44 protein-coding genes and 3 pseudogenes (1 of these 47 only partly in view) are annotated in these 57,671 nt (G+C 71.3%); 20 read left to right on the top strand and 27 right to left on the bottom strand.

Features of this window, described 5'->3' with window-relative positions:
- Positions 1-14 precede the first annotated feature (14 nt).
- Entirely contained in the window at positions 15-443 is a 429-nt protein-coding gene (locus ABZT06_RS34065; RefSeq protein ID WP_355749839.1) for a PPOX class F420-dependent oxidoreductase, read from the bottom strand.
- A 114-nt stretch (positions 444-557) separates the two neighbouring features.
- On the opposite strand from ABZT06_RS34065, the gene ABZT06_RS34060 reads away from it, so the two are divergent.
- Positions 558-971 (top strand): roadblock/LC7 domain-containing protein, encoded by a 414-nt coding sequence (locus tag ABZT06_RS34060; RefSeq protein WP_355749836.1) that lies wholly within the window; start codon positions 558-560, stop codon positions 969-971.
- A gap of 124 nt (positions 972-1,095) precedes the next feature.
- Positions 1,096-1,977, top strand: coding sequence for a DUF6397 family protein (locus tag ABZT06_RS34055; protein ID WP_355749833.1), 882 nt, complete (start codon positions 1,096-1,098; stop codon positions 1,975-1,977).
- Between the two features lies 1 nt (position 1,978).
- Here ABZT06_RS34055 and ABZT06_RS34050 read toward each other — a convergent pair whose 3' ends face one another.
- Positions 1,979-2,845, bottom strand: a complete 867-nt coding sequence (locus ABZT06_RS34050) for an acyl-CoA thioesterase II (protein ID WP_355749829.1) — start codon at positions 2,843-2,845, stop codon at positions 1,979-1,981.
- Positions 2,846-2,900: 55 nt separating this feature from the next.
- Positions 2,901-5,414 (bottom strand): DUF3516 domain-containing protein, encoded by a 2,514-nt coding sequence (locus ABZT06_RS34045; RefSeq protein ID WP_355749826.1) that lies wholly within the window; start codon positions 5,412-5,414, stop codon positions 2,901-2,903.
- Positions 5,415-5,559: 145 nt separating this feature from the next.
- Between ABZT06_RS34045 and ABZT06_RS34040 the strand changes: the two genes are divergently transcribed.
- Positions 5,560-6,354 (top strand): metal-dependent hydrolase, encoded by a 795-nt coding sequence (locus ABZT06_RS34040; protein WP_355749823.1) that lies wholly within the window; start codon positions 5,560-5,562, stop codon positions 6,352-6,354.
- A 23-nt stretch (positions 6,355-6,377) separates the two neighbouring features.
- On the opposite strand, the gene ABZT06_RS34035 is transcribed toward ABZT06_RS34040, so the two are convergent.
- The 4 genes from ABZT06_RS34035 to ABZT06_RS34020 form a co-directional block, all read right to left on the bottom strand.
- The gene (locus ABZT06_RS34035; protein WP_355749820.1) at positions 6,378-6,638 is read right to left on the bottom strand and encodes a type B 50S ribosomal protein L31; all 261 of its coding nucleotides are present in this window, start codon (positions 6,636-6,638) and stop codon (positions 6,378-6,380) included.
- Positions 6,639-6,715: 77 nt separating this feature from the next.
- Positions 6,716-7,186, bottom strand: coding sequence for a DUF5709 domain-containing protein (locus ABZT06_RS34030; RefSeq protein WP_355749817.1), 471 nt, complete (start codon positions 7,184-7,186; stop codon positions 6,716-6,718).
- A gap of 948 nt (positions 7,187-8,134) precedes the next feature.
- Complete coding sequence (locus ABZT06_RS34025; protein WP_355749814.1) at positions 8,135-9,916, bottom strand: ABC transporter ATP-binding protein; 1,782 nt, start codon at positions 9,914-9,916, stop codon at positions 8,135-8,137.
- Positions 9,913-11,805, bottom strand: a complete 1,893-nt coding sequence (locus tag ABZT06_RS34020; protein ID WP_355749811.1) for an ABC transporter ATP-binding protein — start codon at positions 11,803-11,805, stop codon at positions 9,913-9,915. The genes ABZT06_RS34025 and ABZT06_RS34020 overlap by 4 nt, the downstream gene beginning before the upstream one ends.
- Positions 11,806-12,290: 485 nt before the next feature.
- Between ABZT06_RS34020 and ABZT06_RS34015 the strand changes: the two genes are divergently transcribed.
- Entirely contained in the window at positions 12,291-13,910 is a 1,620-nt protein-coding gene (locus ABZT06_RS34015; protein ID WP_355749808.1) for a peptide-N4-asparagine amidase, read from the top strand.
- 168 nt (positions 13,911-14,078) lie between these two features.
- Complete coding sequence (locus ABZT06_RS34010; RefSeq protein ID WP_355749805.1) at positions 14,079-15,476, top strand: cation:dicarboxylase symporter family transporter; 1,398 nt, start codon at positions 14,079-14,081, stop codon at positions 15,474-15,476.
- Positions 15,477-15,534: 58 nt separating this feature from the next.
- Here ABZT06_RS34010 and ABZT06_RS34005 read toward each other — a convergent pair whose 3' ends face one another.
- Complete coding sequence (locus ABZT06_RS34005) at positions 15,535-15,972, bottom strand: MarR family transcriptional regulator (RefSeq protein WP_355749802.1); 438 nt, start codon at positions 15,970-15,972, stop codon at positions 15,535-15,537.
- Between the two features lie 94 nt (positions 15,973-16,066).
- Here ABZT06_RS34005 and ABZT06_RS34000 point away from each other — a divergent pair, with 94 nt between their 5' ends.
- Positions 16,067-17,911 (top strand): ABC transporter ATP-binding protein, encoded by a 1,845-nt coding sequence (locus tag ABZT06_RS34000; RefSeq protein WP_355749799.1) that lies wholly within the window; start codon positions 16,067-16,069, stop codon positions 17,909-17,911.
- A gap of 62 nt (positions 17,912-17,973) precedes the next feature.
- Positions 17,974-18,822 carry an endolytic transglycosylase MltG gene (gene mltG / locus ABZT06_RS33995; protein ID WP_355749796.1) on the top strand — a complete coding sequence of 283 codons (849 nt, stop codon included), beginning with the start codon at positions 17,974-17,976 and terminating at the stop codon, positions 18,820-18,822.
- 13 nt (positions 18,823-18,835) lie between these two features.
- Here the strand turns inward: mltG and ABZT06_RS33990 are convergent, their stop codons facing one another.
- From ABZT06_RS33990 to ABZT06_RS33970, 5 genes are all read right to left on the bottom strand, one after another.
- Positions 18,836-19,912: an NAD(P)-binding domain-containing protein gene (locus tag ABZT06_RS33990; RefSeq protein WP_355749793.1), complete on the bottom strand. Its 1,077-nt coding sequence runs from the start codon at positions 19,910-19,912 to the stop codon at positions 18,836-18,838.
- Between the two features lie 39 nt (positions 19,913-19,951).
- Positions 19,952-20,974 (bottom strand): ABC transporter substrate-binding protein, encoded by a 1,023-nt coding sequence (locus ABZT06_RS33985; RefSeq protein ID WP_355749790.1) that lies wholly within the window; start codon positions 20,972-20,974, stop codon positions 19,952-19,954.
- A gap of 48 nt (positions 20,975-21,022) precedes the next feature.
- On the bottom strand, positions 21,023-21,823 hold the full coding sequence (locus ABZT06_RS33980; protein WP_355749787.1) for an ABC transporter ATP-binding protein: 801 nt from the start codon (positions 21,821-21,823) through the stop codon (positions 21,023-21,025).
- Positions 21,796-22,695 carry an ABC transporter permease gene (locus ABZT06_RS33975; RefSeq protein ID WP_355749784.1) on the bottom strand — a complete coding sequence of 300 codons (900 nt, stop codon included), beginning with the start codon at positions 22,693-22,695 and terminating at the stop codon, positions 21,796-21,798. The genes ABZT06_RS33980 and ABZT06_RS33975 overlap by 28 nt, the downstream gene beginning before the upstream one ends.
- 127 nt (positions 22,696-22,822) lie before the next feature.
- Positions 22,823-22,906, bottom strand: coding sequence for a putative leader peptide (locus ABZT06_RS33970; protein WP_349817350.1), 84 nt, complete (start codon positions 22,904-22,906; stop codon positions 22,823-22,825).
- A 142-nt stretch (positions 22,907-23,048) separates the two neighbouring features.
- On the opposite strand from ABZT06_RS33970, the gene ABZT06_RS33965 reads away from it, so the two are divergent.
- From ABZT06_RS33965 to ABZT06_RS33940, 6 genes and pseudogenes are all read left to right on the top strand, one after another.
- Entirely contained in the window at positions 23,049-23,477 is a 429-nt protein-coding gene (locus ABZT06_RS33965; protein WP_355749781.1) for a secondary thiamine-phosphate synthase enzyme YjbQ, read from the top strand.
- Positions 23,478-23,869: 392 nt separating this feature from the next.
- Positions 23,870-24,812, top strand: a pseudogene (locus ABZT06_RS33960) (cyclase family protein).
- Between the two features lie 125 nt (positions 24,813-24,937).
- Positions 24,938-27,811 carry a SpoIIE family protein phosphatase gene (locus ABZT06_RS33955; RefSeq protein ID WP_355749779.1) on the top strand — a complete coding sequence of 958 codons (2,874 nt, stop codon included), beginning with the start codon at positions 24,938-24,940 and terminating at the stop codon, positions 27,809-27,811.
- Between the two features lie 136 nt (positions 27,812-27,947).
- Positions 27,948-29,498: a sugar ABC transporter ATP-binding protein gene (locus ABZT06_RS33950; protein ID WP_355749776.1), complete on the top strand. Its 1,551-nt coding sequence runs from the start codon at positions 27,948-27,950 to the stop codon at positions 29,496-29,498.
- The gene (locus ABZT06_RS33945; RefSeq protein ID WP_355749773.1) at positions 29,495-30,601 is read left to right on the top strand and encodes an ABC transporter permease; all 1,107 of its coding nucleotides are present in this window, start codon (positions 29,495-29,497) and stop codon (positions 30,599-30,601) included. The genes ABZT06_RS33950 and ABZT06_RS33945 overlap by 4 nt, the downstream gene beginning before the upstream one ends.
- Positions 30,602-30,657: 56 nt before the next feature.
- Positions 30,658-31,818, top strand: a complete 1,161-nt coding sequence (locus ABZT06_RS33940; RefSeq protein ID WP_355749770.1) for a substrate-binding domain-containing protein — start codon at positions 30,658-30,660, stop codon at positions 31,816-31,818.
- Positions 31,819-31,837: 19 nt separating this feature from the next.
- On the opposite strand, the gene ABZT06_RS33935 is transcribed toward ABZT06_RS33940, so the two are convergent.
- The 3 genes and pseudogenes from ABZT06_RS33935 to ABZT06_RS33925 form a co-directional block, all read right to left on the bottom strand.
- Positions 31,838-34,366, bottom strand: a complete 2,529-nt coding sequence (locus ABZT06_RS33935) for a SpoIIE family protein phosphatase (RefSeq protein WP_355749767.1) — start codon at positions 34,364-34,366, stop codon at positions 31,838-31,840.
- A gap of 1,041 nt (positions 34,367-35,407) precedes the next feature.
- Positions 35,408-35,512 (bottom strand): annotated as a pseudogene (locus tag ABZT06_RS33930) (IS630 family transposase); the annotation flags it as partial.
- Between the two features lie 164 nt (positions 35,513-35,676).
- Positions 35,677-36,351: a polysaccharide lyase family 7 protein gene (locus tag ABZT06_RS33925; protein ID WP_355749764.1), complete on the bottom strand. Its 675-nt coding sequence runs from the start codon at positions 36,349-36,351 to the stop codon at positions 35,677-35,679.
- 463 nt (positions 36,352-36,814) lie between these two features.
- Between ABZT06_RS33925 and ABZT06_RS33920 the strand changes: the two genes are divergently transcribed.
- Both ABZT06_RS33920 and ABZT06_RS33915 read left to right on the top strand, forming a co-directional pair.
- Positions 36,815-38,221: a tannase/feruloyl esterase family alpha/beta hydrolase gene (locus ABZT06_RS33920; RefSeq protein WP_355749761.1), complete on the top strand. Its 1,407-nt coding sequence runs from the start codon at positions 36,815-36,817 to the stop codon at positions 38,219-38,221.
- Between the two features lie 195 nt (positions 38,222-38,416).
- Positions 38,417-39,688, top strand: coding sequence for an MFS transporter (locus ABZT06_RS33915; protein ID WP_355749758.1), 1,272 nt, complete (start codon positions 38,417-38,419; stop codon positions 39,686-39,688).
- 71 nt (positions 39,689-39,759) lie between these two features.
- Here the strand turns inward: ABZT06_RS33915 and ABZT06_RS33910 are convergent, their stop codons facing one another.
- Positions 39,760-43,149, bottom strand: coding sequence for a S8 family serine peptidase (locus ABZT06_RS33910; RefSeq protein ID WP_355749755.1), 3,390 nt, complete (start codon positions 43,147-43,149; stop codon positions 39,760-39,762).
- Between the two features lie 30 nt (positions 43,150-43,179).
- Positions 43,180-43,959: a DUF3152 domain-containing protein gene (locus tag ABZT06_RS33905; protein ID WP_355749752.1), complete on the bottom strand. Its 780-nt coding sequence runs from the start codon at positions 43,957-43,959 to the stop codon at positions 43,180-43,182.
- A gap of 158 nt (positions 43,960-44,117) precedes the next feature.
- Between ABZT06_RS33905 and ABZT06_RS33900 the strand changes: the two genes are divergently transcribed.
- From ABZT06_RS33900 to ABZT06_RS33890, 3 genes are read left to right on the top strand one after another with little or no spacing between them, the layout of a single operon-like run.
- Positions 44,118-44,813 carry a response regulator transcription factor gene (locus tag ABZT06_RS33900; protein WP_355749749.1) on the top strand — a complete coding sequence of 232 codons (696 nt, stop codon included), beginning with the start codon at positions 44,118-44,120 and terminating at the stop codon, positions 44,811-44,813.
- Positions 44,810-46,270 carry a HAMP domain-containing sensor histidine kinase gene (locus tag ABZT06_RS33895; protein WP_355749746.1) on the top strand — a complete coding sequence of 487 codons (1,461 nt, stop codon included), beginning with the start codon at positions 44,810-44,812 and terminating at the stop codon, positions 46,268-46,270. Before ABZT06_RS33900 ends, ABZT06_RS33895 begins: the two co-directional genes overlap by 4 nt.
- Complete coding sequence (locus tag ABZT06_RS33890) at positions 46,267-46,809, top strand: hypothetical protein (protein WP_355749743.1); 543 nt, start codon at positions 46,267-46,269, stop codon at positions 46,807-46,809. The genes ABZT06_RS33895 and ABZT06_RS33890 overlap by 4 nt, the downstream gene beginning before the upstream one ends.
- Before the next feature lie 7 nt (positions 46,810-46,816).
- Here ABZT06_RS33890 and ABZT06_RS33885 read toward each other — a convergent pair whose 3' ends face one another.
- The 4 genes from ABZT06_RS33885 to ABZT06_RS33870 all read right to left on the bottom strand — a co-directional run bounded on the left by ABZT06_RS33885 (position 46,817) and on the right by ABZT06_RS33870 (position 50,614).
- A complete protein-coding gene (locus tag ABZT06_RS33885; RefSeq protein WP_355749740.1) occupies positions 46,817-47,191 on the bottom strand; it encodes a hypothetical protein in 375 nt (124 codons plus the stop codon).
- Positions 47,192-47,659: 468 nt separating this feature from the next.
- Positions 47,660-49,417, bottom strand: a complete 1,758-nt coding sequence (locus ABZT06_RS33880; RefSeq protein ID WP_355749737.1) for a SpoIIE family protein phosphatase — start codon at positions 49,415-49,417, stop codon at positions 47,660-47,662.
- A gap of 91 nt (positions 49,418-49,508) precedes the next feature.
- Positions 49,509-49,790 carry a hypothetical protein gene (locus ABZT06_RS33875; RefSeq protein ID WP_329272673.1) on the bottom strand — a complete coding sequence of 94 codons (282 nt, stop codon included), beginning with the start codon at positions 49,788-49,790 and terminating at the stop codon, positions 49,509-49,511.
- Positions 49,791-49,792: 2 nt separating this feature from the next.
- Positions 49,793-50,614 (bottom strand): phytanoyl-CoA dioxygenase family protein, encoded by an 822-nt coding sequence (locus ABZT06_RS33870; protein WP_355749734.1) that lies wholly within the window; start codon positions 50,612-50,614, stop codon positions 49,793-49,795.
- Between the two features lie 70 nt (positions 50,615-50,684).
- Between ABZT06_RS33870 and ABZT06_RS33865 the strand changes: the two genes are divergently transcribed.
- Positions 50,685-51,461, top strand: coding sequence for an AraC family transcriptional regulator (locus ABZT06_RS33865; protein ID WP_355749731.1), 777 nt, complete (start codon positions 50,685-50,687; stop codon positions 51,459-51,461).
- A 10-nt stretch (positions 51,462-51,471) separates the two neighbouring features.
- Here ABZT06_RS33865 and ABZT06_RS33860 read toward each other — a convergent pair.
- From ABZT06_RS33860 to ABZT06_RS33840, 5 genes and pseudogenes are all read right to left on the bottom strand, one after another.
- A pseudogene (locus ABZT06_RS33860) lies at positions 51,472-52,017 on the bottom strand (iron chelate uptake ABC transporter family permease subunit); the annotation flags it as partial.
- A gap of 48 nt (positions 52,018-52,065) precedes the next feature.
- A complete protein-coding gene (locus tag ABZT06_RS33855; protein WP_355749729.1) occupies positions 52,066-52,965 on the bottom strand; it encodes an amidohydrolase in 900 nt (299 codons plus the stop codon).
- Between the two features lie 137 nt (positions 52,966-53,102).
- The gene (locus ABZT06_RS33850; protein WP_355749726.1) at positions 53,103-54,362 is read right to left on the bottom strand and encodes a VWA-like domain-containing protein; all 1,260 of its coding nucleotides are present in this window, start codon (positions 54,360-54,362) and stop codon (positions 53,103-53,105) included.
- Positions 54,359-55,579 (bottom strand): AAA family ATPase, encoded by a 1,221-nt coding sequence (locus ABZT06_RS33845; protein ID WP_355749723.1) that lies wholly within the window; start codon positions 55,577-55,579, stop codon positions 54,359-54,361. The genes ABZT06_RS33850 and ABZT06_RS33845 overlap by 4 nt, the downstream gene beginning before the upstream one ends.
- A gap of 61 nt (positions 55,580-55,640) precedes the next feature.
- On the bottom strand, positions 55,641-57,035 hold the full coding sequence (locus ABZT06_RS33840; protein WP_355749720.1) for a hypothetical protein: 1,395 nt from the start codon (positions 57,033-57,035) through the stop codon (positions 55,641-55,643).
- A gap of 121 nt (positions 57,036-57,156) precedes the next feature.
- Between ABZT06_RS33840 and ABZT06_RS33835 the strand changes: the two genes are divergently transcribed.
- Positions 57,157-57,671: the 5' end (the start) of a cytochrome P450 gene (locus ABZT06_RS33835; RefSeq protein WP_355749717.1), read on the top strand. It continues 640 nt past the right edge of the window; the window shows 515 of its 1,155 coding nt (coding positions 1-515); its start codon is at positions 57,157-57,159; the stop codon falls past the right edge of the window.

The following is a 57,671-nucleotide window of genomic DNA, read 5'->3' as shown; positions in this document are numbered from 1 at the left end:
GGCCCACCGGCACCTCACTCCGCGACGGCCTTCTGCGCCAGCACCTTGTCGATCCTCACGCGGACCAGGAGTTCCCCCGGAACGCCGTTGCGGGCGCCGAACTCCTCGGCCCGTTCCTCGCCCATATAGCGCGCTCCGATCCGCCCGGCCCAGTGCCGGACCTCGTCCAGATCCTCCGAGACCCGGGCCCGGCCCTGCAGCACCACATAGTCGAAGGGCGGCCGGTCGTCGTCCACACACAGGGCCACCCGCCCGTCCCGCGTCAGGTTGCGCCCCTTCACGGTCGCCTTCCCGGTGTTGAACACCAGGTCGTCACCGTCCAGCACGAACCAGATCGGCGCCACATGCGGACTCCCGTCGGCCCGGACGGTCGACAACTTGCCGGTGCGGGTGCCGTGCGAGACGAACTCCCGCCATTCCTCATCGGTCATCTTCTGTGCCATGTCCCCATTCTCCTTGCCCTGCTGTCGGTCGTGGGGAAGGGTTGACGGTCGTGGGGAAGGCCTGCCCGGAGATCCTCCGGGCAGGAGGAGACGTCACACGGGGAGACGGGACACATGCCGGAGAAGCAGGGGCTCGGCTGGCTGCTGGACGATCTGACCGAGCGAGTCGACCATGTGCGGCACGCGCTGGTGCTGTCCAACGACGGGCTGGTGACGGGCGCCAGCACGGGACTGCGCCGTGAGGACGCGGACCATCTCGCCGCCGTCTCGTCCGGACTGCACAGCCTGGCCAAGGGCTCGGGACGACACTTCGGAGCGGGCAAGGTACGGCAGACGATGATCGAGTTCGACGACGCGGTGCTGTTCGTCACCGCGGCGGGCACCGGCAGCTGTCTGTGCGTGCTCAGCGGCTCCGATGCGGACATCGGCCGGATCGCCTACGAGATGACGCTGCTCGTCAACCGGGTCGGCGAGCACCTCGACGTGGGCGCCCGCCGCCCCGAACGGAGCCCGGCGACAGACCGCTGACCTGCGCGTTCTCCCGCCCCCGAGGAGTTATCCACAGGCTCGCCACGCATCTCGCCCCACCGGCTACGGTTTCTGTCACGGCGAGCGCACACAGCGTGAGCGACGACTCCACGGGGGAGCGAGCATGGCGAGCAGCACCATCACCCAACTCCAGCGGAATGCCTACACACCCAGTCGCGCCGCGCGGGAACTGGGCCTCAAGCGAAGCGAGTTCGACCTCGCCGTGCACCTCGGCCAGGTCCGGACGGTGCCCGACGAAGGGGGCGGGGGCCGACGTGTCACGCGTTCCGAGGTCGACCGGCTGCGGGCCACGGACGGCTTCCCCGACTCACTGCGTCACCGCGTACGGCTCGTGGGCACCACCGAGGGCGCGGAGGTCATGGACGTCCCCGTCGGCAGGTTCACCCGCCTGGCGCGCCTCGGCCTGTTCTCGCCGGTGCGCTTCTACCTGAACCGGTATCGGGCCGTCGTGTGGCTGTATCTGGCCGACGAACTCGAGGAGTTCACGACGGTCCAGGAGAACACCCCGCTGCTGACCGCGAGGCGGATGCCCGAGGGGTTGCGCGACATGCTGGACGAGGGCGTGGACCTGCGAGCCCGCAACTGGCGCGGTCGCCACCGCGGATTCCTCCTGCGCCTCGCCGAAGATCCCTGGGAGAGCGCCGGAGCCCTCGCCGCCTTCCTCAACCCCGCCCAGATCGCGCAGCTCGTCCCGGACCCCTACGAGCGGTCCCATCTGGGCCGTTTCCGGCCGGGACCGCCCGCGCACGGGGCGCAGGGCTCGCCCGCCGCGCACCTCATCGAGAAGATCACGACGGCGGACGACCCGGCCGAGATCGCATGGCTGAGGACCGAACTGGCCCGCGTCCTGGAGGACGCGCGACGGTTGCGGCCCGCGCCACGCCCCACGGTCCGGCAGGCACCTTCCGCCCTGGCACCGGATGAGCCGACGCCCCAGGTAGCGTCCCGCGGGCTGCTGGGCCGGCTCCGCCGCAGAAGCGCCTGACCTACAGCGGCCGGAACAGCCCCTCCTGGACGACGGACACCAGCAGACGTCCCTCCCGGTCGTAGATCCGGCCACGGGCCAGACCGCGTCCGCCCGTCGCGATCGGCGACTCCTGGTCGTACAGGAACCACTCGTCCGTGCGGAACGGCCGGTGGAACCACATGGCGTGATCCAGCGACGCGATGTCGAAGCTCCGCGGACCCCACAGGGGCTGGACCGGGAGGCGGACGGCGTCCAGGAGGGTCATGTCGCTCGCGTAGGTCAGCGCGCAGGTGTGCACGACCGGGTCGTCCCCGAGCGGCCCGACCGCGCGCATCCACACCGCGCTGCGCGGCTCGGCGTCCTTGACCTCCTCGGAGCTCCAGCGCAGCCGGTCCACGTACCGGATGTCGAAGGGCTGGCGGCGCGCCATCCGCTCCAGCTGCTCCGGCAGTTCGCCCAGATGCTCCCGGATCTCGTCGCCGACCGTCGGCAGGGACTCCGGGTCCGGGACCTTGCGGGCGGGAGGCAGCTGGTGCTCGAAGGGACCTTCCTCAGGCTTGTGAAAGGAGGCGGTGAGATTGAAGATCGTGCGGCCCTGCTGCACGGCGGTGACCCGGCGGGTCGTGAACGACCGCCCGTCCCGCACCCGCTCGACCTGGTACACGATCGGCACGCCGGGCCGGCCCGGGCGCAGGAAGTACGCGTGCAGCGAGTGCACCGGGCGTTCGCCGTCCGTGGTGCGGGCGGCGGCGACCAGCGCCTGGCCCGCCACCTGGCCGCCGAAGACCCGCTGGAGGGACTCGTGCGGGCTTCGGCCACGGAAGATGTTGACCTCGATCTGCTCCAGGTCGAGCAGGTCGACGAGCCTCTCGGCCGGGTTGGTCATGGGTGGGACTCTCCTTGGCTCACAACTGGCCTGGGGCTCAGAGCTGGCGTGTGGCTCACAACTGGCCGACATCGGTGACCCGGACGACCGCGCGGCCCTCCGCGTCGGAGGCGGCGAGATCGATCTCCGCGCTGATGCCCCAGTCGTGGTCGCCGTTCGGGTCGGCGAACGTCTGCCGGACGCGCCACAGCCGGTGCTGCGGCTCCTCCTGGATCTGCAGCAGCTTGGGACCACGCGCGTCAGGGCCGGTGCCGAGGTCGTCGTACTCGTCCCAGTACTTGTCCATCGCCTCGCCCCACGCGTCCGCGTCCCAGCCGGCCTCGCCGTCCATCTCGCCGAGCTCCTCCACCTGGTCCAGGGCGGCGAGCTCGACGCGGCGGAACAGGGCGTTGCGGACCAGGACACGGAAGGCACGCGCGTTGGCGGTGACGGGCTTGACCTCGTCGGCCTTCTCCTGGGCCTCCTCGGCGGTCATCTCCTCCGGGTTGGCGAGCTGCTCCCACTCGTCCAGGAGACTGGAGTCGACCTGGCGGACCGTCTCGCCGAGCCACTCGATCAGGTCCTGCAGATCCTCGGACTTGAGGTCGTCCGGGATGTTGTGGTCGAGCGTCTTGTAGGCACTGGCGAGGTAGCGCAGGACAATGCCCTCGGTGCGTGCCAGCTCGTAGAAGGACACCAACTCCGTGAAGGACATGGCCCGTTCGTACATGTCCCGGATGACGGACTTCGGGGAGAGCGGATGGTCGCCGACCCAGGGGTGGCTCTTGCGGTAGGTGTCGTACGCGTGGAAGAGGAGCTCCTCCAGCGGCTTCGGGTAGCTGATGTCCTGGAGGCGCTCCATGCGCTCCTCGTACTCGACGCCGTCCGCCCTCATCGCGGCCACCGCCTCGCCCTTCGCCTTGTTCAGCTGGGCCACGAGGATCTGCCGGGGGTCGTCCAGCGTGGACTCCACGACGGACACCATGTCCAGGGCGTAGGACGGCGATTCGGGGTCGAGCAGCTCGAACGCGGCGAGCGCGAACGTGGACAGCGGCTGGTTGAGCGCGAAGTCCTGCTGGAGGTCCACGGTGAGGCGGACGATGCGGCCGTTGGCGTCGGGCTCGTCGAGCTTCTCGACGATGCCGCCGTCCAGCAGCGAGCGGTAGATGGCGATCGCCCGCCGGATGTGCCTCAGCTGCTGCTTGCGCGGCTCGTGGTTGTCCTCCAGGAGATGCCGCATCGCCGCGAAGGCGTTTCCGGGGCGGGCGATGACCGACAGCAGCATCGTGTGGGTGACCCGGAAGCGGGACGTCAGCGGCTCCGGCTCGGAGGCGATCAGCTTCTCGAAGGTGTTCTCCGACCAGGCGACGAAACCCTCGGGCGCCTTCTTGCGCACGACCTTACGGCGCTTCTTCGGGTCGTCACCCGCCTTGGCGAGCGCCTTCTCGTTCTCGATGACGTGCTCGGGAGCCTGGGCGACCACGAAGCCCGCCGTGTCGAAGCCCGCCCGGCCCGCGCGGCCGGCGATCTGGTGGAACTCACGGGCGCGCAGGGTACGGACCCGGTTGCCGTCGTACTTGGTCAGCGCCGTGAACAGCACCGTGCGAATGGGCACGTTGACACCGACGCCGAGGGTGTCCGTGCCGCAGATGACCTTCAGCAGTCCGGCCTGCGCGAGCTTCTCCACCAGCCGCCGGTACTTGGGCAGCATGCCGGCGTGATGGACGCCGATGCCGTGCCGGACGTAACGGGAGAGGTTGCGGCCGAACTTGGTGGTGAAGCGGAAGTTGCCGATCAGGTCGGCGATCTGGTCCTTCTCCTCACGCGAGCACATGTTGATGCTCATCAGCGCCTGCGCCCGCTCCACGGCCTGCGCCTGCGTGAAGTGCACGATGTACACCGGCGCCTGCCTGGTCTCCAGGAGTTCCGTCAGGGTCTCGGTGAGCGGGGTGAACTTGTACTCGTAGGAGAGGGGGACCGGCCGGGTCGCCGAGCGGACCACCGACGTCGGCCGACCGGTGCGCCGGGTCAGGTCCTGCTCGAACATCGCGACATCGCCGAGCGTGGCCGACATCAGGACGAACTGAGCCTGGGGCAGCTCCAGGATCGGGATCTGCCAGGCCCAGCCGCGGTCCGCCTCGGCGTAGAAGTGGAACTCGTCCATGACGACCTGGCCCACGTCCGCGTTCTTGCCGTCGCGCAGCGCGATCGACGCCAGCACCTCGGCGGTGCAGCAGATGACGGGAGCGTCGGAATTGACGGAGGCGTCGCCGGTCAGCATGCCGACGTTCTCCGTGCCGAACATCTTGCACAGCTCGAAGAACTTCTCCGAGACGAGTGCCTTGATGGGCGCGGTGTAGAAGGTGACCTCGTCACGGGCGAGGGCGGCGAAATGCGCACCCGCCGCGATCATGCTCTTGCCGGATCCGGTGGGCGTCGACACGATCACGTTCGCGCCGGAGACCACCTCGATCAGCGCCTCCTCCTGATGGGGGTAGAGCGTCAGACCCCGCTCCTCGGCCCACGACTCGAAGGCTTCGTAGAGGGCGTCGGGGTCGGCGGTCGGCGGCAGCTGATCGATGAGGGTCACCCACCCATCTTGCCTGCCCGGATGCCCGAGGGGGGAATCGGATGCGGGTCCGAAGATCACGACCAGTACGCTGTGTCGCCGACGGGGCGTCAGCGCAGCCGGTCAACTGGACAGTTGCACACGAGGAATGGGGCGGGCAACGCCGATGATGGGACCAGCACACTCACTGTCGGGCGCCGCGGCCTGGCTGGGCGTAGGAGCGGCGGCCGCCGCCACGGGGCACACGATGCCGTGGCCCGTACTGCTGGCCGGAGCCCTGATCTGCGCGGGCGCCGCCCTCGCTCCCGACCTCGACCACAAGGCGGCCACGATCTCGCGGGCCTTCGGACCGGTCTCGCGGGCCCTGTGCGAGATCGTCGACAAGCTCTCGTACGCCGTCTACAAGTCCACCAGGAAGCAGGGCGACCCGCGTCGCTCCGGCGGCCACCGCACACTCACCCACACCTGGCTGTGGGCGGTGCTGATCGGCGCGGGCTGCTCGGTGGCGGCGATCACCGGTGGCCGCTGGGCGGTGCTGGCGATCCTCTTCGTGCACATGGTGCTGGCCATCGAGGGCCTGCTCTGGCGGGCGACCCGGGGCTCCAGCGCCGACGTCCTGGTCTGGCTGCTGGCCGCTACCAGCGCCTGGATCGTCGCGGGCGTCCTGGACAAGCCGGGCAACGGTTCCCACTGGCTGTTCACGCAGCCGGGCCAGGAATACCTGTGGCTGGGGCTGCCGGTCGTGCTGGGCGCGCTCGTGCACGACATCGGGGACGCGCTGACGGTCTCCGGCTGCCCCATCCTGTGGCCGATCCCGGTGGGCCGCAAGCGCTGGTACCCGATCGGCCCGCCGAAGGTCATGCGCTTCCGGGCCGGCAGCTGGGTCGAGCTGAAGGTGCTGATGCCGGCGTTCATGCTGCTCGGCGGAGTGGGCTGCGCGGCGGCGCTCAACTTCATCTGACGCCGGGGCGCCGACGTCCCCCGTCAGCTGCCCTGACCGGCCCCGCCTCCGTAGCGCCGTTCGAAGGCGGCCACGCGTCCCTCGGAGTCCACCGTCCGCGCCTTTCCGGTGTAGAAGGGGTGGCTCTCGGAGGAGATCTCCACGTCCACCACCGGGTAGGTCTCGCCGTCGTCCCACTCGATGGTCTGGTCGCTGGTGGCGGTGGACCGGGTCAGGAAGGCGTAGCCGGCGGAGCGGTCGCGGAAGACGACCTCGCGGTAGTCGGGGTGCTTGTCCTGCTGCATACGTGCTCCTCGGGAGGCGCGGAATACGGTCTGGGCAGTGCGGTGGGCGGGTGGAAACGGCCGGGCGGCCGCAACGGTCAGCCGGGCAGGGAGTCCTCGTCGACGATGTGCATCGCGGCCTCCTCCGCGGACGCCGCGGCCCCGTCGATGCCCACGTCCGTGGCGATCAGCGCGCTTTCGTCGTCCTCGTGGGCCCCTTCGTCGGGGGCGACGAGACGGCCCGAACGCATCGCGCCGACCTCGTTGTCCCACAGTTCGCCGTCGGTGTCGTCGGAGTCACCGATGCCGTCGCCGTCGGAGGGCGCGAGGTCGGGCATCTCCTCGGCGAGCCGTTGCTCCAGCGTCTCGCCCTGCCGACGCTCCGCGGCCGTCACACCGCTGTGCTCCACCGCCCACGGTCTCTCCGGCGGGGACCAGCCACGGTCGAGGGGCTCGCCGACTCCGTCGTCCTCCAGGGTGTCCTCCGCGTCGAGCAGACCCGCGTCGTCCTGGATGTCGGATCCGTCGGGCTGGTAGACGTCGTCTCCCCATCCGTCGGAGCTGTCCACGGCTACCTCCAGGTGAAGGGGACGGACCCGGTCCTCCCGCGGCCCGGGGCGGACCACGGACTGGCGGGGCACTTGCCGCGCCCGCCGTCCGAACCGTACCGCCCGCGGGCGCTCCCTGAGCCGGTGCTGCTGTCCAGCCTTCCACCCCCTTTCGGGACTGCGCAACGCCACGTGGTCGCTGCGCTGGCTGGAGCGGGTGGTGGAGGGCCGGGGTGGGGGCGCGCTGGTGATCGGCGGGCCGGTGTGGGCTGCGTCGGTGTCCGGTCGTTCGGGACGAGCCGGGGTGGGCCGGTGTGGGCTGCAGCGGTGTCCGGTCGTCCGGGGCGGGCCGCGCCGATGGTCGGTGGGGCTGTGCGCGTGGGTCGGAGGGGTTGGGCATGCTGTGCAGGTGTTCGAGGGGCGAGCTGTGTGGTGCGGGTGCCCGGAGGGCCGGGGCGTGGGATGCAGCGGCCCTCGCCGCCCCGGCCTCCCGGGAGCCCAGAACGCGCGGGCTCCGGCACCTAGGCGTTACCGACACCCGGGGCTCCCCGGCGTCATGCACCCGAGTATTCCCGGCGACGTGGACACCCCTGGCATCCGACGCCCGGCACCGTGAGCATCTCCGGCAGCCAGGCGTTCCGGGCCCTCCTGGGCACCCCAGGCGTCACGTCCCTGAGCATCCCCGGCGACCTGAGCACCCCTGGCCTCCGCCCCCGGCACCCGAGCACCTCCGGCACCCAGGCGTTTCCCGGCCCACCAGGGCACCCCGGTCTCACGCACCCGAGCATCCCCGGCGACCTGAGCACCCCTGGCCCCCCGCCGCCCGGCACCGCGAGCATCTCCGGCACCGGGCCTTCCCCACCCCCCGCCCCGCCCCCGGCGCATCTCTGGCGCCCTGACATCCTCGCAACCCGAAACCGGCGTCCGGCGCCGCGCTCTCCGCACCCAGCGTCAAGCTCCGCCGCCCCCTCACCCGTGCCAAGACCTCCACAGCGCCGCGTACGCCCCGTCCGCTGCGACCAGCTCGTCATGGCTGCCCAGTTCGCTGATGCGGCCGTTCTCGACGACGGCGATGACGTCCGCGTCGTGGGCGGTGTGCAGGCGGTGGGCGATGGCGACCACGGTGCGGCCGTCGAGGACCCGGGCCAGGGAGCGTTCCAGGTGACGGGCCGCCCGCGGATCCAGCAACGACGTCGCCTCGTCCAGGACCAGCGTGTGCGGGTCCGCCAGCACCAGCCGGGCCAGCGCGACCTGCTGGGCCTGGGCCGGAGTGACGGTCAGTCCGCCGGAGCCGACCTCGGTGTCCAGGCCGTCGTCCAGCGCTCGCGCCCAGCCGTCCGCGTCGACCGCGCCGAGGGCGGCCCAGAGCTCGGCGTCCGTGGCATCCGTCCGGGCGAGCAGGAGGTTGTCGCGCAGGGAGCCCACGAAGACGTGGTGCTCCTGGTTGACGAGGGCCACGTGCTCACGGACCCGTTCGGCGGGCATGTGGGACAGCTCGGCCCCGCCGAGGGTGATCCGGCCGTCCCGGGGCGCGTAGATGCCGGCGAGCAGCCTGCCCAGGGTGGACTTGCCGGCGCCCGAGGGGCCGACCAGCGCCAGCCTGGTGCCGGGAGCGACCTCCAGCGACACCTTGCGCAGGACGTCCACGCCCTCCAGATAGCCGAAGTGCACCCGGTCCGCGTGGACGTCCCGCCCCTTCGGGGCGAGCCCGGCGTCTCCGCCGGCCGGCTCGATGTCCCGGACCCCGACCAGCCGGGCCAGCGACACCTGGGCCACCTGCAGCTCGTCGTACCAGCGCAGGATCAGCCCGACCGGATCGACCAGCATCTGAGCGATCAGCGCGCCCGTCGTCAGCTGGCCGACCCCGATCCAGCCCTGGAGGACGAACACCCCGCCGACCATCAGCACCGACGAGAGGATCATCACGTGGCTGACGTTGATGCACGGGAAGAGCACCGACCGCAGCCACAGGGTGTAGCGCTCCCAGGCGGTCCACTCCTTGATCCGCCGCTCCGACAGCTCGATGCGACGCGCGCTCAGCCGGTGCGCCTCGACGGTGCGTCCGGCGTCCACGGTCTCCGCGAGCGCGGCGGCCACGGCGGCGTACCCGGCTGCCTCCGAGCGGTAGGCCGAGGGCGCCCGCTTGAAGTACCAGCGGCAGCCGATGACCAGCACGGGCAGGGCGAGCAGCACGGCGGCGGCCAGGGGCGGCGCGGTGATCACGAGCCCGCCGAGGAGCAGGGCCGCCCACACCACACCGATCGCCAGCTGCGGCACGGCCTCGCGCATCGCGTTGCCGAGCCGGTCGATGTCCGTCGTGATCCGGGACAGCAGGTCACCGGTTCCGGCCCGCTCCAGGACGCCCGGGGGCAGGCCGACCGCCCGGACGAGGAAGTCCTCGCGCAGGTCGGCCAGCATACGCTCGCCGATCATCGAACCGCGCAGCCGCACCTGCCGTACGAACACCGCCTGGACGACCAGCGCGACGACGAACAGCCCGGCGGTCAGCTCCAGATGGAGTTCCCGGGCCCCGTCCGACACCCGCTCGACGAGGTCGCCGAGGAGCCAGGGGCCGACCATGGAGGCCACGACCGCGACGGTGTTGACGCCGACGAGGAGCGCGAAGGCGCGGCGGTGCCGCTGGAACAGTTCGGCCACGTAGGCGCGTACGGTCGCGGTGGCTCCGACGGGCAGGGTGTTCGCCGTCGTCGGTGCCGCCGGGTCGTAGGCCGGTGGCGCCAGGCCGATCATGCTGTCTCCTCGATCTCTTCCAATTCGTGCAGTGCGTGTTGTCCGTGCAGTGCGTGCTGTTCGTCCAGTGCGTGCTGTTCGTTCAGTACGTCCTGTTCGTTCAGTACGTCCTGTTCGTGCCGCACGTAGCCGAGGGCGGCCTCTTCGTCCGTCTCGCGGGTGACGATCGCCCGGTATCGCGGTTCCTTGCGCACCAGTTCGCGGTGCACGCCGACGGCCGCCACCTCGCCCTCGTGTACGAGCACCACGCGGTCGGCGCGGTCCAGGAGCAGCGGCGAGGAGGTGAACACCACGGTCGTGCGGCCGGCCCGCAGGTCCCGTACGCCTTCCGCGATCCGCGCCTCGGTGTGCGAGTCGACGGCGGAGGTCGGCTCGTCCAGGACGAGCACCTCCGGGTCGGTGAACAGGGACCTGGCCAGGGCGAGCCGCTGGCGCTGGCCGCCCGACAGGGACCGCCCGCGTTCTGTGATGCGCGCGTCCAGCGGGTCCTCGGCGTCCAACGACCCCTGTGCCAGGGCGGCCAGCACGTCCCCGCACTGCGCGGCCGCGAGCGCCTCCTCGGCGTCGACGGCACCCGATGCGGGCACGTCGAGCAGTTCGCGCAGGGTGCCGGAGAGCAGGACCGGGTCCTTGTCCTGGACCAGGACCGCCGTGCGCGCCGAGCCGAGTGGCAGCTCGTCCAGCGGCACCCCACCGAGCAGCACCGACGTGCCCTCTTCCGAAGGGTGCCCGCCGAGGCGCTCGGCCAGCAGTCCCGCCGCGTCCGGGTCGCCGCACACCACCGCGGTGAGCCGGCCGGAGGGGGCGAGCAGGCCGGTGGCCGGGTCGTACAGATCCCCGCTCGGCAGGCCCTCTCCGTCCCCGATCCCGCCCCGTGTGCCCTCGGCCGACGTGGCCCGCTCCAGCGACAGCACCCGGGCGGCCCGGGTGGCCGACGGGCGGGAGAAGGAGTACGCCATGGCGATCTCCTCGAAGTGCCGCAGCGGATAGGTGAGGATCATGACCGAGCTGTAGACGGCGACCAGTTCACCGATCTCGACGCGGCCCTGCCGGGCCAGATGGACGCCGTACCAGACGACCGCGATCAGCAGCAGTCCCGGCAGGAGCACCTGGATCGCGGCGATCAGCGACCACATCCGGGCGCTGCGCACGGCCGCGTGGCGGACCTCCTGGGAGGCCTTGCGATAGCGGTCGAGGAAGAGCTCCTCGCCGCCGATCCCGCGCAGTACCCGCAGACCCGCGACCGTGTCGGAGGCCAGTTCGGTGGCGCGGCCGGCCTTCTCGCGCTGGAAGTCGGCGCGTCTGGTCGCGCTGGGCAGCAGCGGCAGTGCCGCGAGGGCCAGGAACGGCAGGCCCACGGCGACCACGCTGCCGAGTGCCGGCTGGTAGACGACCAGGCCGGCGCAGACCACGACGACGGTGACGGCCGCCGCGGTGAACCGTGACCATGCCTCCACGAACCAGCCGATCTTCTCGACGTCGCCGGTGGAGACGGCCACGACCTCGCCGGCCGCGACCCGACGGGTCAGCGCCGAGCCCAGGTTCGCGGCCTTGCGGGCCAGCAACTGCTGGACGCGCGCGGCGGCCGTGATCCAGTTGGTGACGGCGGTGCGGTGCAGGAAGGTGTCGCCGAGCGCGCTGCCGAGGCAGCACAGCGCCAGCAGGCCGCCCGCCAGGGCGAGTCGGCGGCCGGAGTGGTCGACGACAGCCTGGATGGCCACGCCGACGCAGAAGGGCAGCGCGGAGATGGAGAGGAAGTGCAGCAGTCCCCAGGCCAGGGATTTGAGCTGTCCGCCCAGCTGGTTCCTGAAGAGCCACCACAGGAACCGGCGGCCCGAGCGTGCGTCGGGCACTCCCGGGTCGGGATACGGAAGGTCTTGGATCTGCATGACGTGTGACGTCCCAGTGGCTCGTGTCAGGGGGTGGGAGGGGAGCCGCACACGGCGGCTGCAAACCGTGAAAGGTTCGCGGCAGAGCGTGGTCGGAAGCAACAGGTTTTCCGCCGCACCGCACAGAACCGGCTGCGTCCGCGGAATCGGCCTTTCCCGGATCAGGAGTTCCTTCCCTGGCCCAGTCCCCTCCCGGACCAGGAGGCGCTTGCCCGCAACTCAGGGGCGGCGAGCGACGACTGGGACTCCCCGGACGCCACCGTCGTGCTCCGCACCAAGCGCGCTTCCGGCTGGGACCGCGTCCGCAGCCGGCCCGGGCACAACGGCAGGAAGGGGCTGGACCACCGACCCCCACGAGGTCGCCCGCCACCAGTACCGGCGGCATCTGCGTCTGGCCGTACATGGACCACGGCGGCGGTACGTCGGCCACGCCGTCGCGGGAGGCGTCATTGCGGGAGACGCCCGACTCGCCGTAGAACACGGCCATGAAGAGACGGATCGTCATGTCCATGTTCGCGGGTGTGACCCTCCTGGCCAGCGCGCTGTTCGGGGCGGCGCCTGCCCAGTCCGCGGTACAGGGTGCCCGGTCGGCCGACATCCCCGCCGAGTTCGGCACCGACTGGCACGACCCCATCACCGCGGCCCCGCCCGTCACCAGACCCTCCGGCAGGTCCTGCCAAGTCACGGTCGCCGAAGCGCAGTTCCGCGACTTCACCCCGTACACCGGCAGCTACGCACCGCCGAAGGGCTGCGGCGACCGTTGGAGCAAGGTCGTGCTGCGCATGGAAGGCAAGGTCAAGGGACGGCAGTTCGACCGGCTCGGGTATCTGCACATCGGCGGGGTCGAGATCTTCCGTACCTCCACGCCGGAGCCCTCGCCCGACGGCATCGAGTGGTCCGTGGACAAGGACGTCACGCGCTACAGCGACACGTTCCGCGCCCGCCACGACGTCGAGATGCTCATTGGGAACGTGGTCGACGACACGTACACCGGCGTCATCGACGTCAAGGTGACACTCACCTTCTACCCGGCGCGCGAAGGGCGCGACACCTCGGCGCCGGACCGCGTCCTGACACTCGACGAGAACACCCTCACTACCCCGCGCAACAGCGAACGCATCGTCGCCGAGGTGTACGCCACCGGCTCGGGCGGCGGCTGCGAGGAGTACTGGTACCTGGCGGTGCCGTCGAACGCGCCCTACTCCTGCCAGGCCGAGGGCGGCCCCTACCGCGAGGTGCAGATCAAGGTGGACGGCCAACTCGCGGGTGTCGCCGCCCCGTTCCCGACCGTGTGGACCGGTGGCTGGTCCAATCCCTTCCTCTGGTACGTCGTCCCGGGCCCCCGCGCCTTCGACGTCAAGCCGATCGAATACGACCTCACCCCCTTCGCCGGCCTCCTCGACGACGGGCGCCCGCACCGCGTGGACGTCGCGGTCGTCGGAGTCCCCGAGGGGCAGTCGGGCTGGAGCACGCCCGTGAACGTCCTGGTCTGGCAGGACGCCGAGCGCGCGCACGTCACAGGGAAACTCACCACCCACACGACCGGCGAGCTCACCAACTCCTCGACGTACACGCCCGGTTCGGAACACCGTGTGGACACCGAGGGTGACCACCGGCTCACCGTCGCCGGATACGTCGACACCTCGCACGGCCGCGTCACGACCACCGTCCGCCGCTCGCTGACCAACACCTCCACCCACCGCTGGGCCGACGGCGAGAACTTCGACGCGCTCAAGGCGACCTGGACGGACGACGAGTCGGTCACCGTCGACGGTCGCGGCCCGGCCCGGACCACCCGCACCCACCGCACGTACACGATGGACGGCACGACCACCATCGGCGCGGGCGACCGGCTGCGCACCGTGCTGACCCTCGGTGACCGCGCTGACCTCGCGATGACCCGGGCGGGCCACCGCACGGGCTGGTACCGGCTCGACGACACCTACGCGGGCGACGCCACGTACACGATCAACGTCCCGCGCGACCAGCGGCACGCGGTCGGGACGACGAGCGAGCGCTACCGGATCCGCGGTTCGGCCGGCTGCTACGACCGCTTTCTCAGAACCGTCCAGGGGGTGCTGGCCGAGGAACGCAACGGCTGCTGAGCAAGGTGTGTGCGACGCGTCACAGGCAGCGTGATTTACGCGGCTGAAACGCGGCGGTCTCGCGCGTGATCAACGGGCACTCCAGAGTGAACTTCACGGAAGCCGCTTTCCGTATCGCAGAAGTATCCCCCATGGCTTCTGCGCGTCCCCGTCGCTCAAGGAGTGCCCGTGCCGCCGTCCGTCCCGTCGCTGCCGCGACGCGTCGCACGCATACTGCGTACCTCTCTCTTCGCGCAGGTCGCCTGCGCGCTCGTGCTCGGTGTCCTGGTCGGAAAGGTGTGGCCCGGCTTCGCCTCGGACCTCCAGCCGCTCGGCGACGGCTTCACCCGGCTGATCAAGACGATCATCTCGCCGCTCGTGTTCTGTGTGGTCGTCGTAGGGATCGCCAAGGCCGGTGACCTGAAGGCGTTCGGCCGGATCGGGCTCAAGGCGCTGATCTGGTTCGAGGTCGCGAGCACGCTCGCGCTGGTCATCGGTCTGCTCGCCGCCAACGTCGTCCAACCCGGCTCGGGGATGCACGTCGACGCGGCCACGCTCAACACGGCGGCTGTCGACGCCAAGACCGGCGGCGGACACCTGCCGTCGACGACCGAGTTCATCGTCAACGCGCTGCCCACCAGTTTCATCGGTGCCTTCGCCGAGAACTCCCTGCTCCAGGTGCTCATCCTGGCCTGTCTGGTGGGTGCCGCGCTGCTGCACCTCGGCCACACCAAGGTCCCGCAGGTGCTGCCCGCCATCGAGCAGGCCCAGGAGATCATCTTCGCCGTCGTCGGCTTCGTGATGCGTCTCGCGCCGATCGCCGTCTTCGGCGCGATGGCCGTCCTGATCGGCCAGTACGGCCTCGGCGTCATCGAGACCTACGCCAAGCTGATCGTCCTGTGCTACGCGGCCGCCGCCCTCTTCATCGTGCTGCTGGCCGTTGCGCTGAAGGCGGTCACGGGGCTCAGCCTCTGGAAGTTCCTGCGCTACATCCGCGAGGAGATGCTCCTCGCGCTCGGCACCGCGTCCACCGAGTCCGTCATGCCGCGTGTCATGCAGAAGCTGCGCAAGGCCGGTGCCCGTGACGACGCGGTCGGCCTGGTGCTGCCGACCGGGTACTCCTTCAACCTCGACGGCGCCTCGCTCTACCTCTCCATCGGCACGCTGTTCATCGCCCAGGCGGTGGGCGTCGACCTCAGCCTCGGCCAGCAGATCACCGTGGTCCTGGTGTTGATGCTGACCAGCAAGGGTATGGCGGGCATCCCCGGCTCGGCGTTCCTCGCCCTGTCCGCGACCGCCTCCTCGCTCGGCGCGATCCCCGCCGGAGCCGTCGCCCTGCTCCTCGGCGTGGACCGCATCATGGACTCGATGCGCGTCGTGACGAACCTGCTCGGCAACTGCGTCGCGGTCTTCGCGGTCTCCCGCTGGGAGGGGGCGCTGGACATCGACAGGGCGAAGAGGGTGCTGGGCGGCGAGACCGTGCCCGAGGTGGAGGAGGAGCCCGTACCGGCTCGGACCGCCGAGGAGCCGGTTGAGGGGCCGGTCAAGGAGCCGGTTGCCGAGGAGCCGGTGGTCGAGGTCGGCTGACACCGGTCCCCGAACGGGGCGTGGCCACCACTCCACCGGAGTGGTGGCCACGCCCCGTTCAGCACGGTCCGTCCGCCAGGGTGTCCAGCAAGTGGCCCAGGACCTCACGCTGTTCGCCCGACAAAGGGGCGAGGATCTCCTCCGCGGCGGCCCTGCGTACGTCCCGCAGCTCCTGAAGCGTCTTCACGCCGTCCTCGGTGAGCTCGATGCGGATGACCCGTCGGTTGGCCGGATCGGGTACGCGCCGGACCTTGCCGCCGGCCTCCAAGCCGTCGACCAGGCTCGTCACCGCACGCGGCACCACCTCCAGCCGCTCCGCGAGATCGGCCATGCGGGGCGGCGTCTCCCAGTGCGCGAGCGTGCGCAACAGCCGGGACTGGGCCGGGGTCACGCCGAGACCGCGCTCGTGAAGCTGGCGTTTCTGGATGCGGTGCACCCGGCGCGTGAGCCTGAGCAACTGCTCGGCCAGCAGGCTGTCGGAATCGGGCGTGGTCATGCGGGAACAATATCAGGACCTCATTCATTGTGAGCATAGGTAACAATGAGCTAGGCTCCGTCAGTCCTCTTCATCTCACCTTCCGTAGGAGACCATGCCCCGCGATCACATCGACTGGACCCCCACACCCGGCACCTCGACCGACCAACCCCGTCAGGTGCGTCGCATCCTCCTGCTCTTCAAGCCGTACCGCGCCAGGCTCGCCGTCGTCGGCCTGCTGGTCGGCGCCGCCTCCCTGGTCACCGTCGCCACCCCGTTCCTGCTGAAGGAAACGCTGGACGTAGCGATCCCCCAGGGCCGCACCGGTCTGCTCAGCCTGCTCGCGCTGGGCATGATCCTCAGTGCCGTCCTCACCGGTATCTTCGGCGTCCTGCAGACCCTGATCTCCACGACGGTCGGCCAGCGCGTCATGCATGACCTGCGCACCGCGGTGTACGGCCGCCTCCAGCGCATGTCGCTCGCCTTCTTCACCCGGACCCGCACCGGCGAGGTGCAGTCCCGTATCGCCAACGACATCGGCGGTATGCAGGCCACCGTCACCTCGACCGCGACCTCCCTGGTCTCCAACCTGACCAGCGTGATCGCCACGATCGTCGCGATGATCGCCCTCGACTGGCGCCTGACCGTCGTCTCGCTGCTCCTGCTCCCGGTGTTCGTGTGGATCAGCCGCCGGGTCGGCAACGAACGCAAGAAGATCACCACTCAGCGTCAGAAGCAGATGGCCGCGATGGCCGCGACCGTCACCGAGTCGCTTTCCGTCAGCGGCATCCTGCTGGGCCGCACGATGGGCCGTTCCGACTCGCTGACCCGGTCCTTCGCGGACGAGTCCGAGGGTCTGGTCGACCTCGAGGTACGGTCGAACATGGCCGGCCGCTGGCGGATGGCCGTCATCGGGATCGTCATGTCCGCGATGCCCGCCGTCATCTACTGGACCGCGGGCATCGCCCTCCAGGCCGGCGGCCCCGACATCTCCATCGGCACCATCGTCGCCTTCGTCTCGCTCCAGCAGGGCCTGTTCCGCCCGGCCGTGAGCCTGTTGTCGACCGGCGTCCAGATCCAGACCTCGCTCGCGCTCTTCCAGCGCATCTTCGAGTACCTCGACCTGCCGGTCGACATCACCGAGCGGGAGGACCCGGTCCACCTCGACCGCGTCAAGGGCGAGGTCCGCCTGGAGAACGTGGAGTTCCGCTACGACGGCGACGAGGACAAGGACAAGCGGGGCCCCATCCTCGACGGCATCGACATCGACGTCCCCGCGGGCAGCAGTCTCGCGGTCGTCGGCCCGACCGGCGCGGGAAAGTCCACACTCGGATATCTCGTCCCGCGGCTCTACGACGTGACGGGCGGCCGGGTCACCCTCGACGGGGTCGACGTCCGCGACCTCGACTTCGACACCCTCGCGCGCGGTATCGGGGTCGTCTCGCAGGAGACGTACCTCTTCCATGCCTCGGTCGCCGACAACCTGCGCTTCGCGAAGCCGGACGCGACCGACGAGGAGATCGAACAGGCGGCGCGTGCGGCCCAGATCCACGACCACATCGCCTCGCTGCCCGACGGCTACGAGACGGTCGTGGGCGAGCGCGGCCACCGGTTCTCCGGTGGTGAGAAGCAGCGCCTGGCCATCGCACGGACCATTCTGCGAGACCCGCCCGTCCTCATCCTGGACGAGGCGACCAGCGCGCTGGACACCCGTACCGAGCACGCCGTGCAGGAGGCCATCGACGCGCTCTCGGCCAACCGCACCACGCTGACCATCGCGCACCGCCTGTCCACCATCCGGAACGCCGACCAGATCGTGGTCCTCGACGCGGGCCGGGTGGCCGAGCGCGGCACCCACGAGGAACTGCTGGAGCAGGACGGACGGTACGCGGAGCTGGTACGCCGGGACGCCCGGCAGGACCCCGCACACGGGGACGCGCAACTGGAACCGACCAGCTGAACCGAAACCGACAAGCCGAAGATATGCCTGGTTTGTGACGATATGCGCGTTACCGTGCCCGCATGTACAGGAACACTCCGCCACGGAGCACGATTCGACTGACGCGCCGGGGCCGACTCGTCCTCATCGCGACCGGGGCCGTCGTGGCCGGCACCGCCGTGGCGGTGCCGCTGCTCAGCCTGCGGGGCGAGGGGTGGACGGAGCCCACCACCCTGGTGATCCCGGAGGGCCGGCGGGCCGGGCAGATCTACGACGCCGTCGACAAGGCCCTCGACCGGCCTCCGGGCACCACCAAGAAGTCCCTGGCCAAGGCGCACCTCAGGCTGCCCGCCGACGCGGAGGGCAACCCGGAGGGCTACCTCTTCCCGGCGACGTACCCATTGGAGCGGCACGGGAAGAAGACGACGCCCGAGGCGCTGCTCTCGTTCATGGTCGACACCGCGAACAAGAAGTTCAACGGCGCCCCCGTCGCGGCCGGCGCCCAGCGCAGCGCGATGAACGTCTACCAGGCCGTCACCATCGCGAGCATCGTCCAGGCCGAGGCGGCGACCGAGGCCGACATGGGGAAGGTGGCGCGGGTCATCGTCAACCGCCTGGAGCGCGGGATGCCGTTGCAGATGGACTCCACCATCAACTACGGGCTGAACCGCTCCACGCTGAGGACGACCGGTGCCGACACCCGGATCGACAGCCCCTACAACTCGTACCAGCGCATGGGTCTGCCGCCGACCCCGATCGACAACCCGGGCGAGGCGGCGATGCGCGCGGCCGTCAACCCGACCCCGGGGGACTGGCTGTACTTCGTGACGGTGAAGCCGGGGGACACCCGTTTTACGAACAGCTTCGAGGAACACCGGCGCAACGTGGCCGAGTTCAACAAGAACCAGCAGGGCTCGGCCACGTCGGGGTGACGCCGACGGTGCCTCAGGCAGCGGCGGCTTGCGCGGTCAGGAGCCGCCTGATGTCCCGTACGGCCGCACGGCCCGCGCGGTTGGCGCCGATGGTGCTCGCCGACGGGCCGTAGCCGACGAGATGGATCCGCTCGTCGGCGACCGCGCGCGTGCCCTCGACGCGGATCCCGCCGCCCGGCTCGCGCAGCTTCAGCGGGGCCAGATGGTCGATGGCGGCCCGGAACCCGGTCGCCCACAGGATCACGTCGGCGTCCACCCGCCGCCCGTCGTTCCACGCCACGCCCTCGGGCGTGATCCGGTCGAACATGGGCTGCCGGTCGAGGACCCCGTCCGCGATCGCCTGCCGGACCGCGTCGTTCAGCGGCAGTCCGGTCACCGACACCACGCTCTTCGGCGGCAGCCCCTGCCGTACCCGCTCCTCGACGAGCGCCACGGCCTCCCGGCCGACGTCCTCGCTGAAGGGGCCCTCCCGGAACACGGGTTCGCTCCTGGTCACCCAGGTGGTGGCGGCCGCGTACGGGGCGAGCTCCATGAGGTGCTGGGTGCCGGACGCACCCCCGCCCACCACGACCACCCGCAGCCCGGCGAACGCCTCGGGGCCGGGATACCGCGCGGTGTGCAACTGCCGCCCCCGGAAGGTCTCCTGGCCGGGATAGCGCGGCCAGAACGGCCGGTCCCAGGTGCCGGTCGCGTTGATCAGCGCCCGCGTCGACCAGTCCCCGTCCGAGGTCTCCACGAGCAGCCTCCCGTCGTCGCCCTCCCGCACCGCACGGACCTCGACAGGGCGGCGTACGCGCAGGTCGAAGGCTCGCTCGTACGCCGTGAAGTACTCGGCGATCACCTCCGACGACGGCCGCCGCGGATCGGCGCCCGTGAGCTCCATCCCCGGCAGCGCGTGCATGCCGTGGACCTTGCCGTACGTCAGCGACGGCCACCGGAACTGCCAGGCGCCGCCGGGGGCGGGGGAGTGGTCGAGGACCACGAAGTCGCGCTCCGGCTCGAAACCGGTGCGGCGCAGGTGATAGGCGCTGGACAGGCCTGCCTGACCAGCGCCTACGACGACGACCTCGACCTCGCGCGTGTTGTTCACGTTTCTACCAACCGCGGCGAGGTCGTGGATCTTCCCGAATCAGCCCTCGGCGGGGCGGGGCGCGGAGGTGGACGCGGGCAGATCGCCGTTGAACCGCGTGTCCACGAACTTGCCGAAGTCCACCTTCCCCGGGATCAGCTTCAGCGAGGTGAACGTGTCGGCGATCTCCTGCTCCGAGGCGATGAGCTGCTTGTCCACGGCGACCGCGACCCGGGTGGTGTACGTCCGCTTCACCGCGGCCAGTGCCACGTCCTCGGGCAGCCCCGTCTCCTTGGCCCACACCTTCGCCCACTCCGTCTCATGGGAGTAGACCCACTTGTAGGCGCGCCGGAGCCGCTGAAGGTAGTCGTCGATCGCGGCGGCCTTCTTCTTGTCCTTCAGCGCACCCGGTGCCGCCACCTGGAAGGTCAGGCCGTTGGTGACGCCGTCCCCGGTGGTCAGCACGCGGCCCTGCTTCGCCTGGAGGATCTGCGAGGTGTACGGGTCCCACACCGCCCACGCGTCGACCTTGCCGGAGGTGAACGCGGCGAGGGCGTCGGCCGGCTGGAGATACTTGACCTTCACGTCGGCCAGGCTCAGCCCGGCCTTCCTGAGGGACGCGACCAGCTGATAGTTGGCGGACGAGCCCTGCGCCACGGCGACGGAATGGCCCTTGAGCTGCGCGGGACCGGTCAGCTTCGAGTCGTTCGGTACGAGGACGGCGTCGCCCTTGGACGTACCGTGCCAGGCGGCCACCACCGAGATCTTCGAGCCGGCCCCGGCCGCGAACACCGGCGGGGTGTTGCCGACACCGCCGATGTCGACGGCCTTGGCGTTGACGGCCTCCAGCAGCGGCGGGCCGGAGGTGAAGGTCGACCACTTGATCTTGTAGTCGAGGTTGTCGAGCTCCCCGGCGGCGCGCAGGATCGCCTCCGAACCGCCCTTCTGGTCACCGACGTTGAGCGTGAGGGAGCCCTTGCCGTCGGTGTCGGTGCCCGTGCCGGCGGACGCGTTTCCACCGCAGGCGGTGAGCAGGAGGGCGAAGGGGAGGAGCAGTGCGGCGGGGGCGAGGCGACGTCGCATGGGGGATCCGTTCTGTGGAGCGTGATCGTGGGTGGGAATGGGGGGAGTTCAGGCGGCTTCGGCGGCCGTGTCGACGCCCAGGCGCTCCAGGAGCTGCCCGCGGATCTCGGCGAACCGGGGATCGGTGATGTCGCGCGGCCGGTCGAGGTCGATCTCCTGCTCGTGCGCGATGACACCCTCGTCCATCACGAGGACCCGGTCGGCGAGCAGGACGGCCTCCTCGACGTCGTGCGTGACCAGCAGGACCGCGCAGCCGCGGCGCTGCCACAACTCGCCCACCAGTCGCTGGGCCTTGATCCGGGTGAGCGCGTCGAGCGCGCCGAACGGCTCGTCCAGCAGCAGGAGATCGGGCTCACGCACCAACGCCCTTGCCAGCGAGGCGCGTTGGGCCTCGCCGCCGGAGAGCGTCTTGGGCCACGCGTCCGTACGGTGGCTCAGGCCGACTTCCTCCAGGGCCCGGTCGGCGACGCCGCGTGCCGGCTTGCCGGGCAGGCCGAGCAGGACGTTGCGCCACACCTTCTTCCACGGCATCAGGCGAGGTGCCTGGAAGGCCACCGCCTTGCGGCGCGGGACCAGGACGGTGCCCTCGATGTCCCGGTCGAGTCCGGCGAGGATGCGCAGCAGGGTGGACTTGCCGCAGCCGCTGCGGCCCAGCAGGGCCACGAACTCGCCGGGCCTGACGTCGAGTCGGAGGTCATCGATGACCGCGCGGCCGTCGAAGGAGCGGGTCAGGCCTTCGACGCGCACGGCCTGGGTGAGGCGCGGTGCTTGGGGGGCCTCGGTCGGCTCCGGTGCCTCGGATGTGCCGGACACCCGGGGGCTCACCGGCCGGTGAACGTCGGTCGCCATTGCAGCAGCAGCCTTTCGAGGGAGCGGACGATGAAGTCGGCCAGCAGGCCGAGGAAGGCGTAGACGATCAGGCAGACCACGATGACGTCGGTGCGCAGGAAGTCCCGTGCCTGCACCATCAGGAAGCCGATACCGGAGTCCGCGTTGACCTGCTCGGCGAAGACGAGCGCGAGCCAGGCGATGCCGAGCGAATAGCGCAGACCGGTCATGGCACCGGGCAGCGCGCCCGGCAGGATGACATGCCGGACGAGCCCCCACCGGGAGAGGCCGAGGGACTCCCCGGCCTCGATCAACTGCGAGTCCACACCCCGGATGCCCGCGTAGACGTTCAGGTAGAGCGGAAAGGTCACGCCGAGTGTGATGATGGCGATCTTCGGCGCCTCGCCGATGCCGAACCAGATGATGAACAGCGGGATCAGACCGACGAACGGCACGGTCCGCAGCATCTGCACGGGCGCGTCCACGATGTCCTCGCCCACTCGGAACAGGCCCGAGACGAGGGCGAGTCCAACGCCGACGAGGGTGCCGAGGAGCAGCCCGCCCGCGACCCGCTGGAGCGAGGTCGCCATCGCCGAGGTGAGCGAACCATCGGCGATCATGTCACCCGCCACCTGGGCGATCCGGCCGGGGGAGGCGAGCACGTCGGCGGTCAACACGCCTGTGCCGCTGAGCAGTTGCCACAGTGCCAGCAACAGGACCGGACCGGTGGTGCGGCGCAGCCAGCGGGGGACGCGGGTGCGCCGGGAGGAGGCGGGGACGATGGGTTCGAGGTCGAGAACGGCAGCGGCGGTGGTGGGCTCTGCGGCACCCTGGCGGGATGTTTCCGAAATATCGGGTACGGGCGAGCCGGGCGGGGCATGGCTGATGCTCATGGTGCTCCACGGAGGGGGAGAGCGGCCGGTGAGGGACACGCCTCGACGCCACCGCACAGGACGGCACGGATCAGTGCACGCGCCGGTCAGTGGAGCGAGGGTGGGGAAAGGGAGGGACGGGAGGGCGTCAGCAGCCGCGGCGACACGCGGCGGAGGCCACCCGCAGCAGGTCGATGTGACCGCGCGTGGTGAGCAGGGCTGAACGCAACATGCGGTCGAAGCTAGCCAGTCGGCGTGTCCACGGTCAATGGTGTCTCGCGGACTGGACCCGGCGTATCGCGCTATGAGCCACGCAGGACGAGTGAAGGCGAGTGAACACGAGTGATTCCGGCGCGAGGGGTGAGGATGGGGGCATGTCAGACGCTTTCACCACCCGAGTCCTGAACGTCTCCTCCGGTTCCTCGGAGCGGATCGTCGACCTCACCGGCGACTGCGAGGCCTTCCTGAGGGAGGCCGCCGCGGGCCGCGACGGCCTCCTGAACGTCTTCGTCCCGCACGCGACAGCGGGCGTCGCGATCATCGAGACGGGCGCCGGCAGCGACGAAGACCTCCTGGCCGCCCTCCACACCCTGCTCCCCGCCGACGACCGGTGGCAGCACCGCCACGGCAGCCCCGGCCACGGCCGCGACCACGTCCTCCCGGCGATCGTGCCTCCGCACGCCACCCTGCCGGTGGTGAACGGGCAGCTGGAACTGGGGACTTGGCAGTCGGTGTGCCTGGTGGACACGAACAGGGACAACGCGGAACGGAAGGTGCGTTTCTCGTTTCTTGCGGGCTCCTGAGGTTTAACCCTGCACACTAAGCGCCTGGACTGTCGATCCGGACGCGCCACAGCCGTGGACGGCCACGCTGTATGTGCCGGACCGTACGGTGTCTCGCGACAGTCACTTCGCCGTGTACTCGCCCGCGAGCACATTGTTGTCGAACACCTCGGTGAACGGGCCGCACTCGATCCACTCGCCTTCCTCTTCCACCACGGCGAGCGCACCTGCACCGCGGTGGACGTGCGCCGGGATGGGGGACCCGGCGCGGTGGCGGACGGAACCTGCACAACCCCTCCCTACGGGCACGCCTCTCCAAGAGCACCCGTGAAGGTGCGAAGCCGGGTTTCCGATCACCCGGACGGTGCTTCTCCGTGTCACGGCGTCAGCCGGGCGCACACCCCGTAAGCCCGATCCGTGTCGCGTCCGGTGACCGTTCGGCCGATGCCGCGAATCCCGCGCCGACCGGCGTCGGCAACGGGCCCGCCGTCTCCCGTCGGGAGCTCGACGCACTCTTCGAGGCGGTTCGCACGTGGGGTCGCTGGTCCCCGGCCGACCGCGGTGTCTGGAACCGGGTCACCGCGGACCATGTGCGGCGGGCCGCAGCGGGCGTGCGGTCACCCGGCCCGGCCCCGGTGACCGCAAGCCTGCCCTGCACCACATGACCGACCTCCGTGACGTGGCGGCGCCGGAACCCTCACCCACAAGGACTTCATCGCCGCCGACTGTCACGGCAAGGGCATCACCCATCTTGACGCGCTGTGCCACATCGCCTATCGGGGGAGCTCCACGACGGCCGCACGGCACACGAGGTCGTCGATGCCGCAGGCGCCCGCTTCGGCGCGGTGTCGACGCTCGGACCCCTCGTCATGAGGGGGGTCCTCCTCGACCTGCCCGCCGTCCTCGGGATCCGCTGGCTGGAGCCGGGGCGAGCGGTGCACGCCAAGGACATCGTCGCCGCGGAGAAGGCGCTCGATGTGACGATCGGCGAGGGCGACGCGGTACTGCTGCGCTCGGGACACGTCCGGCGCCGCGAGGAACTCGGCGCCTTGGGATCCCGACACGGCCGGCGCGGGCTTTCATGGGGACGCCCTGCCGCTGCTGGCCGGGCGTGGCCTCGCGCTGCTCGGCGGAGACGGCGACAGTGACGTACGGCCCTCACCCGTGGACGGCGTGCACTCGCCGGTCCACGCCCTGGCTGTGGCCGCGATGGGGGAGCCGCGGCTGCACAACCTCGACCTGGAAGCGCTGTCCGCCGCGACCGCGACGGCGGGACGACGACTTCATGCTCGTCGTGGCGCCGCTGAACGTCCCGCGCGGGACGGCTCGCCCGTCAACCCGGTCGCGGTCCTGTGACACCGATTCGGTCCGGTCACCGTGTGTGAGGGGCCTTGTGAACAGTGACTCGCGCCTCCAATAACCGTATCCTCGTCCATAGCAGACATTTCGGAAGAGTGTCGAAGGCGCGAGTGAGGCGGAGCGTGGTTCGGGCCGGCGAAGATCCGATACCGACGGGGCGTGCGCCAGGAGGCACGGGGCCCGTCAGTTTCCGTGAGCGGTTCCTGCAGGGTGAGCCGGTCGAGACGGGTGTGCGCACGTCGATCCTGGATTCCTGGCGGCGCTGCCGGATCCTGGGGCTGTCGCCGGACCAGTCCGATCTTCCCTTCCGGGAGGATTTCGAACCGGACGGACGGATCGTCCGCGCGGCCGTTCCGGTGCTCGACCGGCTGCAGGCCACGTTCGCCGGCAGCGCGATGAACATCTCCGTCGCCGATGCGAGCGGGACGGTTCTCCTGCGCCGTTTCGGAGAAGCGTCGCTGGCCAGAATTCTCCCGGCCATCCAGAGTGTCCCCGGGTTCGTGTTCGCCGAGAAGGTCGCAGGTACCAACGGCATCGGTCTCGCCCTGGCCGAGCGCCAACCCATCCGGGTCTACGGTGCCGAGCACTTCGCCGAGCGCTCCCAGGGCAGTGCCTGCCGCGCGCTTCCCGTCCGCGACCCGCTCAGCGGCCGCATCGAGGGCGTCCTGTGCTTCGGCTATCCGCGCACCGCCGAGGACCCGGCGCTGGACACCGTGATACGCAAGGCGGCCGAGACCATCGAGCGGCGGCTGCTGGAGCAGAGTTCCTCGCGTGAGCGCGCTCTGCTGCGGGCGTACCTGGACAGCGGAGCCGAAGCCGCCGCAGGTTTTCGGCACCGCATGGGGGTGCGAGAACTGGCCGTGGAGACGAGCCCCCGCGACCGGGCGATCCTCAAGGAGAAGGCCGCCGAGCTGATCGCCTGCGCGCAGCGGGCCTGTGTCGACGTACCCCTGTCCGACGGCCGTCGGGTCACGCTCGTGAGCCGGCCGATGACGAGTGCCTCCGGAGTGGAGGGCTTCGCCATCGAGGCCGTTGTCCCCGGTCCCTCGCCGCGCGAGCCCCTCGCCTTCCCGCATCAGGTCCGCGAGCCGCTGGGCCTCCCCGCCGAGCTTGCCGTCGCCACCTCCCTCACGTTCTCCGGGGCCGGGCCCGACGTGGCGCCCGGGCAGCTCCACGTCACCCCGCCCTCGGAGTATCTTCCCGGCACGGAGCACGGCCCTGTCGCCGTGGGCGTAGAGCGCGTCACGGCCGACGGCACGACGGACGAGCACTCCGACTCCCCGCCCCCGGCGAGAGGGCTCATGATGGTGGGGGAGCCGCACGTGGGGACCTACGCCCTTGCCGCGCGCCGCCGCCTGGAATTGTTGTCCGAGGCCGGCGTCCGCATAGGCACCACCCTGGATGTGCGCAGTACCGCCCGGGAGCTCGCCGAGTCGGCGGTGCCGCAACTGGCCGACTTCGTCACCATCGACCTGCCGGAAGCCGTGCTCCGCGGCGAGGAGTCCGCCGATCCCCGCAGTGACCTACGCCGTACGGTGGTTCACGGCATCCATGACGACTGTCCCTTCCACCCGGTCGGCAAGCAGGTCGACTACGGTCCGACGATGCCGCAGTCGCGGTGTCTGACGAGCGGCCAGGCAGTGCTGGAACCGGACCTGAAGGCTGCCGCGGGCTGGTTCGGGCAGGACCCTGAACACTCCGCACAGCTGCTGAGCCACGTCCACTCCCTCATCGCGGTGCCCCTGGTCGCCCGCGGCGCAGTCCTGGGCGTGGCCGGCTTCTACCGCGCGCAGGACTCGCCACCGTTCGGGGACGACGACCGGTCGCTGGCTCAGGAACTGGCCGCCCGTGCCGCACTGTCCATCGACAACGCCCGGCGCTACACGCGCGAACGCGCCATGGTCCTGGCCCTGCAGCGCAGCCTGCTCCCCCATGGTGTGCCGGACCAGGACGCCGTCGAGGTCGCCCATCGCTACCTGCCCGCCGAATCCGACGTCGGAGGGGACTGGTACGACGTCATACCCCTCTCCGGCACCCGCATCGGGCTCTTCGTCGGCGACGTCGTCGGCCACGGCATGCTCTCCGCCGCCACCATGGGACGGCTGCGCACGGCCGCCCGCAGTTTCGCCGAACTCGACTTCCCCCCGGACGAGGTCCTCACCCACCTCGACAAACTCGTGGGACGCCTGGACCGGGAGGACCCCGGCGCCGTGGACGCAGGCATCATCGGCGCGACCTGTCTCTACGCCATCTACGACCCGACCACACAGCAGTGCACCATGGCCCGCGCCGCCCATCCCCCGCCCGCTCTGGTCCGCCCCGACGGCACCGTGTGGTTCCCCGACCTGCCCGCCGGCCCCCCGCTCGGCCTCGGCGGTCTGCCGTTCGAAGCCGCCGAGCTCGACCTCCCAGAGAACAGCCAGCTGGTCCTCTACACCGACGGGCTCATCGAGGACCGTCACCGCGACGTCGACGTGGTCCTCGATCAGCTGCGCGCCACGCTGTCCCAAGCGAACGGCACGCCCGACGAGACCTGCCAGGCGGTACTCGACACGGTGGCCCCCACCCACCCCTGCGACGACATCGCCCTGCTCGTCGCCCGCACCCACGCCCTGGACCCCCAGCGGATAGCCACCTGGGACCTGCCCGCGGATCCGGCCCTGGTCAGCGAGGTCCGCGCCTCCGCCACCCGGCAACTGACCGACTGGGGGCTCGACGAGGCCGCGTTCGCCGCCGAACTGGTGCTCAGCGAGCTGGTGACGAACGCCATCCGCCACGGCGCAGGGCCCATCCGGGTACGGCTGCTCCACGACCGCACCCTGATCTGCGAGGTCTCCGACACCAGCAACACCGCCCCGCACCTGCGCCGAGCGGCCAGCACCGACGAGGGCGGCCGCGGCCTGTTCCTCGTCGCGCAGCTGACGCAGAGCTGGGGCACGCGCTACACCCAGCAGGGCAAGGTCATCTGGGCCGAATGCGAGCTCGAGGGGGCCTGAGGCGCCGGCCGCGGCGATTCGCTGCTCCGTTGGGGTAACAGAGAGCGGCTAGATGTCGGAAAATGTATGACATGTGACGCTAATGTCGCTGATGTACATCGGGAAGAACACGACAGGTCCAACCCCGGAGAGGTCCGTGCACGAGGCCCACGACACCTCTGCGCATGCGGTCCCGCCCTTCGGGGCGGAACCTCTGGTCCGTGTCCGCGGACTTGCCAAGCGGTTCGGGGGAACCCTCGCGCTCGCCGGGGTCGACCTCGATGTCCACGCCGGCAGCGTCCTCGCCCTCCTTGGTCCCAACGGAGCCGGGAAGTCCACGCTCATCAAGGTGCTCGCCGGCGTCCACCACGCCGACTCGGGGCAGGTCACCGTGGCCGGGCATCCGCTCGGGAGTCACGCCGCTTCCCGGCACATGTCCTTCATCCATCAGGATCTCGGCCTGGTGGAGTGGATGACGGTAGCCGAGAACATCGCTCTGAGCACCGGGTATCAGCGCCGCGCCGGGCTGATCTCCTGGCGTCTCACCCGAGAACACTGCACCGAGGCACTGCGGGTCGTCGCCGGGCATCTCGACCCCGACACGCCGATCTCCCGCCTCGCCCCGGCCGAGCGTTCGCTTGTCGCCGTCGCACGAGCCCTGGCGGCACGGGCGAGACTCATCGTCCTCGACGAGCCGACCGCCCGCCTGCCCGCCGCGGACTGCACCCGGCTGTTCCGGGTGCTGCACACCCTGCGCGACCGGGGGCACGGCATCCTCTACGTCAGCCATCGCCTGGACGAGGTGTACGAGGTCGCCGACACCTTCGCCGTGCTGCGTGACGGACGCCTGGTCAGCCACGGCTCGTCGGCGACCCACACTCCTGCCCGCCTGGTGCGCGCCATCACCGGCGAGGGGCCGACCGATCACCGCCCAGCCACCACCCCGGCCGGCGGCCCGGCCATCCTGACCCTGGACGGGGTGCGCACCCCCGACGCCGACGCGGGACCGGTCAGTCTGGAGCTCAGGCGGGGGGAAGTCCTCGGCCTGGTCGGCCTCACGGGCGCCGGACACATCGGCCTCGCCCGAGCCCTCGCGGGTGCCCGGCCCCTCCTCGGCGGACGGGCCCTTCTCGGCGGTCGCCCGTACCGTCCCCGTACGGTCGCGGACGCCGTCGGACGGGGTGTCGCCCTCGTACCCGGTGACAGACAGCGGGAGGGTTGCCTCGCCGAGCTGACCGTGCGGGAGAACCTCCTGGCCAACCCCCGGGCGGGAGGCATGTCGGCGCTGGGCTGGATCAGCCCCCGCCGCGAACGCGCCGAGGCCGGCACCCTGATCGAACGGTTCTCGGTGCGTCCCCACGACAGCGAGGCCGCCATCGCCACCCTGTCCGGGGGGAACCAGCAGAAGGTCATGATCGGCCGGTGGCTGCGGCTGGCCCTGCGCCTGCTGATCCTCGAGGAACCGACGGCGAGCGTGGACATCGGTGCCAAAGCCGCGATCCATCGCCTGCTCGACGAGGCGCTCGCCGCCGGCCTCGCGGTCCTCCTCATCTCCAGCGACTTCGAGGAGGTCGCGGGCGTGTGTCGGCGCGCCCTGGTCTTCGTCCGCGGATCCGTGACGACCGAGCTGACCGGCCCGGCCCTCACGGTCACCGAACTCACGCGGGCGGCTTCCCTGCCCTCCACCGGAACCGCGGCGAATCCGTGACGGGCTCCCCCTCTCCGGCTGCGCCCCCGCCACGGCCGCGTCGCTCGGGCCCACCGAGGCGACTCGCCCGACTGCAGGGCCGCGGCGGGCAACTCATCGGCGCCTACGGCCTCCTGACCCTCACCGCCCTGCTCTTCCTGATCTTCTCCCTCGCCCTGCCGCGCACCTTTCCCACCCGGGACACCGTCGACTCGATCCTGTCCAACCAGTCGATCCCGGCCGTCCTCGCACTCGCCGCGATGGTCCCCATCGTGACCGGCGCGTTCGACCTCTCCATCGGCTACGGTCTCGGCCTGGCGCACGTCATGGTGATGCAACTCGTCGTGGGCGACGGGTGGCCCTGGCCGCTCGCCTGCCTCACGGTGATCGCCGGAGGGGGCGTCGTGGGCGTCCTCAACGGTGTCGTCGTCGAATTCGGACGGATCGACTCGTTCATCGCCACCCTCGGAACCGGCAGCATGATGTACGCGGTGACCGGCTGGATCACCGGCGGCAGCCGGATCGTCCCCGGCCCGCAAGGCCTCCCGGCCGCCTTCACCGACATCTATGACTCGACGTTCCTCGGCCTTCCGGTTCCCGCCTTCTACGTGCTCGCGCTCGCGGTCGCCCTCTGGGTGGTTCTGGAGCGGCTGCCGCTCGGCAGGTACCTGCACGTCGTCGGGTCGAACCCGCGCGCCGCCGACCTGGTCGGCATCCCGACCCGCAGGTACACCGTCTACGCCTTCGCCGCGTCGGGACTGATCGTCGGCTTCGACGGAGTGCTGCTCGCGGCCCAGCAGCAGATCGGCAATCCCAGCGTCGGCCTCGACTACCTGCTGCCCGCGTTCGTCGGGGCCCTCCTCGGCTCCACCGCCATCAAACCCGGGCGCCCCAACGCCCTGGGCACCCTCGTCGCCGTCGCCGTCCTCGCCGTCGGCCTCACCGGCATCGCCCAGATGGGCGGCGATTTCTGGACGGTCCCGTTGTTCTACGGCGGCACCCTGCTCCTCGCCGTCGGACTGGCCGGCTACTCCGCTCGTCGCCGACTGCGCACCGGCGCGGTCGGTGCCCGCGATTCGCCCGCCGTGACACAGGACGACGGCACGCCGGGCAGCCCTCCATGACCCACGCCGCGGGCACGCCAGAGTGCCCGCGGCGGCATCCTCCGCAAGGAGCTTCCGTGCACCGCAACCGCAACACCCCCGCCGTCCGCAACGCGCGGTCCACTGCCACCGCTCTGGTGGCCGCGGTCTTCGTGCTGGCCGGCTGTGAACGCGGCTCGTCGAGCGGCCCGGCGCACTCCACCTCGGGCCCGAGCGGCTGTCCCGCGGTCCAGGCCAGGGCCCAGGCCGCCGTCAGCCGGGCGGAGCGGACCGACATCCCCTGGAACGGACCGACCAGCGGCCCCACCGCGGTGGCCGGCAAGACCATCGTCTACGTCGCCCAGACCATGACCAATCCCGGAGTCGCGGGCGCCGCGGACGGCGTGCGGAAAGCCGCGCGGGTCATCGGCTGGGACGTCCGGGTGATCGACGGTGAGGGCACCCCCGCCGGCATCCAGGCGGCGATGAGCGAGGCCGTGGACGTCAGACCGTCGGGCATCGTCATCGGGGGCTTCGACCCCGACTCGACCGCGCAGCAGGTGGCGCGTGCGAACGCGGCAGGCATCCCGCTGATCGGCTGGCACGCGCTCGCTTCCCCCGGCCCCAGCCGGCGCCCCAGGCTCTTCACCAACGTCACCACCAAGGTCGAGGACGTGGCAACAGCCAGTGCGCGGTGGGTCATCTCGAGTTCCGGCGGCTCAGCCGGGGCCGTGGTCTTCACCGACGCCTCGATCCCCTTCGCCAAGTACAAGTCCGACCTGGTCAGAAAGGAGCTGGCCACCTGCGCGGGGGTGAAGCTGCTGGCATACGAGAACATCCCGATCCCGGACGCGAGCAGCCGCACGCCCCGGGAGATCTCCTCACTCCTCTCTCGCTTCCAGGGCAGCTGGACCCACTCCGTCGCCATCAACGACCTGTACTTCGCCGATGCCGCCCCGGCGTTCCGCGCGGCCGGCAACAAGGGTTCCGGCCCGCCCTTCAACATCGGCGCCGGCGACGGCGACCCCTCCGCCTTCCAGCGCATCAACAGCAAGCAGTACCAGGCGGCCACCGTGCCCGAGCCGCTGTCCCTGCAGGGCTGGCAGATCGTCGACGAGTTCAACCGCGCCTTCTCCGGCCGGCCGGCCAGCGGTTATGTGGCCCCCGTCCACATCAGCACGGCCGACAACAGCCACGGCGCCACGACCTGGGATCCGGCGGGATACCGGGAGGCGTACCGGAAGATCTGGGGCACGTGACAGTGGCGGCGGGGCGTGGTCAAAGTGGCGGGGCGTACTCGGTGAGCAGGAGCGCGATGTCGTCCGCCCTGTCGGGGGAAGCGTGGCAGGCATCCCGCAGCAGCCCGTCGGCCAGATCGTCCAGGCCGCCCCCGCCAAGGCGGGCGAGCGACGCCCGGAGCCGCTCGACGTCGGAGCCGATGTCCGAGTCGCGCCTCTCGATCAACCCGTCCGTATAGAGGGCCAGGACCGACCCGGGAGCGAGACGCAGCTCCGACTCCGGAAAGCGCGCCGTCGCGTCGATGCCGAGCAGTGGGCCGCCGGGCACATCCAGGATCTTGGTGTGCCCGTCGGGCAGGCGCAGCAGGGGCGGGAGATGCCCCGCGCGGACGATGCGCAAGATCCCCGAGCGGGGATGGAATCGGGCGTAGCAGCAGCTGGCGAGGAGCGCCGGGTCGAGGTCCATGTGGAGCCGGTTGGTGCCGGCGACGACATCGCTCGGTCGGTGGCCGGCGGCGACGAAGGCCCGCATGGCGCTGCGCAGTTGGCCCATGGCGGCCGCGGCGGGGACGTTGTGCCCCTCGACGTCCCCGACGATCAGTGCGACTTCGTCGCCGGTGGAGATGACGTCGTACCAGTCGCCGCCGATGTCCATCCCGCTGGTGCCCGGAAGATAGCGCCCGGTGACGTGCAGCCCCGGCAGAGTGGGCAGCCGGTGCGGCAGCAGCGCGTCCTGCAGGCCGCGGGCGAGGGCGAATTCGGCGTCGTAGAGTCTGGCGCGTTCCAGAGCCTGGCCGATCAGGCCGCCCAGCGCGGTGAGGAGTCCGCGCTCCTCGTCGGGGAACCGGTGGATGTCGTCGAAGCCGAGCATGCAGGCGCCGACCGGGTGGTTCGAGGCGATCAGCGGCAGGAACGCCCAGGAGTTGGTGTGCCCCACCATGAGCCCGGGGTAGCTTTCGCGGAGCTGCTCCCGGGACTCGACGAAGAGCGGGACCCCGGAGGTCAGCGCGTCCGTCACGGGCAGCCGGGCGTGCAGCGGGGTGCCTTCGAACCGAGCGAGAAAGCGTTTCGAGTAGCCGCGCTGAGCGAGCAGGTGCAGGCGCCGTTCCTCCACCACGGCGATCGCCAGCTTCTGGCCGCCGAAAGCCGGCAGCAACTGTTCGGCGACGGCATCGAACACCTCGTCCGCGGTGGCCGCCTCGGTGAGGGCGCTGCCCAGCGTGAGCACCCGGTAGAGGGAACCCACGCGGGGCGCCCCGGGCGGAGGCGCCAAGGAGATGGGCGGCCCCTCCTCGGTGACTGCTGTACCGGGTCCGGTGCCGGCCGGTACGGGCTGCCGCACTCGTGAGGCCCATCCCGTCATGCCCTGAGCGCCCGGGTGGAGGGAGAAGACCAGCCACTCGTCCGGTGGGCGGCGGACCAGGAAGGAGACCGGTTGCTGGGAGACGACGGCGGCCCGGTAGCGATCCTCGTACACGGGATCGGCCAGCCAAGGCAGTACGTCCCAGGGGCGCCGGCCGAGCAGTTCGTCCTGGCGGACCCGCAGCAGATCCTCCAGGCTGTGGTTGGCGTAGGCGAGGCGTCCGTCGGGAGAGAGCGCGAAGAAACCGTCCGCGAGCCGCTCTATCGCCGCCACGGCGGCCATGCCGCTCCCGGAGTCGAGCACGGCGCCGACCAGGTGGCAGGAGGCCTCCGAGTCGTCGGGGCCCTCCGGCACCCGGCCCCACAGCTCCACGACGCGGTGCCCACCACGGCCGTCCAGGATGCGTAGGCGGTGCGCCAGTAGGTGCCCCTCCTCGACCGCGGCACGGGCGGCGGACCGAAAACCGGGCAGATCCGCCGGCTCGATGCAGGCCGCCAGCGTGGCCGCCCGACCGTCGAACGCGCGGGGCGGAATCCCGAAGACCGCGCACAGCTCGTCGTCGGCAGTGAGGGCTCCGGTGTCGAGGTTCCAGTCGAACAGGCCCACCCGGATCGCCGGAGCGGACGGCAGCGGGACCAGTATCGGAGCCGTCCGCTCGTCGTACTCGCCGAGCGTGCCGCGGGCCCGCAGTCCGGCGAGGGCGGTGCCCAGCCGGTCGGCGGCGGAGCGCAACTGCCCGCGCTGCGCCCTCGACAGTCCTGTCCCGTCCGGCCTGGGCGTCCACACCACGGAGATGGCGCCGAAAGTCCGCTCGCCCGCCCGTACGGGGACCGATGCGGAGCCGAACGGGTACGGCAGGGCGATCGAGAGCTGGGGGAAGCGCCGCATCGTCTCCTCCGCGCCGGCCAGGTGGACCATGCGCCCGGAGCGGCACGCCTCCGCCACCGGCATACGGCTGTTGACCGGGATCCGACGCCACCCGCTGAGCAGGGAGGGCGGTGTTCCGCAGGACGCGGCCCCGACGAGCGAGCGATGGTCGCCGGAGAGCAGGAACACGCTTCCGGCATGTGCTCCGGTGACCTCCACGGCATGGATCACGGCCCTGACCAGCGCGTCGTCGCGTTCGGGCGCTTCGCCGACACCCGCGGCGCCGAGCGGGTACGAGCTCGATGCCATACCGTTGGCCGACACGTTGCCCTCGATCATCCATGGAGTGCTTTTCCCAGTTTAGGGTCATTCGCACCTCTCTGCGGGCGGATGTCGGGCCGGTAGGGGTGAGCCGATTTCCGTCCTGCCGGCCAGACGGAGCGGGAGCAACCCTGTTTGTCCCTGATTGCGGCCGGACCTTCAGCGGCTGCGGCTGAGCAGACCGCATGCTGGGACAGGATCGACGGCGCGCCTCGTCGGTGCGTCTCGTCGTCGGTCGGCAGCCGAACGCCGTCGCCGTCCTGGACGCCGCGACCACGCCGGGAACTGGTCCCGATGGAGGCGTCGCCACCAAACGCGCCCATGACGCTGCCATTACACACGGCGGGGCCATACGGTGGGCGGACGGCCGGCTCAAGACCGTCCCGTCCGTGCCTCAGACGGTGCTGCTGGGGGACTTTGTTCGCGCGGTGAAGGGGATCTTCGTCCAGCCCTGTCGGGTGGCTGCTCGACGGGTGACCGGGCGACCGAGTCCGACGCTGTCGGTCCCAGCTCTGATCGGCATGTGCTTGCCGGCAGCGTGATCCCTACGACGCGCTCGGCGGCGAACCAGCGCGGAGTACCCACCCCCACCACCGACCCGCGAGGCAACGTCTCCCGCGTCACTGCCGCCGACTACCCCAACCGCCTTCACATCCGACGAGGCCGGTCGCGTCACCAGGTCACCGCCCCCGGCCGTCAGTACCGAGCCCGACGGCGGTGCCCCGCAGCAGGTCCACCCCACCACGCTGTATGGGTACGACACCTTCGGCGACCAGACGTCGGTCGACGACCCCGACGGCAACTACGACGACGGCGAGCAGATCGCGGCTCCGACGCCGCCTGCACCCCGCCGGGCTCGACCATGTCCATCACCGCGACCACCACCGCCACCCACGACGCCGACGACCGCCTCACCGCGGCGACCGACGCCGACAGAAACACTCGGCGGGTTCTTGCCGGCCTGGATCGGGCACCCCGCCTTCCGGTTGGTCAGGTAGCCCAGACAGATCCGCGACAGGCGTGGTGCTGTGACCAGGGAACGTTCGCCAGGTTGCCCGATCATGCGGCGAAAGCGAGTCGGCCACCCCAGCGGAAGCTCCTCTCACCACGGATGCGGGCGTGCTCGCGCCGTTGGGCGGCCAGCACTTCGGGGTGGCGGGCGTTGGCGGCGGGTCCTGGCGGAGTGCCGGATGCGGCTTGCCCCTTGGGCCCTCAACCTGAACCAGGGGTTGCCCCAACGGAGTTTGGTGGACACGAACAGGGACAGCCCTCAGCGCAAGGTGCGCCTCACCTTCCTCGCCGGTTCCTGAGACCCCACCCCGGCGGAGTCACCGCGTCCAGTACCTGATGTTGCGGAAGCGGGCCTCCGTGCGCCCCGAACCGTGGTCGTAGACACCGTTCTTGAAGTAGCGGGTGGCCGGGCCCCGGTCGGCGACCGTCAGGACGAGGGAGTCGTCGAAGTAGACCTTGACCGTGCCCGTTCCGGTGCTCGCCTGGTGGGCGATCTTCACGTTGAACCAGGTGTCGTAGGCCCCGGCCTTCAGGACCGTGCCGTCGTAGCGGCGCACGGTGCCCCCGCCCGTGTCGTAGATGTTGAGCATGATGTCGGTGGCCGGGGTCCCGGAGGGGTGGACGCTCCGCAGGATCTGGACGAAGGAGGCGCCGTCCGAGCCGGAGGGGAGATAGACGTCGGCGTCCCACATGTGGTCGCCCGTGGTGTAGTCGACCTTCCAGCGCATCTCGGTGCGCGGATCGGTGGAGCTGCCCTCCTCGAAGGGCTCGTCGGTGGCGTACACCCACATCCGGTGGACGCCGCCGCTGTAGGTGTGGCGCTCGCTCAGGTCGAGGTTCCAGGGCTTCTGCCAGCTGTACGTGAACGACGTCTGCGTCCAGCCGTCGGTCGGGTCGGCGGCCACCGCCGCGACCGCGGGCCGGGAGAGAGCGAGCGCGGGGCCACCGGCCAGCAGGCCGGCCGCTGTCCGTAAGACGGATCTCCTGTTCATCGTGCGTCCTTTCCGTTGCGGGAGTGCGATCCGGTCGGGAGGCAACACCAATACATCGGAGGAGTCAATGACTTCGACACTGCTTGCTGTGGTGGAAAGCGATTTTTGAGCTGGCGATTGGGTGCATGCCTCCCCATACACCCGATGTATCGGGGATTCGGCAGATCAGGCGGGACAGCCGGAGTCCGCGACGACGTGGTCGTAGTAGTAGCGGTACGTCGTCCCGGTGGCCAGGCCGGTGTCGGTGTAGGCGGTCGAGGTGGTGGAGCCCATCTTCGTGCGGGTGTGGCGTGCATCATCGAGGCGCACCCGCGGGCGCCGGCAGGGGCCGAACAGGAAGGGATGGTGTCCCGCACCATCGCCAGCGGTCTGATGGTGGATTGCCGCCCCATGTCTGCAGGCGGCTGAGGCGCCCTAGTCTCCCGCGCATCCTTAGTACGCGTCCTCGGAGGCAGGCCTACTGATGCGTCTCTCCCTCGCCACTCCCACAGGCTCCCGGCGACACCGCCTTCCCGCGGCCCTCGCCGTGGCAACTGTCGTGCTCGCTCCCCTGCCCGCCACCGCCGCAGCCGAACACCCCGGTGGTCACTGTGCCCACCGGGCGCAGCTGCGCGTACCGGGTGCCGAGCGTCAAGAGACGGCGTGTCTGGCCGAGTTGACCACCGCGGGCACGGTCGCCTCGGGACACACCGACCCGGCCGACTGGGCCGGACTGACAGCGAAGGACCTGAACGTCCCCAGCGGAGTACCCGGCATCCAGATCGACGGCTACTTCCCCGACACCTCCACCACCAACACCGACCACGGCTGGAGACACGACTCCCAGTTCGTCATCCGCCTGCCCGACCGGTGGAACGGCGGCCTGGTGGTCGCCGGCACCCCCGGCAACCGTGAGCAGTACGCCAACGACCGGGCCATCGCCGACCAGGTGCTCTCCCGCGGCTACGCCTACGCCGCCACCGACAAGGGCAACACCGGCCTCGCCTTCTACCGGGACGGGAAGACGCCGGGTGACGCCGTCGCCGAGTGGAACGACCGGCTCACCCAGCTGACCCGGGCCGCCCGGGTCACGGTCGCCCGGCGCTACCACCGTCCCCCGTCGCGCACCCTGGTGACGGGCATGTCCAACGGCGGATACCTGGTCCGATGGCAACTGGAGAACCATCCGGAGCTCTACGACGGCGGCGTCGACTGGGAGGGCACCCTGTGGCGTTCCGACGGACCCACCCTGCTGGACTTCCTGCCCGAGGCGCTGCGCCACTACCCGGTGTACGCCGCCGGGGGCGCGGGCGCCCGAGAAGCGCAGGAGGCCCTGCACGAGGCGGGGTTCCCGGCCGGGTCGGAGTTCCTGTGGGCGTATCACCACCAGGTCTACTGGGACCTGACCCAGCGCATCTACCGTGAGGAAATCGACCCCGGTTTCGACGGGGCGACGGAGGCCGGGACGCCGTACTGCGCGACGGGCACCCCGGCCTGTGACGCCGACTACGACTACACCGCGCGTCCGCAGGAGGTCAGGCAGGCCGTGGCGAGGATCGCCCTGACCGGACGGATCGGCAAGCCGCTGATCACTCTGCACGGCACCCTGGACGTCCTGCTGCCGATCAGTCAGGACTCCGACGTCTACGCCCGTATGGTGCGCGACAGCGGACGAAGCGGCCTGTACCGCTACTACCGCATCGAGGGCGGCACCCACACCGACGCCCTGGTCGACTTGTTCCCTGGCCGGCTGCGCCCTCTCGCACCCTGCTACCGCACGGCGTTCAGGGCGCTCGAACGCTGGCTCGACACGGACCGGCGGCCACCCGCCTCCCGGACCGTGGCACAGCCCACCGGGACGGACGCCGCGACGGCGGCGAACGACTGCTGACAGCCCGTACGCGCCAGGCGAACTGCGCCTCCGTGCCACGGTGCGATGCGGTGCCGTGTTGCGGGAGTGAAGGGTGAGTCGAGCCCGCCCGGTCCTCGGCTTGGGGCAATTGTGGTTCTTGCTTTGCCAGTGCATGCGTTGTCTGTCGCGTCACCCGGACCTAGCCTCGCCTGCGGAACCGTGGGAAGGACCGGCATGCTGACGACCGTTCGAGAGCAGGCGACGGGACTCACCAAGGACCAGCGCAACGCGTTCGTCGCCGCCTATCTGGGCTGGGCGATGGACGCGTTCGACTACTTCCTGGTGGTCCTCGTCTACAGCGAGATAGCCGACGACTTCCATGTCTCCCTCACCGACATGGCCTTCCTCACCACGGCCACCCTCGTGATGCGGCCGGTCGGTGCCTTCGTCTTCGGCATGTGGGCCGACCGCCGGGGCCGCCGGCTTCCGCTCATGGTCGACGTGGTCTTCTACTCGATCGTCGGATTCGCCTGCGCCTTCGCGCCCAACTACGCCGTCCTGCTGGTGCTTCGCCTGCTGTACGGCATCGGCATGGGCGGCGAGTGGGGCCTGGGCGCGGCCCTCGCCATGGAGAAGATCCCCGCCGAGCGGCGCGGATTCTGGTCGGGACTGCTGCAGAGCGGCTACTCGCTGGGCTACCTGCTCGCCGCCGTGGCGTTCTTCGTCATCGAACCCGCCTTCGGCTGGCGCGGGTTGTTCGCCTTCAGCCTGGTGCCCGCCCTGGTCGCCCTGTGGGTGCGGACCCGGGTGGAGGAGAGCGAGGTGTGGGAGAGGAGCGTCAAGCTCAACCGCACCCCGGCGTACCAGGTGTTCAGGAACCCGGCGGTGCTGAAGCGCTTCGTGTATCTCGTGGCGCTGATGACCGCCTTCAACTGGATGTCGCACGGCACCCAGGACATCTATCCGACCTTCGTCAAGAAGGGCCTGGGTCTGTCCCCGGACACCGCCATCGCCATCGCCGTCGTCTACAACATCGGCGCCATGATCGGAGGCGCGCTGCTCGGCGCCTTCTCCGAGCGGCTGGGACGCCGGCGCACGATCATGATCGCGGCGGCCGGGGGACTGGTCGTGGTGCCGTTCTTCGTCCTGTCCACGGCCGTGGGCTGGCTGATGCTCTCCTCCTTCCTCATGCAGATGTGCGTCCAGGGCGCCTGGGGTGTCATCCCCGCGCACCTGACCGAGATGAGCCCGGACGCGATCCGGGGCTTCTACCCGGGTGTCACCTACCAGCTCGGCAACCTGATCGCGGCCCTCAACCTCCCGATCCAGGAAGCCCTGGCCGAACGGCACGGCTATCCGGCGGCGATGGCGTGGACGGTGGTGCCCGCCCTGGCCGTGGTGATCGTTCTGAGCGCCGTCGGCAAGGAGGCCAAGGGCGTCCGCTTCGGCAGCCCAGGCGCCCCGGGCGGCCTGACCCCGAGCACCGCGGCGGCCGACGGCGGGTAGGCGCGCTTCAGTCGTGACTCTGCCCGGGACAGCGGCGAGGCCGTCCCGGGCAGAGCTGCGGACACAGGGGGTCACGGAGTGGTCAGATAGGCCCTTTCGATCGTCTGGGTCAGGGTGTTGCCCGCCCGGTCGGTCAGCTCCGCGCGCAGGGAGACGGAGCCCGCCGTCGCCGGATGCTTCAGGGACAGGTGCGTGCCGCCGACGGACTTGGCGGACTGCCAGGTCCTGCCGTCGTCGTACGACACCTGGAAGGCGAGCTTCGCCGGTCGCTGCCCTGCCGCCGCGCCCTCGACGGTGAAGGGCACCTCGAAGTGCCTGCCCGCCTTGGCCGTGCTGGCCAGGGTCAGGTCGGGGCTGAAGCGGACCGCCGACAGCGGCAGTGCGGCGAACGCGCCCTCGGGCGTCTTCGCCGAGCGGAAGGTCCACTCCGCCCGGACGCGGGTGCTGACCGGGTACACGGCCGGGTCACGGGAGCTGTCCACGGTCAACTTGTACGCGGTGTCCTCGGCGGGCAGCGTGTACTCCGTGGGTTCGAGGGTCGGCGCGATGCCGTAGTCGTCGGCGATCTCCTTGCCGTCGGCCTCCAGCTTCGCCGTGACCGTCGTGGCCTCGGCGAGGCCCCAGTGCCCGGCGCCGTCGCCGAACAGCGGCAGGAAGGCCCGGAGGGTGTTCCCGTCGCGGCCGGCACCGGGGTAGCCCGTGGCCGGTCCGGGGTCGCCGGGACCGCTCAGGACCGGCCCGAAGACGCCCACGCCGAACCGCTCGTCGTAGGTGTGGCCGGCCTTCCACGTCCGCGGCATCCGCATCAGGAAGCCCTCGAAGGGTGCGTCCTGGCCCTCACCCCAGCGCTGCCAGGTGCGCACCGACCATTTCACGCCGTTGTCGAGGATGTACTCGGTGCTCCGGTACGGCAGGTCGCCGCGCATGTCGGTGAAGCCGCTCGCCAGTCGGCCGTCGGGCAGGTGCGCGGTCACCTCGGCCTGGACGCGCCGGCCCTCGACCGCCGCACCGACCTGGAGGTTCACCTTGGCCAGCTGCTTGCGTCGGACGGTCGCGGTGAAGCCGTCCAGGGTGCCCTCCCGGTACCAGCCCAGGTGGTAGTCGACCCGCCTGCCCTGCTTGTCCTTGCTGCTCCAGCCGCCTGAGTACAGGGAGTTGAGCCCCGGCACGGGCTCGTCGGAGCCGAGCCGCCCGAACCGGGAGCCCTCGAAGGTGGGCAGCAGGAACTGCAGGGAGGCGTCCTCCAGGCCCTCGCCCCGCCCGTAGCCGATCGCGACCGCGGCGTCGTTGTTCACGGCTGCCGGGTCCGGCACGGTGATGTCGACCGGCTTGGCCTGCCGGGCGTCGACGCTGATCGTCGTGTCCTTGTCCAGCCGCAGCTTGGGCTGGACCAGCACGGCGTGCCGGGGGGAGGACAGCGACGGGTGGATCACCCCGGTCAGGAGGTAGTCGGCCTTGGGCAGCCGCACCGTCAGCTCGCCGTCCCGCTCGTCGGCGTAGTCGGCGTAGAAGCTGCCGGTGAGGCCCGCGACGGAGGTCACGGCGTCGCCCGTCGCCGCGCCCTCCTCGTCGATGTGCCGGAGCGTCAGGTCGTACGACTCCACCTCGCGGACCACACCGACGGCGGACCGCACCCGCACCGTGCCGTCGGCGGAGGTGGCCGTCACCGAGCCGCCGAAGCTGCCGTCCACGGTGCCGACGCGGGTGTCCGAGGTGACCTCGGCGCTCGCCTCGCCGCCCGCCGGGACGGTGACGCGCTGCGGGGAGACGGTGAACATGCCCTCGGCGGCGGGCTTTCCGTCCACCGCGTAGGCATCCACGGACAGGTCGAGGGTGACCGGCTCGGTGCCGAGGTTGCGGTAGGTGAGCCGCTTGGTCTCCGTCTTGTCGTCGTCGTGCGGCCACTGCTGCACGCCGAAGTCGACCGGCCCCTGCTCGGTGACGACGCTCTCGTCCAGTGCCCGGACCACATCGACCCGTCCGGTGCCCTGCTGGTAGGAGCTGTACGCGCCCGGCTTCGCGGAACCGGTCAGGACCGCCTTGAGGCGCTCGCCGCTCCAGTCGGGGTGCTGCTGGGCGAGGAGCGCGGCCGCGCCCGCGACATGCGGGGTGGCCATGGAGGTGCCCTCGATCGTGAGGTACCCGGGGATGTCGGAGGGGTACCACTGCGACAGGACGCTGCCGGCGGCGGACGCGGCCGTGATGGCGACACCTGGCGCGGTCAGGTCGGGCTTGACCCCGCCGTCGCCGACCCGCGGACCTCGGCTGGAGAAGGCGGCGAGCGCGTCGGACTCGTCGACCGCTCCGACGGTGAGCGCGGACGCGGCGCTGCCGGGCGAGCCGACGGTCTGCTCGCCGGACTCGCCGTCGTTGCCGGCCGCGATGACGAAGAGGGTCCCGGACTCGGCGGAGAGCCGGTTGACGGCCTCCTCCATCGGGTCGACGTCGGGGGAGTCGGGGCCGCCGAGGCTGAGGTTGACGACGTCCGCGCCCTGGGCCACCGCCCACTCCATGCCGGCGATGATGCCGGAGTCGCTGCCGCCGCCCTGGTCGTCGAGGACCTTGGCGTTGAGGAGCTTCGCGCCCGGCGCGACGCCCTTGTACTTCCCGTCCGACTTCGCCCCGCTGCCCGCCACGGTGGACGCGACATGGGTGCCGTGGCCGAACCTGTCGGCGGTGGCGCCGGTGCCGCTGAAGTCCTGCTCGGCGACCACCTTGCCCGCCAGGTCGGGATGGCTGGTGTCGATTCCGGTGTCCAGGACGGCGACCTTGGTGCCGGTGCCGTCGAATCCCGCGGCCCAGGCGGCCGGTGCGCCGATCTGCGGGACGCTCTTGTCGAGGGAGGCCCGGCGCTTACCGTCGAGCCACAGCTTCTCCACGCCGGCGTCGGCGGCGAACTCCGCTGCTCCCTCGGGGGACTTGTGGGTGACGGCCTTCCAGAACCCGGCGCCGCGCTTCTTCGCGGAGCGCATCGCCCGGCCGTTGACGACAGGCAACTGACGTCCCATCCGCGCCCCGGCTTCGGTGAACGGGCTCGTGGAGGGAGCCTTCCTGCCGCGGAAGGTGACGATCAGCGGGAGGTCGGAGCGGCGTGCGTCGTCGTAGCCGTCCTTGACCAGCTGGGTGACGTCGAACAGCCGCGGGTCCAACTTGTCGCGTGCCAGCAGCAGTTCGGCGTCACCGGGGACGACCCGGGTGTGCCCGGCGACCACCCGGATCGAGAACGGCATGTTCTTCCGGCCCTGCGCCCGCTCCACTCCCGAGACCTGGCCGGTGGCGTCCACCATGACCCGGTCGCCGGTGACGAGCGTGACCGTCTTCACCGCGGAGGCCGTACGGACGCTCTGGGCCAAGACGTCGTCGACGGCTCCCGCGCCGGACGGGAGCCCGGCGAGGACCAGGGTCGCGGAAGCCACCCCCGCGGCCATGGCCGCATGTCTGTGGCGTACGCGTAACTCCATCTGAACTCCTGACAGTTGGGGATCAAGACGTCACGGGACGGCGGGGCCCGTGAGGAGACGGCCGTCGCTGTCGTACGGCCAGACATTGGGGACGCAGCCGAGCAGGCCCTTGATCTGCTGCATCATCGCGGGAGCCGGCTGCCCCTTGCCGGGGCAGGTGACATGGCCGTGGCCGAGGAAGTGGCCCACCTCGTGGTTGATGATCAGCGAGCGGTACCCGACGACGTCCTCGCGGTAGAACTCGGTGGCCAGGACCCAGCGTCTGAGGTTGACCATCACGTTGCGGTTCACGCTGCAGTTGACCTTGCCGCCGGTGTCGAGGCCGCCCTCGGCGCACTTCCTGTCGACGGTCGCCGGGGTGGCGAGGCGGACCACGAAGTCGGTGGGGCCCTCGGACACGCGCTGGAACGCCGAGTGGCCGTCGGCCGTCCAGCCGCGCGGGTCGGCCAGAGTCCGCTCCACCTGCGCGGCGACGTCCTCGGGGGAGATCGTGATGCCCTTCTCCACCTCGACCCGATAGCGCAGGGGCGTGCCCTTGCCGACCCGTTCGCTCCCGCCGGGCGCGATGACGAAGGTGCCCGGACCGCTCTCGGGAAGGGGGGTTGTGGAGGGGCTGGGAGGCGCGCTGGACTCCTCAGGACTCGGCTCCGGCTCCGGTGACCCGATGGTCCCTGGAGGCGTCGGACTCCCAACTGCCGAGGGGGGCGCGGACGTTCCTCTCGCGTCGGACGGCAGCCACGCCACCACCGCGCCACCGACGGCCGCAAAGGCCGCCAACGCGGCGAGGCCGCCCAGCAGTTGGCTCTTCACGCTCCGCTCGGACCGCTTCCGGCGACTCCGACCGGCGGGGTTTCGTCTGTGCGCTGTCACGGTCGTTCACGATGTGATCGCCATGTGATCGGACCTGGCCCGGAAGGTAACGAACCGATAACCCTCCTTGTGGTCATGGTCATGTGGATACTGTGCGCATGCCACGTGTACTGCTGATCGAGGACGACCCCGCCGTACGGGAGGGGGTCGCGCTGGCCCTGCGCCGCCAGAACCACGACGTCGCCGCCACCGCGACCGGCGAGGAGGGGATGGACCGGCTGCGGGCCTTCCGGCCGGACATCGTCGTCCTCGATCTGATGCTGCCCGGCATGCCCGGCCTGGAGGTGTGCCGGGCGATACGGGCCGTCGACCAGACCCTGCCGATCATCATGGCGACGGCACGGGGTGACGAAGTGGACATCGTTGTCGGTCTGGAGGCGGGCGCCGACGACTACGTCGTCAAACCCGTACTGGCCCGGGTGCTCGACGCGCGCATACGCGCCGTCCTGCGCCGGGCGGCCGGGGGAGCGCCCGGCGCCGAGGGCCTGCCGAAGATCGACACCTACGGCGACCTGGCCGTCGACCGGGCCGGCCTGACCGTCACGCTGAACGGCGGGCCGATCGCCCTCGCCCCCTCCGAACTACGGCTCCTGCTCACCCTCTCCGCCTCGCCGGGCCAGGTGTTCAGCCGTCAGCAACTCCTGGAAGCGGTCTGGGAGCACGACTACCACGGCGACGCGCGCCTGGTGGACGCCTGCGTCAAACGACTGCGCACCAAGATGTCCGAGCCGCCCCGCGCACCCCGCTACATCCACACCGTGCGCGGTTTCGGCTACCGCTTCGCGGCGCCGTGAGGAGGCGCCGGCTGCGGGGCCTGCGCGCCCGCCTGGTGGTGGCCTTCGGGCTCGTCGCCGCCGTCGCGGCCATCACGACCGGGGCCCTGACCTTCCGGGAGGCGCGCACCGGAGTGCTCCAGCAGAGCCAGGACGCCACCATCAGACAACTGCGGGCCCAGCTCAACCAGCACGCCGCCGAACTCGCGGTGCCCCCCGACGAACCGGCGCTGCGGGAGTTCGCGCACGACACGGCGGCCACCGAGTCGCAGGGCAGCTGGCGGGTGCTGGTGACGTACGGGGAGCTCAGCGGCTCCTCCGTGCCGGGTGACCCCTTCACCGAGGTGACGCCCGCCCTGCGTGAGGCCGTCGGATCCAGCCGGGCCACCGTCTTCCAGCGGGTGCGGGGCGACGGACGCACCTCCCTCGTCGTCGGCATGTCGATCCTCTTCGGCGGCCGCGGCACCTTCCCCACGGCCACCGGCGTCCAGGTGTTCCTCGTCGTTCCGCAGACCACGGAACAGGCGTACGTCGACGCCCTGGTCACCGCTGTCGAACGGGCCATGGTGGCGGCCCTCGCGCTCGCTGTCGTGCTCGCGCTCCTCGCCGCCCGCGGGGTGCTGGTGCCGGTGCGGAAGCTGCGGCTCGCCACCCGCCGTATCGCCGAAGGGCGCCTGGACACCCGGCTCGCGGTCAACGGCTCGGACGAACTCGCGGACCTGTCCCACACGTTCAACGAGACGGCCGCCGCGCTGGAGGCGTCGGTCGCCGAGTTGCGTGAGATGGAGTCCCGGGCCCGTCGTTTCGCCGCCGACGTCTCGCACGAACTGCGCACCCCGCTCGCCGCGATGTCCGCGGTCACCGACGTTCTCGACGAGGACGCCGCCCGACTGGACCCGGACACGGCCACCGCGGTCCGTCTCATCAGCGAGGAGACCGTCAAACTCGCCCGTCTCGTCGACGACCTGATGGAGATCTCCCGTTTCGACGCGGGCGCGGCGGTGCTGCACCTGGACGAGATCGACCTCGCCGAGTCGATCCGACGTACCCTCGCCTCCCGCGGCTGGACGGACACGGTGGCGACCGATCTGCCGCCACCGGACGCGGTACGCGCACGCGTGGACCCGCGCCGCCTCGACGTGGTCGTCGCGAACCTGGTCGGCAACGCGCTCAAGCACGGCGCCCGTCCGGTGCGGGTGCGCCTGAGCGCCGGCGACGCGGTGGCCGTGATCGAGGTTCAGGACAGCGGTCCGGGCATCCCGTACGACGTCCTGCCCCATGTCTTCGAGCGGTTCTACAAGTCGGACAGCGCCCGGATCCGCTCCGAGGGCAGCGGCCTCGGCCTGGCCATCACCGCCGAGAACGTCCGCATCCACGGCGGCACCGTCCGCGCGGCCGACCACCCGGCGGGCGGCGCCGTCTTCACCGTGGAACTTCCGCTGCGGCGGGACGAGTCTCCCGAGGAGAATCCGTCATGAAGGCCCTGCGCCGCGTCCCGCTGCTGACCCTCCTCGCGCTCACCTCCTGCGGGATCCCCGCGACCGAAGTGGTGCAGGCCGGCGGACCTGCCAGCGGAACCCTTCCGTTGACGCCGGTCTACTTCGTCGAGAACGGCGCACTCGTCGCGACGTCCCGCACGACCGAGCTGCCCGGTGACCCCGAGGCGGCGCTACAGCTGCTGATGGCCGGTCCGCTGGCCGGGGAGGGCCGTCTGGGCGACCTGTCCACCGAGGTGCCGGACCTGCCGACCTCCGTGCCCGCACCGACGGCCGCCGCCGACGGGCCCGGCACGCCCCCGTCGGACGGCCCCACGGTGACGGTGCAGGGGAGCACGATGACGATCCGGCTCGCGCCGGGCATGGACACGTTGTCCGACACGGGTGTGCGGCAGATGATCTGTACGGCCGCCGCCGCGTACCGCCTCACGCGCCCGTCGGTCGGCTCGGTCACCGCCGAGGTGATGGACGCCGCCGGACGGCGGGTCAGGGGGTCGGACGAGGGCTGCCCCGATCTGTGAAGCGGATCTAGATCTCCAACTCCTCTTCCACACGCTTGAGTTGAAGCCGGGCCATCGCCAGGTTCGAGCGGGCCTTGTCGAGGACCAGGTAGAGGAACAGCCCGTTGCCGCTGCGGCCGGTCACCAGGCGGATGAGGTGGTACTGGTTCTCGAGCGTGATCAGGATGTCCTCGATGTCGCTCTTGAGCCCCAGCTGCTCCATGGTGCGGACCTTGGCCCGGATGACGTCGGTGTTGCCGGCCGCCGCGACCGTCATGTCCAGGTCCTTGCCACCGCCCAGGGTGCCCAGCGCCATTCCGCTCGTGTAGTCGACCACGGCGGCCGCCATCGCCCCTTCCGTCCCGGCCAGCATCTCCTTCAGCGACACTTCCACACTCGCCACGGTGCCTCCCTCTGTGCCTGTGGATCGCGGCGGACCCGTGGCCGGGTCCGTCCGCCGGATACCGGGACCGTATGCGCGTGGCGAGGGCGGTACACGGGGTCGTCGGGACTGCCCCGCGTTGACTGAACGCCATACCGAAGAGACCACCTGCTGGGCCACAACTGCCCTTCAGGAGACGGAAGATGACGCCGGGACCGGACTCCCGGGCTCCGGCAGGGATGCGCGGCTGCTCGGCCGAAAGTCCGATCCGCGTGCCGGTCGCTTCGGACGATGTCCGGCCGAACGGCCGAGGCGACCTCCCGCGCTCTTCGGCGAAGCTTGGTCCAGTCCCCGGCACCGGACAGCCGCCCCACAGGAGCCCTCAGGCGTCACCAGCAACGACTCGCCGTCGCCGCCGTTCTCGGACTCGCCGCCGTCTTCGCCTCTCACCTGGCCCGCAGTACGAAGGTCACCGGGGACTGCGGCGCGCTACAGGCTGCGGGCCACCAGCAGTGTCACGTCGTCCTCCGAGTTCGCCGGGGCCAGCCGGTCGAGGACGGTGTTCAGGACGTCCGGGAGGGCGTGTTTGGCGGTGACGGGGAGGTCGGCGAGGGCGGCCAGGCCCGCGTCGATGTCCTGGCCTCGTCGCTCCACCAGCCCGTCGGTGTAGGCCAGCAGCAGAGCGCCCGGCGGCATCGGGCAGCGCCGGCTCCCGTATCCGCCGGAACCCGTGCCCAGCGGAGGCCCGACCGGCAGGACCGCGAGCTCGGGGACGGCGTCGGGCCGGACCAGCAGGGGCGGGACGTGACCGGCCGTGGCGAGGACCACCTCTTCGGCGGCGGGATCCAGCAGGGCCAGCACACACGTGGCGACGCGGTCCAGGTCGAGCGCGTGGGCGGTGCGGTCCGCCTCGCTGAGCAGCCGGTCGGGGGCGAGCCCCTGCAGGGCCAGCGCGCGGAGCAGCGAGCGGTACTCACTCATGGCCGCGGCGGCCCGCACCCCGTGCCCCATGACGTCCCCGACCACGAGCAGGGTGCGTCCGGAGGGCAGTGCCACGGCGTCGAACCAGTCGCCGCCCACCTCGGCGCCCCGCCCGGCGGGCAGATAACGGCTGGCGATCTCCACGCCCGGCCCCGGTATGTGCGGGGTGGCCAGGAAGGCGCGCTGCATCTCCAGCGCGGTCTCGTGCTCGTGGGTGTAGCGCAGGGCGTGGCCGATGCCCGTCGCGGCCCGCGCGGTCAGCAGTTCCAGCAGCTCGACCTCGTCCGGAGTGAACTCGGGCGAGTCCGCCCTGCGGCCGACCATGACCGCCCCGACGGGCTCCCCGCCGACCATGAGGGGCAGGTAGACGGAGGAGTGCAACTCCAGGGCGCGGTAGCGCTCCAGCCGCTGCGGTGTGGGGGCGAGCAGACGCAGGGTGTCGTCGTCGGGGCGGTTGAGCACCATGGTCTTGTGCCCGGTCAGCACCTGGGACATCGACGAACTGGCCTGGTGGAAGATCACCTCGCCGCTTCTCGTCGTGGGGGTGAGTGGTTCGGGCATGCCCGGAGCGGCGGCCACGGCCATGCGCCGCAGCCGCACCGGGACGGGGGCGGCCGGGGCGCGACGCGTGCCCTCGGGGTCGACCACGTCCACGGCGGCGTAGTCGGCGAACCGCGGCACCAGCACATCGGTCAGTGCCCGGCAGGCCTCGGCCGCGTCGAGCGTGCCGCCCACCCGGGCGGCGGTCTCCTCCAGCAGCTCCAGACGCTCCTGGGCCCGCCTGAGCGACTCGCGCTGCCGGATGTCCTCGGTGACCTCCATGACGACCGCGGCGACACCGAGGATCTCGCCGTCCTCGCCCTCCAGCCGGTGGAAGGCGCCGAGCCACCAGCGCGGCACGTCCGCCCTGTCGTCGGGCGGCCGGCCGTCGAACACGACCGTCTGCGGCCGTCCGCTGCGGAGCACCTCGCGGGCCACCTCCGCTGAGGGCTCGGAGCCGGGGATCACCTCCGGCATGGGACGGCCGAGGTGCTCCTGGACGGGCAGCCCGTTGACCCCCGCCAAGGTGTCGTTGAGGTACAGATAGCGCAGGTCGGCGTCCAGGACCGCAACGGCCGCCGGTGTCCCGTCCAGGAACCGGCGGGCTGTCCACAGCTCGTCCAGCACCTGCCCGGTCCCCGCCGCCCGGGCCGCCTCCGACAGTTCCCGGAGCGTCCCCGTGGAGAGGACGGGGGCGGATCCGGCGGACGGACGGGGGTGGGTCATGTGGTGTGATTCCTCGAAGAGCGGAGTCCGATTTATCATACTTGCGACCTATTGGAACACGTCTCGAGGCGTCGAGGTTATGAGCTGCGTCTCATCCGCCGCTCACCAGCTTCTCGAAGAAGAACTCGTGCTTGAGGAACGACGTCTCGTGCTCCGTCCCCGGATACGGCGGCACGAGTTGCGCAGCCTGGAAGAGCCGCCAGCCGTCCTCCAGTGCGGCGACGCCCGTCTCGTACGGGGGCTCGTCGCTGTCCCCGGTCGTGGGGCGGGTGGTGCCGGTGCCGTCGTAGCGGGCCCAGCCGACGACCCGGGAGTCGAGCGCGGAGGTGTCCAGATACAGGACGAGAACCTGCTGGCGCACGGTGGTGGACATGGTCACGCCTGGCTCCTCTGTGCGGCGGGCCGGTTGGCGATGCGGGTGGCCCAGTACTCGATGTCGAACGCGGGATCGCCGGACAGGGCACGCCACAGCCTGATCCGGTTGAGGATCTCCAGTCGGCCGGTGGCCTGCTCGTACCAGGGGAAACCGCGCCCCAGCTCCTCCCGGACGGCGGGGGCGTCCAGATCCGCGGTGTCCCACAGCCGCACCTGCGGCACGGTCGGGTTGAAGCGGATCTTGTACATGTGGCGGACGGTGTCGCTGTCGTTGCGCCGCCCGCCGTGCCAGATCCCGTGGTGCAGCAGGACGACCGTGCCCGCCGGGCAGGTCAGCCGGGTCTGGCCGCGCAGGTTCTGGTAGCGGCCGGTGTCGGTCTCGTTGGTGCGGCGCAGATGGCTGCCGGGCACGATGAGCGTGCCGCCCATCGACGCGGTGACCTCCTGCGGGTAGTACATGAGCTGGACGTCGAACGCGTCGGCTCGCAGATCGATGACGGCGTCGGCGTGCAGCGGCTGCGCGCTGCCCTCACGCGGCTCACGGATGTGCACGAAGTGGTGGTCGACCGTCGGATCCGGACCCACCAGGCTCTCCAACGCCCCCGCGACGGCGGGCAGTCCGACGAGCCGGCGGGCGAAGGAACCCTCGGGGAACGCCTTCGGCACGGGAGTGCCGTACGGCACGGAGGGCAGCCCGGCGGCGAAGACCCCGAGCGCCTCCTCGTTCATCTCCCGGGGCACGATGCCGTCCAGGCGCAGGAAGCCGTGGGCCACGAACCGCGCCACCTGGGCGGAGTTCAGCAGCTGTCGTGTGGTTGACATACGGCAACCGTAGGAACAACCGCCCCCGCTGTCGTGGGCTGTAATCGGCGACCGCTGGTAATTTTCCACCATGACACTCCACGTCGACCTGGCCCTCGACCTGCCGCCCCAGGTGGAGAATGCGGGCGTCGGCGTGCACGGCACCGCGGGCCCGCACGACGTGTTCCGGCTCCCGCACCTGTGGCAGCTCCATCTCTACGACTACTCGGGCGCCCTGGAACTGGGCGGCTCCCGGCACCCGATCCGCCCCGGACATGTGAGCCTCGTCCCGCCCGGCACCGAGGTGCACTTCCACTACGACGCCACGCGCTGCGAGCACCTGTACGCACACTTCCGGCTGCCGGGCGACGGCGAGCGGCGCCGGGTGCCGGTGATGCAGGACGCCGGTGCGGACGCGGCGGTGCTGACCGGGCTGCTGCGGCAGACGGTCGCGGCGAGCGCGCAGTCCCCGGCCCGGGCCGCCGCCGAACTGTGGACGGTGCTGTGGCGCACCACCGGCCTGACCGGCGCCGGCGAGGACCGGGCCCGGCACCCCGCGCTGCGGACGGCGGTCGCGCACATCGAGGAGCACCTGGCCGGCCCTCTGACCGTCCCCGGCATCGCCCGTGCCGCCGGGGTCTCGCACACCCATCTGACCCGGCTGTTCCGCGAGGACACCGGACTTACCGTCGTCGCCTACATCCGGCGCCGCCGCATGGAACGCGCCCGGCACCTGCTCATCGCCTCGACCCTGGCCATCCCCGCGATCGCGGCGACCGTCGGCATCCCCGACCTCCAGGCCTTCAACAAGACCTGCCGCAAGGAGCTGGGGGCCGCACCGCGCGCCGTGCGGGAGCGGAACCGATAGCAGCGCGGGCTCAGGTGGGCACCGCACGCCGGGCGTCCCGGTGCCGGGTAAGGTACCTGCCGACCACGGCGCAGCCGGCGTAGAGGACGAACGAGATCGTCGTGACGTACGGGCTGATCGGGATGCTGCTGCCCAGGGCGAGCAGGATGCCTCCCTCGATCGACGCCATCGCGAAGACCACGCTGAGCAGCGGCAGCAGGACCGGTGACGCGGTGACCCGGGCGGCGGCCGCGGCCGGGGTGATCAGCAGGGAGAGCACCAGCAGGACGCCCACGACCTGCACGGACAGGGCGACGGCCAGGCCGAGCACGATCATGAAGGCGAAGGAGAGCCCGCGCACCGGGACCCCGCGGGCCTCGGCGACGTCGGGGTCGGCGCTGGCGAAGGCGAGCGGGCGCCACATGACCGCGAGGGCGATCAGGACCACGGCGGAGGTGGTGAGCAGCCAGGTCGTCTGCGGGGTGTCCACGGCGACTGTCTGGCCGGTGAGCAGCCCGAACCTGTTCGCCGCCCGGCCCTTGCAGAGGGCGAGGAAGAGCACGCCGAGGCCCAGACCGTTGCCGATAATTGACTTTCCCCTGGTCCTGGGGCGTACGGCCCTCGGTCACTCCTTCCCGGTGAGCAGTCTTCGGGGGTTGGCGATACGGAAGGCGTACGCCGCCGCTCCGCCGAGGCCGTGGCCGGGATGCTGGGGCGGCTCGGCGTACGGCCGGTCCGAGCCCTGGACCACGGCCCCCACGCCCAGGGCCCGCACGACGGACTCGACGGCGCGCGGCCCGTACGAGGAGGTCTCGACGAACACCGACGGGTCCGGCGGTGTCCCGTCGCCCCCGCGCGCGGCGAACCGCTCGCCGTGCAGCGGTGCGAGCCCGGCCAGCAGCGCGAAGCAGACCCGCAGCCGTGGGTGGCGGGGACGGCCGTAGGCGCGGAAGGCGAACCAGGCGGCGTGCATCTGCTGGACGTACGGGACCATCGCGGGCCACCAGCCGGGCCCCCCGGAGCCACCGGCCGCGGGCCCCGGGTGCACGAACAGCGGCAGATCGCGCTCCTCCAGCAGATCGAGCAGTGGAGCGCACCGGGCGTAACCGGCCGCGTCCACCAGGGCGTCGGCCGGCAACTGCAGGCCGACGAACCCCTGGTCCAGGTATGCGGCCGTCGCCTTGGCATCGATGTCCCGCACACCGGCGGCGGCCCACGCCCCGAACGGCTCGGGCAGCGCGGCCGCGCCCTCGTGATAGGCGTCCAACAGCGGCCGTGCCTCCGCCGCGGGCAGCCACTCCACACCGATCGGCGCCGACAGGGAGACAAGCGCGAGCTCGAGGCCGTCGTTGGCGGCGAGTTCCGCGCGCAGGGCCACGTCGTGGTCGGCGGGCGGGAGGTCGTAGGGCGGCTCACCGTCCAGATGCAGCGTCCAGCCGTCCAGATACGGCGGTTCGCGGCGCGCCCTCAAGGCCGTCACCAGCGACGGGCTCCACAGATGCTGGTGCACGTCGACATTGGTCATGCCGCTCCTCCCACCCAGGCCCGCGCTGTGCTCCGGACTCCGCCGACCCCCATGTTCTCGTGGTCCACCACCTCCACGTCCACCCCACGGGCGCCGCGAGGTCGACCGCCTGCTCGGAGCTCCTTCGCTCACCGGCCTCAGGACGCCGAGCCGATCTCCACTACACGCGCCCAGGCGGGCGGTGCGTCCGGCACGTACTCGGGGTTGTTCTCGTGCCGTGCCCGGCTCCTCCCCGGCCGGGGGAACAGACCCACGACCGTACGGCAGGAGGGCCGCGCGCTCGGCCACGGCGTCTGCCCGTCGGTCAGGGCCACGACGACGTCCGGACGGGGGCGGGAGCGCAGCGCCCTCTCGAAGCCCGTGCGCAGGTCGGTGCCCCCGCCGCCGACCAGCGGGATGCCCTCGGCCCGGCACAGCGGACGCACGACCCCCGCCGCGGCGTCGCAGGAGAGCACGCCGACCAGGTCACGCCGGCCGCCCACGGCACGGGAGATCGCGGTGACCTCCAGCAGGGCGCTGCCCAGTTCGCCGTCGCTGACCGAGCCGGAGGTGTCGATGATCACGCAGACCCGCGGCGGCCGTCGCCGCAGACTCGGCAGCACAACGCCGGGCACCCCCGCCGAGCGGCGCGACGGGCGGCCGTAGCTGTAGTCGTCGCCCGCGCCGGAACCGGAGATCGCCGAACGCAGCGCCGCGCCCAGCAGGTCCCGCCACGGCTGCGGCGGATGGAACGCCTCCTCGGCCCACCGCTGCCAGCCCTGCGGAGTTGCCCCGGGGTGCGCCTTGATGCCCTGCGCCACCCGGAAGCGGACCGCGTCCCGCTCCTGCTCGCTGAGCCCGTCCGCCCCGTCGGGGCCCAGGTCCCACTCGCGCTCCAGGCCGTCGGCACCGCTGCCGCAGTCCAGCCAGGCCAGGTCGAGCGTGAGCGGCCCGAGGCTGATCTCTTTCAGGTACTCCTCCATCAGCTGCCCCTCGGGCAGTTTCAACCGCCCGGGCCGAACGGCCCCTTGGGGCTGAATCAGCCCGTCGCCGTACACGTCGTCGTTGATCTCGCAGTCCGCGGCGATGTTCATCCGCAGGCGGTCTCCGACACCGGTCAGCCCGTGCTGACGGGCGACCCGGTCACCGCGCCCGTGATGGTCGCGCAGCAGATGCGACACCTCGTGCACCCAGACGCCCGCCAGCTCCTCCACCGGCACCCGGTCCACGAACGCCGGGGAGACATAGCACCGCCAGTGCCGGTCGACGGCCATCGTCGGCACCCGCTTCGACTCGAGGGTGTGCAGGGCGAACAGCGCGGTGGCCAGGTAGGGACGGGCCCGGGCGGCGTACAGGCGGGCGGCGAAGAGTTTGTCGCGGTCCAGATCTCCCCTCTCCTCGAGGGTGTCCCTGCTCATCGGCGGGCCTTGGAGGCGACAGCCGCCCGGTCCGCCCGCCGGGACAGCGCCACCGTCCCGGCGAGCCGCTCGATCGTCGCCGGCACCTCCCAGTCCTGCTGCCGCAGCGAGGCGAGCGTGGTCGCGGGCACCACCACCAGGTCCGGGGCGCCGGTCTCCAGCGCCCGGGCCAGCACCGCCCATGCCGAGTCCCAGCGGGCCCGGTCGGGACGTGCGCGTACGGCCGCCACCACACCGTCGAGCACGGCCTGCCGCAGGTCGCCCCGCTCGGGCAGGACGGCCCCCGCGGGATCGGCGAGCACGTCCTCCGGGTCCGGGAGGTCCAGCCGGTCCAGGCTCGCCAGCAGTTCGAGCCCCGGACCGTCGCCCACCGTGCCCCGGACCAGCTGGGAGAGCACGTCCCGCGCGGAGCCGGCGGCGGTCGCGAAGGCGATCAGGGACAGCGTCATGTCCCAGCTCCGCGGCGACGGCCAAGGGCCGCCCCGCCGGGCGTCGTTGGTGGGCAGCCGGTGCACGAGCGTGGGCCGCGCGGCGAGCAGCCCGCACACCGCGCGGCGGGCGAAGTCCACAGCCTCTGGCAGCTTGCCCGGGTCGAGCCGCGGCAGGGTGGCCCGCGGCCAGGTCCCGCCGAGTCCGCGGACGACGACCTCGTGGTCGTGGGTCCACTGGAGATGGACGAACCGGTTGGCCAGCGGTGGGCTCAGTTCCCAGCCGTCGGCCGCCGAGGACCGGGGGTTGGCGGCCGCCACGATCCGCACCCCGGGCGGCAGCTGGAGCGTGCCGATCCGCCGCTCCAGGACGAGCCTGAGCAGCGCGGCCTGGACGGCGGGCGGCGCGGTGGACAATTCGTCCAGGAACAGCAGCCCTCGCCCGGCCCGCACCAGCCGTACCGCCCAGTCCGGCGGGGCCATCGGCACGCCCTGGGTCGCGGGATCGTCCCCGACCACGGGCAGCCCCGAGAAGTCGGACGGCTCGTGCACGCTGGCGATCACCGTGGTCAGCGGCAGGTCCAGGGCCGCGGCGAGCTGGGTGAGGGCCGCCGTCTTGCCGATGCCCGGCTCACCCCACAGCAGCACGGGCAGATCGGCGGCCACCGCGAGGGTGAGGGCCTCCAGCTGGGGGTCGGGGCGCGGTTCGGTGGTGGAGTCGCGCAGGAGGGTCAACAGGTCGGCGGCGATGTCGAGTTGGGAGGCGGGGGCAGGGGCGGTCATGGGCATGTGTGATCACCTGTGGGCTGGGAGCGGGTGAGGAGGGGGATGGGCTTCCCCGGTGGACGATTCAGCTCGCGTGACGCGGACGGGTACGCCGCTCACGGGAGTCGCGACCGGTCGGACGCGGCCGGAACCGAGCGGGCCCGGGTTCCGCCAGACCCGCCCTGAACAGGCCGTAGGTGATGCGCCGTAGCGCGGCCGCCTCCAGTTCGTCGCGGAGGGGGCCGGTGCGCAGCAGCGCCTCGGGCCCGAGCAGTCCTTCCACGACGGCCAGCGCCCCGGCGGTGTCGCCGTGCACGAGACGTTCGCGGACGCCCTCCAGGCAGTGCGGACGGCGGTGGGCCTCGTCGATCGCCTGGAGGCAGGGGAGCGGGATGCCGGTCAGCGCGACCAGCAGTTCCTCCCGCCGGATCTCGTCCGGGTCGTGGTCCAGCGGAACCAGCACCCCGTCGACCAGGCCGATCCGGTGGCGGGCTCCCCGGCACTCCACGAGGCGCGGTTGTCCGGCCCGGTCGGGGGTGCGGGGTGGTCCGCCGGCCTCGTGGTCCGGTGCCAGCGCGGCGGCGACCAGAGGGTGCAGCCGCTCCGCCTCGATCGCCCCGGCACGCAGCAGCCGGAGGTCGGGCAGCACCCAGGTCGCCGCGTCGGGCAGGACGGGAAGCACGGAGACGGTGTCGGCCGAGGGCGCGGGCACGGGACGTATCAGGCCGTCGTCCCCGGTGAGCTCCAGCACCAGCCGGCGCCGTCCCCCGAACCGCACCGAAAAGAGCCAGCCGGACCGCCCTTCGGCCGCGAGCAGTATCCGCGCCTCGGCCGCCCAGCGGTCGACGGCACAGTCGGGCGGTACCACCAACTCCGGTTCAGCAGGGAGTGGTTGGCGGACTGACCACGGATCAGGGGGCTCGTCGGCCCCAGCGCCCCGGTCCTCACCGGCCCCCGACCGTTCCCGCAACTCCCCGACCCGGCCCGCATCCCACAGATGCCGGTGCAGGTCCAGGCGGAACCGCCGGTTCGGACGCGGGTGCGGATGCCGTACGGCGTCGGCAGTGGACCGGGACCACAGCGCGAGGCTGATCCGCTGCCCGGCATCCGCCCAGGCGGGCGCGGTCCGGGCCACGAGATGCACAGGGCCCTCGACGGCCTCGTACCGCGCCAGTGTCAGGGTGAGCCCGGGCCGCAGCAGCCCGTCCGGGGCGATCCTCGGCAGGTGCCAGCGCAGCAGGTCGGGAGCGAGGGCGCGGAGATCGGCCCGGACCCGGGACGCCAGCTCCCGGCCGTGGTCGCGCGCCAGGGCACGGAGGTCGAGATCGACGTCGAAGTGCGCGGCGGCACCCGCCCCCGCCCAGTCCCCGGCGAGGCGACGGGCGGTCGCGGTCTCGATCATGGAGGCCGGCACGGCGAACTCGCGCACGCGCGGCCAGAAGGACGTACGGATGTCCTCGTTCGCGGTCGAAGTGAGCATCAACACTCACCTTGCGCGGACGGGACCCCCCATCGTTCAGGAGTGTGAGTCGTCATCGTGGAGCAGCGTAAGCCGCCGCTCTCGCATCTGCCACGTGTTTTCCGCCGGGTTAGCCTGGGGCGTGATCGGATTCCCGCTCGGCGCCACCACCACGCCGGCCCAACTCGCCAGTGATCCGCACCCGCGCCTGGCCGAACTCCGCGCGCACGAACCCGTGTCCTGGCTGCCCGGACTGAACGGCTGGCTGGTGACCCGTCGCGATCTCGCGCTCGACGTGATGCGGGACGCCGAGACCTTCACCGTCGACGACCCCCGCTTCTCGACCGCCCGGATCGTCGGCCCGAGCATGCTCTCCCTGGACGGCGACGAACACACCCGCCACCGCGAGCCGTTCACCGCCCCCTTCCGCCCGCGTGAAGTGCGCGACGGTTTCGCCGAGTTCATCGAGCGGGAGACCGACCGACTCGTCACCGCACTCGAACCGGCGGGCGCCGCCGAACTGCGCCGCACCTTCGCCGGCCCGCTCGCCGTCGCCGTCGTCACCGAGGCACTCGGGCTGGTGGGCGTCGGCACGGACACGGTGCTCTCCTGGTACGACGTCATCGTGCGGTCGGTCTCGGACCTGACGGAGGGCCG

It is taken from the genome of Streptomyces sp. NPDC005483 (assembly GCF_040606035.1).
Taxonomy (GTDB): Bacteria; Actinomycetota; Actinomycetes; order Streptomycetales; family Streptomycetaceae; genus Streptomyces.
The sequence above is the reverse complement of the archived record's forward strand: the minus strand, read 5'-3'. Positions and strand labels throughout refer to the sequence as shown.

Coding starts and splice junctions, on each gene's coding strand:
- ABZT06_RS33920 (WP_355749761.1), top strand. CDS start 36,815: ATGCGTCTCTCCCTCGCCACTCCCACAGGCTCCCGGCGACACCGCCTT.
- mltG (WP_355749796.1), top strand. CDS start 17,974: ATGTACAGGAACACTCCGCCACGGAGCACGATTCGACTGACGCGCCGG.
- ABZT06_RS34020 (WP_355749811.1), bottom strand. CDS start 11,805: ATGCAGATCCAAGACCTTCCGTATCCCGACCCGGGAGTGCCCGACGCA.
- ABZT06_RS33915 (WP_355749758.1), top strand. CDS start 38,417: ATGCTGACGACCGTTCGAGAGCAGGCGACGGGACTCACCAAGGACCAG.
- ABZT06_RS33925 (WP_355749764.1), bottom strand. CDS start 36,351: ATGAACAGGAGATCCGTCTTACGGACAGCGGCCGGCCTGCTGGCCGGT.
- ABZT06_RS33845 (WP_355749723.1), bottom strand. CDS start 55,579: ATGCCCATGACCGCCCCTGCCCCCGCCTCCCAACTCGACATCGCCGCC.
- ABZT06_RS33865 (WP_355749731.1), top strand. CDS start 50,685: ATGACACTCCACGTCGACCTGGCCCTCGACCTGCCGCCCCAGGTGGAG.
- ABZT06_RS33985 (WP_355749790.1), bottom strand. CDS start 20,974: ATGCGACGTCGCCTCGCCCCCGCCGCACTGCTCCTCCCCTTCGCCCTC.
- ABZT06_RS33910 (WP_355749755.1), bottom strand. CDS start 43,149: ATGGAGTTACGCGTACGCCACAGACATGCGGCCATGGCCGCGGGGGTG.
- ABZT06_RS33970 (WP_349817350.1), bottom strand. CDS start 22,906: ATGTTGCGTTCAGCCCTGCTCACCACGCGCGGTCACATCGACCTGCTG.
- ABZT06_RS33965 (WP_355749781.1), top strand. CDS start 23,049: ATGTCAGACGCTTTCACCACCCGAGTCCTGAACGTCTCCTCCGGTTCC.
- ABZT06_RS33980 (WP_355749787.1), bottom strand. CDS start 21,823: ATGGCGACCGACGTTCACCGGCCGGTGAGCCCCCGGGTGTCCGGCACA.
- ABZT06_RS34040 (WP_355749823.1), top strand. CDS start 5,560: ATGATGGGACCAGCACACTCACTGTCGGGCGCCGCGGCCTGGCTGGGC.
- ABZT06_RS34055 (WP_355749833.1), top strand. CDS start 1,096: ATGGCGAGCAGCACCATCACCCAACTCCAGCGGAATGCCTACACACCC.
- ABZT06_RS33850 (WP_355749726.1), bottom strand. CDS start 54,362: ATGAGCAGGGACACCCTCGAGGAGAGGGGAGATCTGGACCGCGACAAA.
- ABZT06_RS34050 (WP_355749829.1), bottom strand. CDS start 2,845: ATGACCAACCCGGCCGAGAGGCTCGTCGACCTGCTCGACCTGGAGCAG.
- ABZT06_RS34005 (WP_355749802.1), bottom strand. CDS start 15,972: ATGACCACGCCCGATTCCGACAGCCTGCTGGCCGAGCAGTTGCTCAGG.
- ABZT06_RS34025 (WP_355749814.1), bottom strand. CDS start 9,916: ATGATCGGCCTGGCGCCACCGGCCTACGACCCGGCGGCACCGACGACG.
- ABZT06_RS33890 (WP_355749743.1), top strand. CDS start 46,267: ATGAAGGCCCTGCGCCGCGTCCCGCTGCTGACCCTCCTCGCGCTCACC.
- ABZT06_RS33870 (WP_355749734.1), bottom strand. CDS start 50,614: ATGTCAACCACACGACAGCTGCTGAACTCCGCCCAGGTGGCGCGGTTC.
- ABZT06_RS34060 (WP_355749836.1), top strand. CDS start 558: ATGCCGGAGAAGCAGGGGCTCGGCTGGCTGCTGGACGATCTGACCGAG.
- ABZT06_RS33855 (WP_355749729.1), bottom strand. CDS start 52,965: ATGACCAATGTCGACGTGCACCAGCATCTGTGGAGCCCGTCGCTGGTG.
- ABZT06_RS33875 (WP_329272673.1), bottom strand. CDS start 49,790: ATGTCCACCACCGTGCGCCAGCAGGTTCTCGTCCTGTATCTGGACACC.
- ABZT06_RS34015 (WP_355749808.1), top strand. CDS start 12,291: ATGAAGAGACGGATCGTCATGTCCATGTTCGCGGGTGTGACCCTCCTG.
- ABZT06_RS33840 (WP_355749720.1), bottom strand. CDS start 57,035: ATGCTCACTTCGACCGCGAACGAGGACATCCGTACGTCCTTCTGGCCG.
- ABZT06_RS34000 (WP_355749799.1), top strand. CDS start 16,067: ATGCCCCGCGATCACATCGACTGGACCCCCACACCCGGCACCTCGACC.
- ABZT06_RS33975 (WP_355749784.1), bottom strand. CDS start 22,695: ATGAGCATCAGCCATGCCCCGCCCGGCTCGCCCGTACCCGATATTTCG.
- ABZT06_RS34065 (WP_355749839.1), bottom strand. CDS start 443: ATGGCACAGAAGATGACCGATGAGGAATGGCGGGAGTTCGTCTCGCAC.
- ABZT06_RS34035 (WP_355749820.1), bottom strand. CDS start 6,638: ATGCAGCAGGACAAGCACCCCGACTACCGCGAGGTCGTCTTCCGCGAC.
- ABZT06_RS33880 (WP_355749737.1), bottom strand. CDS start 49,417: ATGACCCACCCCCGTCCGTCCGCCGGATCCGCCCCCGTCCTCTCCACG.
- ABZT06_RS33900 (WP_355749749.1), top strand. CDS start 44,118: ATGCCACGTGTACTGCTGATCGAGGACGACCCCGCCGTACGGGAGGGG.
- ABZT06_RS33935 (WP_355749767.1), bottom strand. CDS start 34,366: ATGATCGAGGGCAACGTGTCGGCCAACGGTATGGCATCGAGCTCGTAC.